The sequence below is a fragment of the Kribbella sp. VKM Ac-2571 genome (assembly GCF_004362255.1).
GTDB lineage: Bacteria > Actinomycetota > Actinomycetes > Propionibacteriales > Kribbellaceae > Kribbella > Kribbella pratensis.
The window spans coordinates 283,702-340,175 of the sequence record NZ_SNWS01000005.1 but is presented as its reverse complement, the minus strand read 5'-3'; the positions used below and the strand labels follow the sequence as shown (position 1 = coordinate 340,175).

Below are 56,474 nucleotides of genomic sequence, written 5' to 3'. Positions count from 1 at the left end.
TACCGGCGGCTGATTTCGGCTGTGGATGGTTGGGCGGCGCCCCAGTCGAGGGGGCGGGTGTTGTTGAGGGCTTCGTGGAGGGATTTTGGGGTGGGTGGTAGGGCTGGGGCGCCTGGCATCTGGTCCCCTTGGTCGGTTGGGTTGTTCTTTGACCGTAGGGAGTTGGGCGGGGGTTGTGGGGCGGGATTTGGGATCTGTGGATAACTCGGGTGGGTTACGGAATGGGTGGGGGTGGTGACCTTGGGGTGGTGGGGTCGTTGAAATGCGGGTAGGACCCAACCGGGTGGGCTGATCGGGGGTAGAGAAGGTATGCCGACGATGACGGGTGAGCCGGTGGTGGGGGTGCAGGGGCCGCCGGGGGACGGGCCTGGGTTCGTCGCGTGGGTGCGACCGCATCTGGTGGCGATGGCGCGGTTGGCGGGGCGGCTCGCGGTGGGGGCGGATCGGGACGACATCGTGCAGGAGGCGCTCGCGCGGGCGTGGGCCAAGCGGTCGCAGTACGATGCCAGCCGCGGTACGCCGTCTGCCTGGCTGCTCGCGATCACGGCGGATCAGGCCCGGAAGGCGGTACGCCGGATGCGCCCGGGTGGCACGTCCTTGTCGCTGATCGACGAGGTCACCGGCGCGCCGGTGTCGCGACCGGATCTCGACGCCCGGATGGACGTCGACCACGCGATCATGTCGCTGTCGGCACGGCAGCGGCTCGCGGTCGACTGCTACTACTTCGCCGACCTGTCGATCGCCGACACCGCCGCTGTCATGGGCTGCTCCGAAGGCACCGTGAAATCCACCCTCTCCGACGCGCGTAACCGACTCCGCACCCTCCTGGAGGTGACCGAATGAAGCAGACCGATGAAGTCGACGACCTGTTGACCCGCGCCGGGGCTCGCTGGCGGGCTGATCAGGAGGCGCCGCCGGAGCCTGATCTCGAGTACATGCTGAGCGGCGGCCGCAAGCACCGTCGCTGGGTGCCCGCGCTCGCCGCGGCCAGTGTGGCGGTGGTCGCGGCCGGCGTCATCGCCGTACTCCCGAACCCGAAGACCCCGACGGCAGAAGCCCCGGCCAGTCCGGTCGCCAGTGCCCCTGCCGGCGCCGGGACCCCGGAGTCGTTTGCTCAAGGCAACGATGATCTCCTGGTGAAGCCGGGCGACAAGGTGCGGGTGAGCGGCAGGATCATCGCTGCCCCGGGCAAGACTCCGGTCTTCTGTGCACCGCTGGCGGAGACGGCGATCGGTTATCCGCCCGGCAAGGAGCCGGCGCCGAAGTGCCCCGGCGACTTCGCGGTGCAGCTCAACGGCCTGAGCATGGACCAGGTCGTCGGTGCCAGAACGATCAAGGGCGTCCGCACCGGCTATGCGGCGGTCACCGGCATCTGGCGCGACCGCGCGATCGACGTACAGCAAGTGTCGGAGCCGATCAAGGAGACCCCGACCGGTCTGCCGAAGCTCCCGTGCGCGGCTCCGGCCGGCGGCTGGCCGTCGAAGCCGAGCAACATCGCCTCCGCTGCGGTGCAGGCGTTCCTCGCCGCACACGCCGATCAGGTGTACGGCCCGATCACCTTCTACCCGAACGGCACCTCTCGTGGTGCGCCCGTGGTGATGATGGCCGGCGTGGCGCACGGTGATCTCGCTGCGTTCCGCGAGGCGTTCGAGAAGGTGTACAGCGGCAACCTCTGTGTGGCGCCGGTCCTGATGAGCAACGCCGACAGCGAACGCGTCGGGAAGGCCATCGATCAGATCGTGGCCAAGCGAGACTTCGGTGTATTCGCGTACGGAGGCGCTGGAACGTCGGGAACCGCGGCACCGATCCAGGTGCTGGTCTACACCGAGCAGGTGAAGACGGCCCTCGCTCCGGCCGGGTTGGAGTTGCTCGACATCCGGCCGCAGGTCCGACCGGTCAAGTAGTCGTCAGGCTCGGGTAGTTGTGGAAGAAGTCCACGAGGAGGCGGGCGGTTGCTGCGGGCTGGTCGATGGCTGGTGAGTGGCCCGCGTCGGGAATGACCTCCGCCTCCACCCCAAGCGCTGCCGCCATCGCCTGCTGTACCGGGATCGGCCAGCCGTCGTCGCTCTCGCCGTACAGCACCTGTGCGCGTACGCCGGACTTCGCGAGCTGATCGGTCTTGTCCTCCGCGTCCGTCAGCCGGCGAGTGATCTCGGCCAGGCTGGTCGGCACGTTGCCGGTGAACCGCTTCCGCAGGAACGCTGCGACGTCCTCAGGCGGAGCGACGTACGCACGGCCCTTGCTGTCGTGGTCGAGCTTCATGTCGTACACCTGCTCGATGGGCAGGTTCTCCAGCCCGAACGCGAGCATCTGCAGGCTCTGCAGCGTCGCCTCGTCGGTGAACGCGGCAGGTCCCGAGCAGAGCAGGCTGATCGTGGAGAACACCGAAGGGTCGGTCAGCACTGCCTCACGCGCTACGAGCCCGCCGAACGAGTGCCCGACCAGCTGGCTGTACCCGCCCAGCGCCTTGCTCATCGCCACCACGTCCGCGCCCAGCTCCGCCAGCGAGTACGCCGACTTGTCGGACGGACCTGTGGTCTCGTACTGACCACGTTGGTCGACAGCCACCGCGCGCCACCCGTACCGGCACAGGTGGTCGACCAGGGGAGTGAAGTCCTCCTTGCTCCCCGTCCACCCCGGCACGAGCAGGACCGTGCCGAGCGGTGTACCGAGCTCCGGTACGGCGGTCAGTGTGGCGAACGCACCACGGTCGGTCTCGAGGGTCTCGGGGCGCACCCCGTCGGGCAGCGTCAACGTACGCGGCGTACTCACAAGTAGAGCGTACCGACGAACGGGTAGTGGTCGCCCGCGGGCAGGTGCCGGCGGAGTGTGTCAGGCGAGTACGGAGTCGGCGAGGCGTACCTCTACCCGTCGTTCGGTACGCGGTGTGGTCGGTGTTCCGCGGTACGGCACAATGGCCGGGTGCCTCGCACTCTCGCGGTCGCGAATCAGAAGGGCGGCGTCGCCAAGACGACCACCGTCGCCACCCTCGGCGCAGCCCTGGTCGAGCTCGGTCAACGGGTGCTGCTGGTCGACCTCGATCCACAGGCCTGTCTGACGTTCTCGGTCGGCATCGACCCCGAGGACCTGGACAAGTCGATCCACCACGTCTTGCTCGGCGGTGTGCGCGCCCACGACGTGCTGATCGAGCTGGACGACGCCCCGGACCTGCTGCCCGCGACGATCGCGTTGGCGACCGCCGACGTACAGCTGGCCCGGGAGAGCAGTCCAGAGCAGGTACTGCGGACCGCACTGCGCCCGCTGCGAACGTCGTACGACTGGATCATCGTGGACTGCCCACCCACGCTCGGCCTGCTCACCGTGAACGCGCTGTCGGCGGCGTCAGACGTGCTGATTCCCTTGCAGTGCGAGACGTTGGCACATCGTGGCGTAGGGCAACTACTCGACACGGTGCACGACGTACAACGGCTGACCAACCCCAGCCTGCGGGTGCTCGGTGTGCTCCCGACCCTGTACGACGGACGCACGACGCACGCCCGCACCGTCCTGGAGACGATCGCGGACACGTACTCGTTGGACGTGCTGCAGCCGGCGATCCCGAAGTCGATCCGGTTCGCGGAGGCGCCCGCGATCGGAGAGACCGTACTCAGCACGGCGCCGGCCTCGCCCGGTGCGAAGGCCTACCGGGCGTTGGCCGGCGCACTGCTCCACTGACCCCTGCTTCACTGACCGCTGTTGGCGGCCGGTGGCGGCAGAGTGGCCGGCTGGCGACGTAGCTTGCTCCGGAAGCGCCACAGCGGTACGAGGATGATCGCCAGTAGCACCAGGAACGGCAGCAGCGCGCCGACCGCGGTCGCGATCGAGGTGAACGCGGCGGTGAACGCATTCCAGCCGCTCTTCAGGCCGGCCACGAAGCCCTTGTCTTCCTTCGGCTCGGTGATCGCCGGCGGCTTGCCCTTCTCGGTCAGCGTCAGTGTGAGCGTCGCGAGATCGGTCTGCAGGGCCAGGTTCTTCTGCTTGGCCAGCAGCGATTCCAGATCGGCCTCACGACGGGTCAGCTCGCTCTCGACCGAGACGATCTCGCCGATAGTGTTCGCCTTCGCCATCAGCGCGCGCATCCGGTCCAGGCTGGCGCGTTGCGACTCGATCCGGCTGGCCACGTCGACCACCTGCTCGGTGACGTCGGTCGACTCCTGGTGGATCTGCGTGCGTTTGCCGAGATCGGAGAGCCGCTGGATGGCGGTCTCGAACGACTTGGTCGGGACCTTGAGGACAAGGTTCGACCGCGTGATCTTGCCGTCGGAGTCGCTGCCGGTGTCCTCGGAGGCCACCTGACCTTCCAGGCTGCCGATCGCGGCGACCGCCTTCTGCCGCATGCCGGAGACGTCGTCGCCCTCGACGGCCAGCGAGCCGCTCTTGATGATCGCCCGCGTGACCGTCGGCTGTTCGTTGCCGCCGCCCCCGGCCGCCTCCGACTTGCCTTCGGTCGGCGCCAGCGGTTTCGCGTTGTTCGCCGACTCACCGGAGCCGGAGCCCTGCTTCGCGGCCGGCGCCGGCGCGGCGTCGCCACTCGTGCTGTCGTTGCCGCTGGCACCACAACCGGCCAGTACCACGACCCCCACGACAGCCACCACGGCTGTTGCCGCTCTGATTCGCCTCATCACCCAGCCCCTCTCTCGTGGTTACCGCCCTAGGACGGCCCACGTGGGGCTGGCTGTTGCAGCTTCAGATCACCATTCGGAAACGGTCACTCCGGCGCACTGAATATCGGCGTCGTCGGCGCGGTGCGCGGCGCGGCCGCTTTCCGCGTCCGCTTCGCCGGCTTCTCGTCCGCCGCAGCTGACTGAGCTTCTTCGGCCGGTGCGTTCGCTTCGGCGGTCTCCCGCGTCCGCGTCCGCTTGACCGGCTTCTTCTCCGCAGCCTCGGCCGGAACCTCGACGGGTGCCGCGGCGGACTCGGTCGCGGCCGGCTCGGCGGTCTTGCGGGTCCGGGTGCGCTTGACCGGCTTCTTCTCCTCCGGGGCCTCGACAGCTGCCTCGACGGGTGCTTCGGCCGGAGCCTCGACAGCCGCAGTCTCCACAGCCGCAGACTCCGCGGCCGCGGTTTCCACGGTCTCCGCGGTCTTCCGGGTGCGGGTGCGCTTGCGGGCCTTCGGCGCCGGCGCCTCCTGCGGAGCCTCGGTCGCTACCGGTACTTCGGTCTTCGTGGTGACGTCGGCGAGCTCCTCGACCGGCTGACCGGCCCGCGTACGCTTCCGGGTCCGGTTGCGCTTCTTGGCAGCCGACCGCTCGCCCTCGGACCGTCCGTCATCGCGACGGCCTCGCGAGTCCTTCGAGCCGCGCGACTCCCGCGACTCACGGGGCTCCCGCGACTCCCGCGGCTCGTGGCCTTCCTTCGACTCGCGCGCCGGACGGATCCGGCCCTTCGCGTCCGACGGGATGCCGAGGTCGTGGAACAGCTCGGGCGAGGTGGAGTAGATCTCCTGCGGCTCGTCGTACGGCAGGTCGAGCGCCTTGTTGATGGTCTTCCACCGGGTGACGTCCGCCCAGTCGACGAAGGTGACCGCGATCCCGCTCGCTCCCGCGCGCCCGGTCCGCCCGATCCGGTGGATGTAGGCCTTCTCGTCCTCGGGGCAGGTGTTGTTGATGACGTGGGTGACGCCCTCGACGTCGATGCCCCGGGCCGCCACGTCGGTGCAGATCAGTACGTCGATCTTGTCGCCGCGGAACCGGGTCAGCGCGCGCTCGCGGGCCTGCTGGTTCAGGTCGCCGTGGATCGCTGCCGCCTTGAATCCACGGTCCTGCAGGTCGTCGGTCAGGCGGGACGCCTCGCGCTTGGTCTTGCAGAAGATCATCACCCGGCCGCGGTCCTCGGCCTGCAGGATCCGCGCCACCACCTCGGGCTTGTCCAGATCGTGCGCCCGGTAGACGAACTGTGCCGTGGTCGGCACCATCTGGGTGTCCTCGTGCGACTCCGCCCGGATGTTCAGCGGGTGCCGCATGTGGGTGCGGGCGAGCCCGATCACCGCCGACGGCATGGTTGCCGAGAACAACATGGTCTGGCGCAGCTCCGGCGTCTTGCGCAGGATCCGCTCGACGTCGGGCAGGAATCCGAGGTCGAGCATCTCGTCGGCCTCGTCCAGGACCAGGACCTTGATGTGGCCGAGGTCGAGAACGCCGCGGTTCGCCAGGTCCAGCAGGCGTCCCGGCGTACCGACGACGACGTCGACGCCGCTCTTCAGCGCGTCCAGCTGCGGTTCGTACGCGACACCGCCGTAGATGGTCAGCACGCGGACGGTGCGGACGGTGGAGGCGGTCTGCAGGTCCTTGGCGACCTGGATGGTCAGCTCGCGGGTCGGGGTGACGACCAGCGCCTGCGGCTTGCCGGGTGCGGCGAGCTCCTCGTAGTCGGCCTCGCCGGGGGAGATCGTGCGCTGAAGCAGCGGGATGCCGAAACCGAGTGTCTTGCCGGTGCCGGTACGGGCCTGCCCGATCAGGTCGGTGCCCATCAGGGCCACCGGGAGAGTCATCTCCTGGATCGGGAAGGGTTCGGTGATGTTGACGCGGTCGAGCGCGTCACAGATCTCGGGGAGCACCCCGAGCTCTCGGAAGGTGGTCAGGCTGATCGCCTCTCACATGCTTGTGCGGACAGATGCTCAGTGGCCGGGCGCCTGGGGCATGAAAGCCCCGATCGTGAGGCGCGGGGACACTGTGCAAGCACCTCGCACCAGCTTGCCCATCTGGGCGCGTCACCGGCGAATCACTCACCAGTGTAACCGCAGCAGCTGTCAACGCCGCTTCGTGTGGCATGCGCCACTGTCCGGCGCGGCCCGACAGAGTGCCGGGCAGCCCGTTTCCACCGTTCTTCTCTTTGATGCATTTCCACTCACTGTCCCGCGCGGCCCGATAGGGTGCCGGGCATGGAGCAGACGGCCTTTGATGATCCCGCCTACCGGGCCGCGGCGGTGGATCTGCTGGGAGTGCTCGCGTACGGCGAGCTGACCGCGTTCGAACGAATGGCGGAGGACGCCAAACTGGCGCCGACCCTGGACGACAAGGCGGAGTTGGCGGCGCTGGCGACCACCGAGTTCGGCCACTTCCAGCGACTCCGGGACCGGCTCGTGCAGCTGGGCGTGGACCCGATGGAAGCAATGCGGCCGTTCGTCACGCCGCTGGACGCGTTCCACGACCACACCGCGCCGTCCGACTGGCTCGAGGGCCTGGTCAAGGCGTACGTCGGGGACGGGCTGGCCAACGACTTCTACCGGGAGATCGCGTCGTTCGTGGACGCGGAGACGCGGGGCCTGGTGCTGGAGGTGTTCGCCGACTCCGGTCAGGCCGAGTTCGTGGTGGACCGCGTCCGGTCGGCGATCGAGGAGGACCCGAAGCTCGGTGGCCGGCTGGCGCTGTGGGGCCGCCGGCTGGTGGGCGAGGCCCTCAGCCAGGCCCAGCGGATCGCCGCGGACCGCGACTCGCTGGCCGCTCTGCTGGCCGGCAGCGTCGACCGGCCCGGCCTGGACCTGGCGGCCATCGGCCGCATGCTCACCCGCCTGACCGAGGCCCACACCGCCCGCATGACCGCCCTCGGCCTCCAGGCCTGATCCCGGACAGGGCAACGGCCGCCTGCCCCGGGTGGGGTGGCGGCCGTTTGGTGCTGCCTGGATCAGGCGGCTCTCGGCTTGCTGTTGCGCGCGGAGATGATCGCGATGACGATCGCGGCGCAGATGATCTGGATCAGGTACTGGATCCAGTCCGGGCCGGAGGTGTCCTTGACGCCGAGGAAGTAGGCAATCAGACCGCCGAGGAAGGCGCCGATGCCGCCGCCCAGGATTGTCCAGCCGAGGCTGATGTTCTGCTTGCCGGGGAGCACCAGGCGGGCCAGCGGCCCGAAGATGATGCCCGCGATGAGGCTGACGATGATCATCCAGACCCAGAACACGGTGTCCTCCTTATGAGGGATGGTGAACCTGCGCCGATCCGGTGCCCCGTGACAAACCGGACCACTACGGACGCAGGTCTCACCGCCATCGTGCCCCCTCGGTGGCACTCCGCAACCCGGACACGCGCGACTGTGTCCGGAACGCGATCAGATCGCGCCGAATCCGACCTTACGGGTGGACACCTCGCCGATCTCGACGTACGCCAGCCGGTCGGCCGGGATCAGCACCCGGCGGCCCTTCTCGTCGGCCAGTTCGAGCAGACCGGACTTGCCGGTGAGCGCCGCCGCCACCAGTTCCTGGACCTCATCCGGAGTCTGCTCGCTCTCCAGAACCAATTCACGATTGGCGTGTTGCACGCCGATCTTGACCTCCACGAAACCCTCCGGGCACGCTCCGACCGGCGACTCTCGCCGGTGACGCTTCGAGCCTATCCGCTGGCGAACCCCACCTCTCACCCGTCCGCCCAAAGCAGAACCCAGGTGCCAGGGGCAGACCTCAGTTGTCGGTGCGCGGGAAGCCGCGGATGCCGCGCCAGGCCAGCGAGGCGACCAGGTCGGCGGCCTGCTGCTGCGGGAACGAGGGGTCGCCGGCGCCGAGCCAGTAACGGGCGCTGACCTGGGCCATGCCGACCAGGCTGACGGCCAGCACCATCGACTGCTCGCGGCTGAGGCCGGCATCGGCGCTGATCACCTCGGAGACGGCCTCGGCGCAGGCGTGGGTGACGCGGTCGACGCGCTCCCGGACGGCCGGCTCGTTCGTCAGGTCCGACTCGAACACCAGGCGGAAAGCGCCTTGAGCGTTCGCGACGTAGTCGTAGAACGCGTGCATCGTCGCCGCGACCCGGAGCTTGTTGTCCTCGGTCGACTTCAGCGCGTCCTGCACGGAGGCGACGATCGCGTCGCAGGAGGTGTCCAGCAGCGCCAGGTACAACTCCAGCTTCCCGGGGAAGTGCTGGTACAGGACCGGCTTGGACACGCCGGCCCGGTCTGCGATGTCGTCCATCGCGGCGGCGTGGTACCCGTTCGCGACGAAAACTTCCTGGGCAGCCTCGAGCAGTTGCGCGCGACGGGCCAGCCGGGGCAGGCGGCTGCCACGCTTGGGTGCGGTCTCCGGTGTCGTCGACACGGTCGGCTCCTTCGAGGGTGCGCTCCGGCTGCCGTCTGCGTCGGCCGCCGGGTCGTTCCCCGAATCCTACCCAGCGGTCCTCCTCGCCAGTAGCTTCCCCGCCGAACCGTGTTCCATCGTGGTAGCTGTCAGCGGTAGTCGTCCTCGTCGGATTCGCCCACCTCGCGGCGCTGCTCCTCCACGTCCGCCGGGTCCGCCTCGACGGGTACGTCCGGCTCCGACTCCTCCTGGTCGGTGTCGTCGGCCGTGTCGTGCTCGGCGTCGAAGGCCGGGTCGTAGTCCGGGCCTTCGAAGTCGGTCTCAGTCATGTCGCCTCCTTGGTAGGTAGCGGCTGCGGGTCGTCGTACAGCCCTTCCAGTACGTCGCCGTACTCCTCGATCCGGGCGAGGACGTCGTGCGGCAGGAACCTGAGGTCCTCCGGTGAGGTGGCGGACGCCACCTCGTCCCAGTCGATCGGTGTGGACACCCGGGGCTCGTCGGAGCCGCGGAGCGAGTACGGCGCCAGCGTGGTCTTCGCGCTGGCGTTCTGGCTCCAGTCGATGAACACCTTGCCCGGCCGCAGTGCCTTGGTCATGTTGGCGGTCACGCTCTCCGGCAACGCCTCCGCCAGTTGCTCGGCCAACTGCTTCGCGAACGCGCTGGTCTGCCTGGACGATGCAGGCTCGATCGGCACGTACAGGTGCATTCCCTTGTTCCCGGACGTCTTGGGCCAGCCTTCCATGCCGTAGTGACCCAGTAGCTGCCGCAGTGCGAGTGCAACGTCGCAGCACTCGACGATGCTCGCTCCCGGGCCCGGGTCCAGGTCGAACACGATCAGGTCCGCCTGCGGGTCCCGGCCCTGGTCGGAGAGCCCGATCCGCCACTGCGGGACGTGCAGCTCGAGCGCAGCCAGGTTAGCCAGCCACACCACGGTCTGTACGTCGTCACAGACCACGAAACTCATTTCGTCGCGGCCCGTCGAGCTACCGGGCGTAGGCAGCGTCTCGGTCCGTACCCAGTCCGGCGTACCGCGTGGAGCGTTCTTCTCGAAGAAGAACGCCGCTGCGGTGCCGTCCGGCCACCGTTTGCGGGTGAGGGGCCGGTCGGACAGGTGTGGCAGCAGCAACGCGGCCACCTGGTGGTAATAGTCGATGACCTCGGCCTTGGTGAACCCGGTCTGTGGATACAGGACCTTGCTGAGGTTGGTGAGCTTCATCGTCTGCCCATCCACCTCGGTCGTCAGCTGCTGCTGCGCTCCTGCCATGCGTCCCAGTCTCCACCTCGACAGCGTCTTAAGCGGGGTCTGGCGACTCTGCGCCTACTGCGCGGCGCTCGGCGGGCACATCGCCGCGTTGGAGGACGAGGCACGGAGAACCCCACTCCGAGCCTCGCCCTCCGCCTTGCGCTGCACTCCGCCGAGCACCTGCTCGCTACGGCGCAGAGTCCCCAGACCCCGCTTAACATGGGTGCGTGGATAGTTACGGGCCAGTAACCGGGGACGCCGTACCCGTGGAACTGCGGAAGTGGCCGGAGCGGCGGGTGCCGGTCGCAGGGGTGGACCTGCTGGTCAGAGACGTGCCGGATGCGGCACCGGACCTGCCGCCCGCCCTGTTCGTCCACGGCATGGGCGGGTCGTCGCTGAACTGGACCGCGCTCGGCCTGTTGCTCAACGACACGATCCGGGGCATTGCTCCTGACCTGCCGGGTTTCGGTCGTACGCCGCTTTCCGGTGTGACCGGGATCTCGGAGCAGGCCGACGTACTGATCCAGCTGCTGGAACGCGAGTACGACGAGCCTGTGCACGTGTTCGGGAACTCGATGGGTGGCGCCTCGTCTGTGGCGCTCGCAGCGCAGCGTCCCGACCTGGTGGCGTCACTGACGCTCGTGTCGCCCGCACTGCCGCATCCACGGGTGTCGGCGAGTGCGCTGTGGTTCACCGCGCTGGCGACGCCCCGGATCGGTCCCGCCGTACTGGAGCGGACGCAGCGGTTGCCGTTCGACCAGCGGTTCCAGGCGTCGTTGGCGATGGTGTTCGGGGACCCGCGGTCGCTGCCGCCCGAGGTGCGCGCGGCGTACGAGGAGGAGTTGCATCGGCGCGACACCGATCCGTGGGGCCGGCAGGCCACTGTGGAGGCGGCGCGGAGCATCCTGCGCTCGTCACTGGCCAGACCGCGCAGATCACTCTGGGCGGACGCCGCAAGAGTCGGGTGCCCGGTGCTGCTGATCTACGGCGGCAAGGACCGACTGGTCGACGCACGGATCCGCACCAAGGCCCAGCGCACCTTCCCGAACGCCCACCTCCTCTACCTGCCGCAGTCAGGACATGTCGCGCAGATGGAGCACCCGGATCAGGTGGCTCGGGCGTTCCGTCACCTGATCGCCTGATCGAGTCGAATCCGAGGCCCGGCTGAGACACGACTGAGCGGAGCGTCAGGTCAACTTGGGCGCGTGATTGGCAGAACCGCCCGAAATCTGTCGTTGGGAATCGCCGTACTCCTTGGTGTGGGGCCCCTGACCGCGACCGCCGCACCGCCGGTTGTTGCTCAGAGCAACCAATGGGACGTCCGGCCTGTTGCCGGCGGATATCAACTGACCCTGCACCTCGACGCACCCGCACCGATGCGCGCATCGCTGCCGCTGCTGGAGGTCGACGGTACGCCGCTCGGTGTTGCGAAGCAGTCGCCGGACCGGAAGACGCTGACGCTCGTCAGCACCGATCCGGCCGTGTTGAAAGCGCGCGACGTCCGCCTGGTGTGGTCCGGAGACCTCGGCAAGGAGGCCGGCAAGAGCCGGAGCATCGGCTCCGCGGGACCGACCGATGCCGACTGGCTGAAGGCTCGGCGTGGACCGCTGCTGCCGTCGGATCCCGGTGCGCTGGGCAAGTACAAGGTCGACACCGCGGAGTACAACCTGGGTGACGAGGCCGTGTACCTACCAGGTCTCGTGCACCGCTCCGAGCTCCGCGGGAAGGTGTACTCCCCACGTGGTGCGGTGGGCCCGCGCCCGCTGGTGGTCTTCCTGCACGGTCGCCACGAGGTCTGCTACGGCGAGCCCACTCACCCGTCCGACAACGAGAAGCCGTGGCCGTGTCCGCCGGGCATGAAGCCCATCCCCAGCTACCGCGGGTACGACGGTCCGGCGACCGCACTGGCCAGCAACGGGTACCAAGTGGTCTCGATCAGCGCGAACGCGATCAACGGCTGGGACAGCGACGCGTACGACGCCGGCGCACAGGCGCGGGCCGAGCTGATCCTGGACCACCTCGCACTGTGGAGGAAGTGGTCGACGACCGGCGGGGCACCGTTCGGTGTGAGGTTCGTCGGCAAGATCAACCTGCAGAACGTGGGGCTGATGGGGCACTCACGTGGCGGCGAGGGCGTTGCGAGGGCCGCTGTGCTCAACGCTGACCGCGGCGGCCAGTACGGGATCCGAGCAGTGCTCCCGCTGGCCCCCACCGACTTTGCGCGAGCCACGGTGCCCGGTGTGGCGATGAGCGTCGTACTGCCGTACTGCGACGGTGACGTGTCCGATCTGCAGGGCCAGAAGTTCTACGACGACACCAGGTACTCCGTTGGCGGTGACACCGCGCCGCGCTCCACGGTCACGGTGCTCGGCGCCAACCACAACTTCTTCAACACCGAGTGGACCCCTGGTCAGTCGGTGGCTCCGTCGAACGACGACTGGTTCGGTGACGAGAAGGCGTCGCCGTGCGGAGCGAAGTACGCGGGCCGGCTGACGGCGAAGCAGCAGCAGGCAGTAGGTACGGCGTACGTGGCTGGGTTCTTCCGGCTGCAGTTGGGTCACGAGAAGCAGTTCCTGGCGCAGTTCGACGGGTCGGACTCACGGGCGGCGTCCGCCGGAAAGGCCGTCGTACGAGTGGTGTCACAGGCACCGCTGGGGTCGCGGCGGGACCTGAACCACTTCGACAAGGCGCTGCCGAAGGGCGCCGTCAGCGGCAAGGTGTCTGCGACTGTGTGCGCGGGTGTGAGCGGTCCGGCCAGGCGGGCTGGTGTGCCGACGTGCATGGAGACCGAGGACTGGGGCAACGCGCCGCACTGGGATACGGCGTGGTTCGCCGCAAAGACACCGACCACAGCGGTCACGAAGCTCAAGTGGACAGGTGCGAACGGGATCGTGCGCGTCGACGTACCTGCTGGGCAGCGCGACGTACGCCGGTTTGCGGCGCTGACGTTCCGTGCCGCACCGGACCCGGCCGGAGCGCCCAAGACCGACCTGAGCGTCCAGGTCGTCGACGGGCATGGCCGGGCAGCAGTAGTACCGGTGTCTGCGGTCAGCGATGCTCTGGTGCGGATGCCGGGCAGCAACGAGGTCGGGCTGCCGAAGAACCTGCTGCGGACCGTCCGCATCCCGGTGGCGTCGCTGAAGGGCGTGAACCTGCGCGACGTGCGTGCTGTGGAGCTGCGGACGGACAGGGTTGCCAGTGGGTCGGCGTACGTGAGTGATCTGGGCTTCGCGTCGCCCGGGCTCGGGCTCTCGGGACCTGCGGTCTTGCTGCCGAAGCTGTCCGCGTCCAGCGTCACCGTGAAGGAGGGGGACACCGGCGCGCACACAGTGGACTTCTGGGTGCGCATGTCCCGGCCGAGCATTCGCCCGGTCAGCGTGTACGTCGAGACGAACGGGGACCTCGGCGAGTCCGTGGGGGACGTTGCGCGCCAGCTCGTGTTCAAACCGGGTCAGGTACGGCAGAAGGTGACTGTGCCGATCAAGGCGAACACTCGGGACAGCTACGACCTGCCGTTCAGCCTGGTGCTCTCAGCACCGCATGACGCGCTGCTGGACGAGTCGTTCGGCCACGGCCTCGTCGTCGACGACGACCCGACTCCGATGCTGACGCTCGGCAACCTGAAGGCGACCGAGAAGGCCGGCGTGGTGAGCTTCCCGGTCAAGCTGTCCGCGCCGAGCGACAAGTACGTCAGCTTCTCCGGCGTCCTGAAGGACGGTACGGCGGTGATCCGCAGGGACTACCGCAGCGTCAACGACGACGGCACCGGCGCGGCCGACCGGACCATCGACGGGTACGTCGAACCCGGTAAGACCACCGGTGACCTCCAGGTCAAGATCCTCGACGACAGACTCAAGGAACCGTCCGAGACCTTCACAGCGGTGATCAACCAGATCGACAGCGCCGTACTGAAGCTCCCCACCACCCTGACCGCCTCCATCACCGACAACGACTGATCCCCTCTTGGAGCACCCACCAACCAAAATCGCCCGTCGAAAACGGTTGACGGGTGCTCAACGTGAGACGCGGGGACCGCGATGTGGACTGCGGCAGGGGCGATTGGGATAGTGCGGGAACATGGAGGAGGGACAGATGGTTGAAAACCGGAGATCCCGTCCGACGTCTTCCTGAGGAGCCGACACGTGTCACTGCCACCGCTGGTCGAACCGGCCGACGAGCTGACTATTGACGAGGTGCGGCGGTATTCGCGGCACCTGATCATCCCCGAGGTCGGGATGGCCGGGCAGAAGCGGCTGAAGAACGCCAAGGTGCTGGTGATCGGCGCAGGCGGTCTCGGCAGCCCCGCGCTGCTCTACCTGGCCGCCGCCGGGGTCGGCACGCTCGGCATCGTCGAGTTCGACACCGTCGACGAGTCCAACCTGCAGCGCCAGATCATCCACGGCCAGTCCGACGTGGGGAAGTCCAAGGCCCAGTCGGCCAAGGACTCCATCCTCGAGACCAACCCGAACACCAACGTGGTCCTGCACGAGGTGCGCCTCGACAACGACAACGTGTTCGAGATCTTCGAGCAGTACGACCTGATCGTCGACGGCACCGACAACTTCGCCACCCGCTACCTGGTGAACGACGCCGCGGTGCTGCTCGGCAAGCCGTACGTCTGGGGCTCGATCTTCCGCTTCGACGGCCAGGTCAGCGTGTTCTGGGCCGAGCACGGGCCGTGCTACCGCTGCCTGTACCCGGAGCCCCCGCCGCCCGGCATGGTTCCGTCCTGCGCCGAGGGCGGTGTCCTCGGCGTGCTCTGCGCGTCGGTCGGCGCCGCGCAGGTCACCGAGGCGATCAAGCTGCTCACCGGCATCGGCGACCCGTCGCTCGGCCGGCTGAACATCTACGAGGCGCTCGACCTGAACTGGCGTGCGCTGAAGGTCCGCAAGGACCCGAACTGCGCGATCTGCGGCGAGAACCCGACCGTCACCGAGCTGATCGACTACGAGAGCTTCTGCGGCGCCCTGACCGAGGAGGCGGCCGACGCGGCCGTCGGCTCGACCATCTCGGTGAAGCAGCTCAGCGAGTGGATCAAGCTGAAGGACAACGGCGAGAAGGACTTCATGCTGATCGACGTCCGGGAGCCGAACGAGTACGAGATCAACAAGATCCCGGGCTCGGTGCTGATCCCGAAGGCGGACTTCCAGACCGGTGTCGCACTGGAGAAGCTGCCGCAGGACAAGCAGCTGGTCTTCCACTGCAAGTCCGGCGTCCGCTCCGCCGAGGTGCTCGCGATCGCCAAGGGCGCGGGCTTCTCCGACGCGGTGCACGTCGGCGGAGGCGTGGTCGCCTGGGTCGACCAGATCGACCCGAGTCAGCCCTCGTACTGAACCGCCGTACTGTCAGAAGTCCATCCGGCAGGACGCGATCGCCTCAGTGGCTACGTGATCACCTGTAACCACTGGGGCGTCGTCGCGTCCGGACAGCGTTCGCATGTAAGCGACCGCGTCCACCGCGGCGTGACCGACCGGCTCACCCCTCCCCAGCAGATAGGTCCCACCTCCGGGCCCGGTGAGTTCGAGCACGACGGCCGGCCGGTCACCCCAGAACGGTCCGGACGCTTCCAGGTCGTAGACGACCTGGGCGATCAGCTCTTCGGCGTACGGCCCCGGGTCGAACGGCCGGCCGAGCGCCTGGCACACGTCGTCGCGGTGCATCCACAGGTCCCGCGCCAGCAGGATGTCCTGTACATAGCCGAACGACATCCGGGGCGCCGGGTCCACCTGCATCGATACCCGCCGGAACAACTCCGGAGCGCGCGAGATCTTCCGGGTCGCCTTCGTCCACACCTGGTCGAACAGCTCCCGGAGCTCGGCCGGCGGCGTACCGCGGTGTTCGTCGGCCTGCAGCATCATGTGCGCGTCGAACCGGGGCACGCCCGGGTACGCCCGCTTGTTCTTGAGCCATCGCCGCGGGAACGAGGTCAGCTTGATCACGTCCTCCGCCTGTCCGATCAGGTGGCCGGCGATGTCCGCGACGTCCCAGGCGTCGCAGACGGTCCGTCGCTGCCACTCGTCGCCCTCGATCGACGCGAGCAATGCGTGCCACGCCTGGAGCTCTGAGTCCCGGTGGATCCGGCACCGCGCCCGGTCGGCCCGCCCGATCTGCTCCGCGAGTACTGCGGTCATCTCTACCCCCTGGTTGGTGCGTAGTACTGGTAGAACATCTCGAGTACGACGGGCAGCAGCCGGCTGAACCGTCCTTCTTCGAACGACGCGTCCGGCTCGTTCGCCATCTGCTGCGACAGCACGCCGGCGGTCACCGACGTGAACACCGCGATCCCCTCCTCGGTGGCCGCGTCCGGACGCAACCGGCCCGCGTCCACGCCCGCCTGCAAGTGCCGGCGGATCTCGGCGAGCGCCTCCTGAGCCGGCGCGAACGCCTCCACGCTGGGCTCGAACCCGGGGATCGTCCGCCAGAACAACAGCTGCGAGTAGACGGGGTTCTGCATCGCCCACCGGCCGAACGCCGTGACGCCGATCAGGTGCAGTTCGACCACGTCGTCCGTCGTTGCGGCCGCGACCGCGTCCCGCTGCGCGGCCAGGAACAGTTCGGCGCCCCGCTGGAACAACGCGTCGTAGATCGCCATCTTCGACGGGAAGTACTGGTACAGCGACGGCGGCTGCATGCCGAGCCGCCGGGCCACCGCGGACAGGCTCAAGGCCGCAACCCCCTCGGCCTCCATCAGCTCGATGGCGACGTCGAGGATCTCCCCGATCGTCTGCTGACGACGGCGGGTACGGCGGTCCGACACTGTAGTGCTCATGTCATGAGGAAAACCTAACGGCATTAGGGATGTCAATACCTCGTAGGTTGTCCCCGGTCCCGCGTACTGTTTTGTGGCATGTGCAGAAACATCACAGTGCTCCGGGGACTCGAGCCGTCCGCGACCTCCGAGGAGATCTACGCGGCCGCGTTGCAGTACGTCCGCAAGGTGACGGGAGTCGGCTCGCTGAGCGCGACCACCCGCGCCCCGATCGAGCGCGCGGCCACCGAGGTCGCCCGCATCACCGAGCAACTCCTCGAGGAGATGCCGGCCCGCCGCAACCCACCCCAGACGGTGCCACCGCTGCGCCGCCCCGAGGTCCGCGCCCGCCTCGGCCTCGACTGACAATTTGCGCGGAGTAATGTCTCCCATTGGGAAGCGGTTGCCCTAGTTCGGTTGCGCTAGTTGTCTTGCCTTGAGGGAGGCGCGGATGCGGTTCGCGATCAAGACCAGGCCGGAACACACCACCTGGCAGCAGATGCGGGACGTGTGGGTCGCGGCGGACCAGTTCGAGATCTTCGAGTCCGCGTGGCACTGGGATCACTTCTACCCGCTCACCGGTGACATGCAGGGCCCGAACCTGGAGGCCTGGACGACGCTGGCCGCGCTCGCGCAGGCGACGTCGCGGATCCGGCTCGGCTGCCAGGTGACCGGGATGATCTACCGGCATCCCGCCGTGCTCGCGAACATGGCGGCGACCACGGACATCATCAGCAACGGCCGCCTCGAGCTCGGCATCGGCGCCGGCTGGAACGAGATGGAGACCGCGGCGTACGGCATCGAGCTGTACGGGCTGAAGGAGCGCTTCGACCGGTTCGACGAGGGCACGCAGGCGATGATCGCGCTGCTCACCGAGAAGGTCGCGAACTTCGACGGCAAGTACATCAAGCTCACCGAGGCGTACTGCAACCCGAAGCCGGTGCAGACGCCGCACCCGCCGATCACCATCGGCGGCAAGGGGCCGAAGCGGACGCTCCGCGCGGTCGCCAAGTGGGCGCAGCAGTGGAACGTCATCGTCCCGGACCCGCAGGAGTGGAAGGCGCTCAAGGACGTCCTCGTCCAGCGCTGCGAAGAGGTCGGCCGCGACGTCGGCGAGATCACCTGCTCGGTGAACGTCCGCATCGATCCCGACAGCCCGCTCGACAAGGCGGTCGCCGAGGCCGCGGCGTACGGCGAAGCAGGCGTCGACCTGGTGATCATGAACCTCCCGCTCGACGCGCCGCCGTCCGTCCTGGAGCCGCTCGCGAAGGCGCTAGCTCCGCTCGCTTAGATTGCTCCTGTGGACAGGGAGGAGTACGTCGAGGCCGTGCTGCAGGCCGTGGAGTCGATCCCGGAGGGCAGCGTCGCGACGTACGGCGACATCGCGGAGTACGTCGGTCAGGGCGGACCGCGGCAGGTCGGGGCGATCATGCGCGAGTACGGCGCGAGTGTGCCGTGGTGGCGGGTGATCCGCGCGTCCGGCGTACCGGCCGACGAGGTCGGCGACGAGCAACTGCACCTGCTGCGCTCGGACGGCGTCCGGGTCAGCAACGGCCGCGTCAAGCTGCGCGAGGTCCGCTGGGCCCCGCACAACTGACACCGCCGACGCGGCGTGTTCCTGTCCGGTTTTCGACGATCTGTGGGCAGTGCAGGGTGCCCGTCAGGATTTGTCGGTGCGGTCTGTTGAGATAGGGCGGTGGTCAACAGACAGAGGTCCCGGTACCGGTTGGTCCGGGAGGAGCGCCGGAGCGCGGCGGCCCCTGTCCTCGATCCCGACCAGCAAGCCGTGGTGGATCATCCGGGCGGACCGCTGCTGGTGCTCGCGGGGCCCGGCACCGGGAAGACGACGACGTTGGTCGAGGCCGTCGTCGACCGGGTTCGCAATCGCGGGTTGAGCCCGGACGAAGTACTGGTGCTGACGTTCGGCCGGAAGGCCGCGACCGAGCTGCGGGACCGCATCACCGGTCGCCTCGGGCGGACGACGCGGGTGATGCCGTCGATGACGTTCCATTCCTTCTGTTACGCGTTGCTGCGCCGGTTCACTCCGGCCGACGCGTTCGACGTACCACTGCGACTTCCGTCCGGTCCGGAGCAGTCGCTGCGATTGAGCGAGGCGTTGTCAGGAAGTCGTGAGGTCGGTGCGGTGCACTGGCCCGGCAGTCTGCATCCGGCGTTGAAGACGCGCGGGTTCACCGACGAGGTGCAGGCGGTGATCGGTAAGGCGCGGCAGCTGGGTCTCGACCCGGAGGACCTGTCCGCGATCGGGCGGTCGGCGGAGCGGGCCGAGTGGGTCGCGGTCGGCGACTTCTTCGAGGAGTACCTGCGAGTGCTCGACGCGGAGCAGGTGCTGGACTACTCCGAGCTGATTCATCGCGCGGTCATCCTGGCGCAGCAGCCGCAGGTGCGGGCCAAGCTGCGGACCGAGTTCAAAGCGGTGTTCGTGGACGAGTACCAGGACACCGATCCCGGCCAGACGAAGCTGCTGCAGGCGATCGCGGGCGACGGCCGCGACCTCGTCGTGGTCGGCGACCCGGACCAGTCGATCTACACGTTCCGCGGGGCGGACGTGCGCGGACTGCTCCGGTTCACCGACGAGTTCCGGACCCGCGACGGCGCGGAAGCAGCTCAGATCGCGTTGGGTACGACGCGACGTTTCGGGACCACGCTGCAACGCGTGTCGCGCAACGTCGTCAACCGCCTCGGCGTACCGGGATCGCTGGATCGGGACACGTTCGAGCGGTTCCGGAACCCGGATGCCTCGTCATGTGTGTTCGGTCCGGGAAAGGTCGAGACGAACCTGTACTCGACGAGCGGTGCGGAGCTCGAGCACATCGCGGACCTGCTGCGGCGCGCGCACGTTCAGGACGGCATCGGGTGGAGCGAGATGGCGGTGCTCGTTCGGTCCGGCAGTCGTTCGATCCCACCGTTGCGACGGGCGTTGGCGGCGGCCGGCATCCCGGTGGACGTCGCGGGCGACGAGCTGCCGTTGTCGCGTGAGCCCGCCGTACGGCCGATGTTGCTGGCATTGCGCGCGGTGGCCGACCCGGAGACGTTGACCGTCGACGTCGTACGGGCGTTGGCGCTGTCGCCGCTGGGCGCTATGGACGCGGGCCAACTGCGGCGGTTGGCGCGGGTGCTGCGGCGACGCGATCGGGACGCGGCGAACGGGCAGCGGTTGCCGCGGTCGTCGGACGAGCTGTTGCGGGAAGCGATGCTGAACCCGTTGCTGCTCGACGAGGAGGCGTCACCGGCCGAGGCGCGGTTCGCGGCGCTCGGCGAGCGGTTGCTCAAGGCAAGAAATATCGTGACCGCGGGCGCGGCGCCGGACGAGGTGATGTGGTCGCTGTGGTCGGAGTCGCCGTGGTTGCGCCGGCTGCGCGGGCAGGCCACGTCGGGCGGCGAGACCGCGCGGGCGGCGAACCGGGATCTGGATTCGTTGTGCGCGCTGTTCGATGCGGCCGGCCGGGCGGAGGAGCAGGTCGGGTTCAAGGGGGTTTCGGCGTTCCTGTCGGAGCTGGAGTCGCTGGACATCGCGGGGGACAACCGGTTCGACGGGACGTACCGCGAGGCCGGCGTACAGCTGATGACGGCGCACCGGTCGAAGGGCCTGCAGTGGCGGCTGGTTGTCGTCGCTTCGGTGCAGGAGGGGCAGTGGCCGGACCTGCGGCGGCGCGGGTCGTTGCTGGAGCCGGACCGGTTGGGACCGGACGGGTTGATCGATCCGTTGTCGGCGGGTGCGTTGCTGGCCGAGGAGAGACGGTTGTTCTACGTCGCGATCACGCGTGCGCGGGAGCGGCTGATCGTGACCGCCGTACAGGCGCCCGAGGCCGACGGTGATCAGCCGTCCCGATTCCTTGCCGAGCTGGACATTCCTTTGAAACTGGTCGCCGGGCGACCGCGGCGGCCGTTGTCACTGCCGGGTCTGGTCGCCGATCTGCGCTGCGTGCTGGCGGATCCGGCGTCGTCGCCGGCGTTGAAGCGTGTGGCGGCGGACCGGTTGGCTTTGCTGGCTTCGGCTGTCGACGACCGGGAGCAGCCCTTGGTGCCGACGGCTGATCCGTCGCGGTGGTGGGGTGTGCGGGAGCGTACGGAGTCGGTCCGGCCGATCGCGGATCCCGAGCTGCCGGTGCCGTTGTCGGGCAGTGCGCTGACGACGATCGTGGACTGTCCGTTGCGGTGGTTCCTGACCAGACGGGCCGGCGGGGAGACGCCGAGTACGTCGGCGATCGGGTTCGGGATGGTGCTGCACACGCTGGCCGATGCGGTCGCGACGGGGACGCTGCCGCCGTCGGTCGACGAGCTGAACGGGTGGCTGGACAAGGTGTGGACGCAGCTCGAGTTCGAGTCCGCGTGGATCTCGGACCGGGAGCGGGTCGAGGCGGAGCAGGCGTTGCGGCGATTCGTCGCGTGGCACCAGGGTCGGCCGGACCGGACACTGGTGGGGACGGAGGTGGACTTCGACGTACTGCTGCCGGACGAGGAGCACCCGGCGGTTCGGGTGAAGGGCCGGATGGACCGCGTCGAAAAGGATTCTGAAGGTACGGTCCGGGTGGTCGACCTGAAGACCGGGCGGAACATTCCGACCAAGCCCGCGCTGGAGCGGCACGTGCAGCTGGCGATCTACCAGCGTGCGATCACTTCACGGCAGATGAAGAAGCTCGGCGAGGACGCGGTCGCCGGCGGTGCTGAGCTCGTCCAGCTCCGCCACGACGACAACGGCGGCTTCCCGAAGGTGCAGCCGCAAGGGCCTTTGGAAACCGATGAGGACGGTCGCACCTGGCTCGACGACGCGGTCGACGACGCAGAGTCCATGATCCGCTCGGAGGAGTTCACCGCCCGACGCAACGACGGCTGCAACCGCTGCGAGGCGCGCGCGCTCTGCCCTATCCAGCCCGAGGGGCGGGAGATCGTGTGATGGGAGCGGACGGGGCCTTCGACGTCCGGACGTCGGGGGTGGAGTCACCGTGCGGTGGCAGCGGACAGGAAATAGCCTGTCCCACCACCCCAGTTCCTGTGCAGCGGCTGGTTGAGGGGGTGTGATGGTTCAGCTTCGGTCTACGGCTGAGTTGTGTGAGTTGTTGGAGATTCCGTTTTCGGATCAGCAGTTGGCGGCTATTACCGCTCCGCTGGCGCCGGGGGTGATTGTGGCGGGGGCCGGGTCGGGGAAGACGACGGCGATGGCGGCCCGGGTGGTGTGGTTGATCTGCACGGGTCAGGTGAAGCCGGAGGAAGTGCTCGGGCTGACGTTCACCAAGAAGGCCGCGAACGAGCTCGACGTCCGGATCCGCGAGGACCTGACGAAGGCCGGCGTCCTCGGATCGACCTTGCCGAAGGACCAGCACCCGATTCTGGCCGCGCACCTGCGCAGCAACATCCCCAACTGGGAGCCCGAGGAGCCGGGCGAGCCCGTCGTGTCGACGTACCACGCCTTCGCCGGCACGTTGATCGCGGAGCACGGCCTCCGTATCGGCCTCGAGCCGGACTCCCGCGTGCTCGCCGACGCGACCCGATTCCAGTTGGCGGGTCGCGTCGTACGCCGGTCCGCCGGGCCGATCCGCTTCGCCTCGCACCACGTGCCGACCCTCGTCAACAGCCTGCTCGCTTTGGACGGCGAGCTCGCGGATCACCTGCTTCGTCCCGATGACATCCGCGAGCACGACGACGCCGTACGGCAGGAGGTCGCGGCGGCGCGTAAGCAGACGGTGGAGGTCCGCAAGCTTGCCGAGACCGCGTTGAAGCGGGGCGAGATCCTGCAGCTCGTCGAGGAGTACCAGGCGTACAAGGTGGAGCGTGGCGTCGTCGACTTCGCCGACCAGATGGCGCTCGGCGCGCGGCTCGCCGAGGAGTGTCCGGAGGTCGCCGCCATCGAGCGGTCGCGGTACAAGGTCGTGCTGCTCGACGAGTACCAGGACACGTCCGTTTCGCAGCGCCGGATGCTCACCGCGCTGTTCGCCGGGCCGGATCGCGAGCACGGGCGCGGCCATCCGGTCACCGCGGTCGGCGACCCGTGCCAGGCGATCTACGGCTGGCGCGGTGCCTCGGTCGCGAACCTGGACGAGTTCCCCACACACTTCCCGCAGGCGGACGGGTCGCCGGCCCAGCGGTACGTGCTGAGCGTCAACCGCCGCTGCGGCAGTCGCATTCTCGCGGCGGCGAACCAGCACGCGGCCGAGCTCTATGAACAGCACCCCGGCGTCATCCCGCTCGAGGCCCCGGAGAACGCTCCGGAGGGCGCGATCACGGTCGGGTTGTTCGAGACCCGCTCGCAGGAGATCGAGTGGGTCGCCGACGCGATCGTCGCCGCGCACCGCACGCGGAACCGCCGCTGGAAGGACATCGGCATCCTGATGCGGACGAACGTCGACCTCAGCGCGGTGCACGAAGCGCTGATCGCGCGCAAGGTCCCGGTCGAGGTCGTCGGCCTCGGCGGTCTGCTCGCGCTCCCCGAGGTCGTGGACGTGGTCGCGACCCTGCAGGCCGTCAACGACCTGACCGCGAACGCGGCGATGCTCCGGATCCTCACCGGCCCGCGCTACCGGATCGGTCACCGCGACCTCGCCCTGCTCGCCAACCGCGCCCGCGCGCTCGCCGACGCGGGGGAGCGGCCGGCCGCCGACGACCTGGTGGCCGCGCTCGACGCGGCCGTCGCCGGGATGGATTCGACCGAGGTCATCTCGCTCGCGGAGGCGGTCGACGATCCGGGGCCGGCGGCGTACGCGCCGGAGGCCCTGACCCGCTTCAAGGAGCTGTCGATCGAGCTTCGTGAGCTGCGCGCGCATGCGGGCGAGCCGCTGCTCGACCTGGTCCGCCGGGTGATCAGCACGATCGGCCTGGACGTCGAGCTGACCGCGACCCCCGATCACGTCGACGCCGGGCGACGCGATCACCTCGCCGCGTTCCTGGATGCCGTGGGCAACTTCGTGTCGACCGAGTCGGACGGATCACTGGACGGTCTGCTCGCGTACCTCGCGGCCGAGGAGGAGTACGCCGCCGGCCTCGACCTCGCCGTACCGAGTGAAGCCGACTCCGTGAAGCTGCTCACCACGCACCGGTCGAAGGGCCTGGAGTGGCCGGTCGTGTTCGTGCCGACGCTGGTGTCGAAGGTCTTCCCGTCCGACCGCGGGCGGGACAAGTGGACGACGAACGCGAAGGTGCTTCCGTGGCCGCTGCGCGGTGACGCCGACACGCTGCCGGACATCCACGACCTGTCGAACGCCGGGCTGAAGGCGTTCGCGGACGAGTGCAAGGAAGTGAACGCGCTGGAGGAGCGGCGGCTCGGGTACGTCGCGTTCACGCGTGCGAAGGAACTGCTGGTGGCGACCGGGCATTGGTGGGGTCCGACGCAGAAGCGGCCGCGCGGTCCTTCGTCGTACCTCTCGGTGCTGAAGAAGCACGCTGGGGAACGGGTCATCGCCTGGGCAGAGCAGCCGGAGTTGACGGCGGAGAACCCGGAGCTGGCCGAGCAGACACAGGCGCCGTGGCCGACGCCGTACGACGTGGACTCGTTCCAGCGACGACTGGAGTCGGCTGCGCTGGTGCAGCTGTCGCGCGCGGAAGGTCCGTCGATCGAGGCCGAGGAGTCGCTGCTGCTCGACGAGCAGGCGACGGTCGCGCGCTGGGACTCGGAGCTCGAGCGATTGTTGTCCGAGGCAAGGGAAAGCCGGAGTCGGAAGGCGTACGACGTGGCGTTGCCGGCCGCGCTGTCCGCGACGCAGCTGATGCGGCTGGCGAAGGATCCCGACGGCCTGGCCGCCGAGCTGGCCCGCCCGATGCCGCGCAAACCCAACCGGGCCGCGCGTTTCGGGACCCGGTTCCACGCGTGGGTGGAGAGCTACTTCGGCCAGCAACTGCTGATCGACCCCGACGATCTCCCCGGCGCCGCGGACGAGGACATCGTCGACGACACCGACCTCACCGACCTGATGGACGCGTTCCGCGACGGCCCGTTCGGCGACACCACGCCGTACGAGATCGAGGCCCCGTTCGCCCTCGCCCTGGACGGCCGGGTCGTCCGCGGCCGCATCGACGCCGTCTACCAGGTCGTCCGCCCGGACGGCTCCCGGGGGTACGACGTCATCGACTGGAAAACCACCCGAGGCGAAACCGCCGACCCCCTCCAGCTGGCCATCTACCGAGTCGCCTGGTCCGAACTCATGAACATCCCCCTCGACCAGGTAACCGCAGCCTTCTACTACGTCCGCACCGCCGACATCATCCGTCCCGAAAACCTCCCCGACAAACAACAACTCATCGAACTACTGAACGGTTGACCTCAACCCGCACCGGAAACGGAACCTCCGCCTCGAACACCTTGCCTTCGGTGACGACAGCCCGCTCGACATACCGATCGCCGTCCAACTCGAACACCGTCAACGTCGCCTCCTCCGCATCGAGCATCCAGTAGGCGGGGACACCGGCCCGCTCGTAAAGCACCGGCTTGAGCACCCGATCAACCGTCCGCGTCGTCGACATGACAACCTCAACCGCGAGCATGGTCGGGACATGCGGCGGCCATCCCAAGCATCAGCTCTCCGAGAGCCAACTGATGGATCCGCGACGACATGTACGTCACCAGCAGAACCCCGTCGACAAGCTCGTACCGCGCTCCCTCGTCCGGAGCCGCGTCAAGGTCAGCAGTAGTAAATCCACCCGGTTCGACAGGCCACATGCTCCGACCCTCCACCGAGCAGGCCCAAGCAGAGGAGGGCCGATGAGGATCTGCCCCAGGTTGCCCGCAGTTGCTGCTAGACGACGATGTCGGCGGGGACGATGCGCACCGGGAACGGCAGGTCGGCCTCGAATGCTTCCTTGCCTACGACAACTGCCCGCTCGACGTACGTCTCGCCTTCGAGCTCGAGAACGGTGAGCTCTTCCTCGGCTGGGTCGAAGATCCAGTACGACGTGACGCCGGCCTGCTCGTACAAGCGCCGCTTGAGGACCCGGTCCGCCAGGCTCGTCGACTGCGACAGCACCTCGACCGCCAGCAGTAATGGCTTCACAATCGTCTGGCGCCCGACGTCCTCCCGCCGGCAGACGAGCACGTCGGGCTGCACCGACCGTGTCGGCGTCGGCCGGAAGTCCACCGGCGCGACGAACACTTTCAGGTCCTCCGGGCAGCGTTCTCGGAGGGCCACCGCCAGTTCGAGCACTGCGGTCTGATGTATCGGCAACGGAGCGGGTGTCACGAGCAGCATCCCGTCGACCACCTCGTAGCGCTTCCCGTCGTCGGGAAGCGTTTCGAGATCGGCCAGCGTGAAGTGACCCGGCTCAAGTGTTTCCACGTACCCCATGGTGGTGCCTCCTTCTTGATCACACAACCAGCATGGCGGCGGGTGGAGAGGGTTCGGTGCCGTTTTGGTGATCTGCCCCGGGTTGCCCCGTGATCTGCCCCACGGTGCCCTTGGATGCCCTGGGATGCCCCGGTTGTCAGCATTAGTTGGTGAGGGTTGCGGGGGTGAGGGTGAGGGGGAACGGCTGGGTGACGTCGACGGTTTCCTCGGATTGGACTACGGCCTGGCACTCGTAGCCGGTGGGGGTTAGTTCGAGGATGGTCAGTTCTTGGTTGGTGGGGTCGAGGAGCCAGTACGACGGGACGCCGTGCTGCTCGTACAGGGATCGTTTGAGGACTACGTCGGTGGTGCGTGTGGCTGGGGAGAGGACCTCGACTGCCAGTAGGGGCGGCTGGATGACGGGCGCGTCGCGGTGGCAGACGAGGACGTCAGGGCGGAGCGTTGTGTGGGTTGTGGGACGGAAGGCGACTGAGCCGACTGCGACGAGTAGGTCGGGTGGGCAGGCGTTCTTCAGCAGCACCATCAAGGCGAGCACGGCCGCGTGGTGGGCGGGTGGTTGCGGGCCGGTGATGAGCAGGCGGCCGTCGACGATCTCGTAGCGCCGGCTGTCCCGGGTGGCTTCTGCTGTACGCACCACACCAGCCTGACAAATCCCGCCGTACCCCCGCCGAAGTTATCCACAGCCTTCAATCCGCACGGCTCCGCCCGGCGCCAGTCGCCACTCGCGCGGCTGCCCGCGTGAACTGTCGTAGCAGGGAAAGAAGTCGTCGCTATCTGCAACTTTGTTTCCCCGCTCTTTGGGTCTTGCCCAGATCGGGAGGAATCCTCTCCGTTGAACGCGAACGGCCGCCCCGCCAGTCGGCCGACGGTCTGCAAGCTCGACAGGTAGAGCACCAGCGAGACACCGTACACACGACCACAATCACGCTCAGGTGCACTACCAGCCCCCCGACACGTCCTGTCCAAAATGCACACGCCGCCCTTCGCCGCACCACCTCAACCACCCACACCTGCATCGCAAGAGCCGGATGACCCGTCCATGCGGTTGGTGACGGGCGCAGGGCGTTCGTTAGCCGGCGTGGCTGGTCAGTGGGTTTTGCAGGGTGCCGGCGAACTGCAGGGAGCCCGCTACGTCTGTGAGGTCGACCATTTGCTGGTTGTTCTTCAGTTGGAGGCGGTTCAGGCAGGAGAGGGCGAACTCCGGGGCGAAGATGTCGTACTTCGCGAACGCTTCCGCCAGTTCCGGTGTCGCCGCCTGGTAGTCGCGGATGGACGACGCCACCACGGACCAGAACTCGGACGGCGTCAGCAGACCCTCCCGATCCAGCAGCGGGGACAGGAACCGGAAGATGCAGTCGAAGACGTCGGTGAAGATCGACAGCAGCTTCTCGTCGTCCGGTACGTCGGTCCGCACCCGCTCTGCCTCGGCCGGTACGGGCGTCGAAGAACGAAGTACGGCGATCTCCTCGGCGAGGTCCTTCATGATCACCCGGATCGGGATCGCGTCCCGCAGTACCAAGATCAGGTTCTCGCCGTGCGGCATGAACACCAGCTCGTACGCGTAGAAGCTGTGCAGCAACGGGATCAGATAAGCGTCGACGTACGCGCGCAGCCAGTCCGCCGGCGCCAGGCCGGACGCCCGTACCAGCGCCGCGGCCATCGACGCGCCGCGCCGGTCGACGTGCAGCAGCGACGCCATTGTGGCCAGCCGCTCGCCGGGCTCCAACGACGGCACCGGGCTCTCGCGCCAGAGCGCCGACAACATCTTCCGGTACGGCGAGGTCTTGTCGGTCGCGTTCTCGTAGTACCGGTTGTGGTACCCGACCGCCGCGATCTCGCGCAACACCGTGAAGCCGTACCGCTTCAGGACGACGTCGTTCGAGACGACCGAGTGCACCCAGTCGTTGATCGCCGGCGTCGCGGCCATGTACGACGGGGACAGCCCGCGCATGAACCCCATGTTCAGCACCGACAACGCCGTCTTCACGTAGCACCGACCAGGCGACGACCGGTTGAAGAACGTCCGGATCGACTGCTGCGGCTGGTACACGTCGTCCGTCGACCCGAGGTGAACGATGTGTCCCTGGGCGATGTCGGCGGCGAACGTGATCGACGTCTTGTTGTCCCACTGCCAGGGATGCACCGGCAGGTACACGTACTCCGCCGGATCGGCGACCGCCGCGAACCGCGCCAGCGTCTCCTCACCCAACTCCGACTGCATGATCGAGTCGAAAGCCAGCGAGGAACTGCAAGAAACCGTCGTCCGGTCCCGCCGGGTCGCGATCCAGGTCAGCTGGACGCCCGCGCCGGTCTCCGGCGCATAGGCGAGATAGTCGGTGAGGCCGAACCCGAGCCGCCCGTTGTTCGCGACGAAGCACGGATGTCCTTCGGTCATCGCGGCCTCGATGGTCTGGAAGTCCGCGGTGACCAGGTCCGCCGCCGTCAGGTCCGGCTTCGACAGCTTGTACGCCGCCGACGCCAGCGTGCTGCTGATCTCCTCCAGGTACACCGGCAGCATCTCGCGCCCGATCCCGAGCTGCTCATGGAACTCGGTGATGAACTCCAAAGCGTCGATCGCCGAGCCGTCGTCGCGGACAACTGAAGAGATATCCCAATGATTCAAAGGATAATGTCGCGCGGTGAATCGGTACCGGCCAACGGTATATTCATTGCCGACAGCAACAGGTTCGAGAATGCGCTCGTGGATGAACTCGGACAAGGCCTTCCGGATCAATGCCTCGTTGACGACCGCCCAGTGATCCATCAGCCCGCCTCGTTCATTCGATGCGCCTCGGCGTACTGGTCACGGGTGCAGAAGCTCAACCACGACTGCTTGTCGGGAAGCCGTACGACGCTGTGCTTGCGGAACCCCATCCGCGCGTTCAGCGCCTGGATCTTCACGTTCCGTACGTCGGGTTCGACCACGACCCGATCGACGAGCGGATCGCTGAACAGGCTGTCCATGATCGTCTCGAACACGGCCCCGGTGAACCTGGGGATCGGCGTGGTCGGCGGCCCCACCAGAACGTGCATGCCGATGTCGCCCGGTGCCACGTCGTACGTCAGGCCGACCGCGTCGTACGCCGGCTCATAGTGCTCCATCAGGAACGCCGGCCGTCCGTCGTGCTCGCCGAGGAACGCCTGGTGGTGCGCGCTCTCCGCGATCCGGAGGTACTCCGCGTGCACGTCGGCGATTGACGCGGTCAGCAGGCCCCAGTACCGCGCGTACGGCTGGGTGACCCAGCTGTGCAGCGTGGTCACGTCCGTCGCGAGGTCGAACGGCCGGAGGCTGAAGGTGCCGAGGCCGGCGACGAACCGCCGGTACGTCGGCTCGGGCAGTGCTCTGGTCATGGCGGCTCTGCTTTCGAGGTGGGCGAACCTGCTTAGCTAAGGCTTACCTTACTTGATAGCTGATGAGGCATCGAAACCGGGTCGTATCGTGGCGGGAGCCGCAGTCGTCCACACTGGTAGGACGACCTCGGACGGGGGAGCAGATGGCAGCTCGAAGACGGTTCGCAGCCGGTTCGCTCGGCGGGACGCTGTTTCTGCTGGCGGCCTGTGGCGGTGCGGGGACGCCGGATCCTTCCCCGAGCGCTCCACAGACGAGTGCTCAACAGACGAGTGATCAACCGACGAGCGTCCAACCGACGAGCGCCCAGCCGAGCAGTACGGCGCCTGCCCCGACCTCGACTGCTCCAGCGGCAGGGGTGGTGCCGAATGTGGTCGGCCTGAACCACCAGTTGGCTCAGGACACCATGCAGGCGGCGGGTTTCTACTATCTGACCGAGGAGGACGCTACCGGGCAGGGCCGGCTGCTGATCAACGACCGCAACTGGGTGGTCGTCAGCCAGGAGCCCAAGGGTGGCACCCGTGCCGCGGCCGACACCAAGATCATCTTGCGCTCCAAGAAGATCGGCGAGTAGGTGGATGCGGCAAGTACGCCGCGCGGCGGATGTGCCGCAACCGCGGGGCAGGCCTACGTTGGAAGCATGTTGATCGCCGAAGACCTCTTGTTGCTGCTGTACGACGACGAGACCGGAAAGCCGATCACTGGGTCGCCGGGTCTCGACTACGCGCTTGCGGGTGCGGTGCTGATCGAGCTGACGCTGAGCCGGAAGCTCGACATCACCATGGACGGCAAGGCGGGCCGTCTGCAGGTGCTGGACGGCGCACCGACAGGTGACGCGATCCTGGACGAGCGCCTCGCCTACGTGGTCAACAAGCCTGGGAAGAAGCCGAAGGACCAGATCGGTGCGCTCTCGAAGCGGCTGCGCAACCAGCTGCTGGCGCGACTCGCGGAGCGAGGTGTGCTGGAGGAGGACGAGGGCAGGGTGCTCGGTCTGTTCCCGGTGACTCGCTGGCCGGCCAAGGATGCGCGGCACGAAGCCGAGGTGCGCTCCAAGCTCGAGAGCGCGCTGAAGGTGGGTACGACGCCGGACGAGCGCACCGCTGCGTTGATCGCCCTCCTCAGCGCGCTGAACGTCGTACCGAAGGTCGTCACGGACGCGGTCGACAAGAAGGCGCTGAAGCAGCGGGCGAAGGAGATCGCCGATTCGGACTGGGCCGCCGCCGCGGTGAAGAAGGCGGTCGCCGAGATGCAGGCCGCCGTCACAGCAGCCATCGTGGTCGCCTCCTCCGCAGGAGCGTCAGGTAGCAGCTAATCGAGCCTTGATGTCCGGCTTGACCACCTTGCCGACCTTGGAGCGTGGCAGGTCGGGCCAGACGAGCACCTCCTTCGGCGCCTTCACGCTGCCGATGCGTGCCTTCGCGAACGCGATCAGCTCGTCCGCCTCGACCACGCTGCCCGGCTGGAGCTGTACGACGGCCACGACCCGCTCGCCCCACTTCTCGTCCGGCAGGCCGATCACTGCGCAGTCCTGTACGTCGGCGTGCGCCATCAGCGCCTGCTCGACCTCGGTGGAGTAGACGTTGAAGCCGCCGGTGATGATCATGTCCTTCGCCCGGTCGACGATGTAGAGGTAGTTGTCGGCGTCCAAGTAGCCAATGTCGCCGGTGTGGTGCCAGCTGTACGCCGAAGCCGCTGCGGTAGCCTCGGCGTTCCGGTAGTACCCCTGCATCACCAGCGACCCACGCACGACGATCTCACCGCGCTCACCGTGCGGGAGCAGCGTGCCGTCCGCTCCCATGATCGCCACCGTGACCAGCGGGGACGGCCGTCCCGCGGATGACAGCCGTCCCCGCGCAATATGGCCCTCGGTGTCGAAATGTTCAGCGGGCGGCAGCATCGAGATCATCATCGGGGCCTCGGTCTGCCCGAACAACTGGGCCATCACCGGACCGATCCGCTGCAGTGCCTCCTCGAGCCGGGCGACCGACATCGGTGCAGCGCCGTACCAGAAGCACCGCAGCGACGACAGGTCCGTGGAGTCGAGCTCCGGCGCCGCCAGCACCATGTAGATCAGCGTCGGTGGCAAGAACGTGTGGGTCACCCCGTGGCGCGGTATCAGCTCCAGGAACGCATGTACGTCGGGAGCTCGCATGATCACGATCTCGCCGCCGGAGGCGAGCACCGGGAAGCACAGCACACCTGCCGCATGTGTCAGCGGCGCCAGCGCAAGATAGACCGGTCGCTCGCCGAACGGGTACCCGATCAGCGTCAGCGCGGTCATCGTCTCCAGGTTGCCGTTGCCGAGCATGACCCCCTTCGGGCGCCCGGTCGTACCGCCGGTCCCGACGATCATCGCCAGATCGTCGGGGTCGGTCAGATCGGGTGCCGGCTGGGACGCGCCCCCGCAGAACGCGTCCCAGCCGACGGACCTCCGGCCAGCAGGGTGGGGGGTGAGGCCGGAGCTTGGGGCATCCGTGGGCTCCCCGTCGAGACACACAAAGGTGTGGATCTTCGGCAGTGAGTCCCGAATGCGGTCCACCAGTGGCGCGAACGCCGCCTGGTAGATCAGTACTTCGCAGTCGAACTGGTCGAGCAGTTCCCGGTTCTCGGCGGCCTCGTTGCGCGGGTTGATCGGGCACCAGACCGCACCGGCCCGGCTGATCCCGAACACGCAACTGAACGCCACCGGGTCGTTCGCGGACAGGATCGCCACCTTGCCACCCGGCCGTACGCCGGTTGCCGCCAGCGCGCTCGCGATCCGGTACGAGAGCTGCTGTACGTCGGCGTACGTCAGCGTCTCGCCGTCCGTGGTCAGGCAGGCCGCGTCCGGGCCGAGCGAGGCACCCTTGTCCAGGTAGTCGACCAGTCGCACAGCTTCTCCTCCTAAGACACGGTGAGCTGCGGCTCGGACACCAGCCCGAAGCTCCGCAGTACGCCGAGCAGCTCGCGGTGACCGAACGCCTGGCAGCCGCTCGCGAAACCGACCCGCTTCGGCGGCGTCTGCAGCAGTGAGTACGCCGCGTACGCCTGAAGCAGACCGGTCTGCTGGTAGTTGCTGTTGCCGTGGATGACGCAGTGCGCCCGTCCGAGCGGTCCGGAGGCGTGCACCGAGTCCAGCGTCTTGTTGACGCGTGGGTTCTCCCGGGGCGGCATCTCGTTCATCACCTGGCGAGCTGTCTCGGTCAGTGCGGTGTTGCGGTCCTCGGGCGACATGTCCTTTGTGGCTTCCAGTGCGGCGGCAACGATCTGCGGGACCCCGTTCATCAGCGCGGCGTTGAACACGCCGCCCTGTGCTTTGCAGTTCGCGACCCGCGGATCGCGCTTGAACCACACCGGGTGCGACATGCCACCCCAGGGCAACGACAGCGCGAGCTCGTGCTGTCCGGGAACCACCAACGGCACCAGGCCCTGCTCGGGGAACTCGGCGTACTGGTTGTTCTCCAGGTAGTGCGCCTTCGACGTCGCAGCGTTCACCAGAATCGTGCGGGTCGAGGCGATGGTCGGACTGCCGCCCCAGAACACGGCGACGTCCAACGTGTCCAGACCTGGCTGCTCGAGGCACAGCTGCGCAGCGATCTCGCTGGTGGTGTACATCTGGGCAATACCGGGGGCCAGCACCAGGTTGGCCTCAGCGAACTGCGGACCGTACTTCTCGTCGCAGGTCATCAGCCAGTCCTGCTCGCCGGTCGTGTCGGTGTAGTGCGCACCTGCTGCGAGTGCTGCTTCCACAGCCGCCGGACCGAGCTCACTGAACGGTCCGACCGTGTTCAGTACGACGGATGCACCCGAGAACAGCTCGGTGAGCGCAGCGACGTCATGGTCGACCGCAGCGATCTCGTAGTCGGCGGTCTCGATGCCAGGAACATGCGCGTCCATAGAGGCCTTGAGCTTCGCCTCGTCTCGCCCAGCCGCTACAAACGGCACGTGGTACTGCCGCAGGTACTCACACACCAGCCGGCCGGTGTAGCCAGAGGCGCCGTAGACAACAACAGGCTTCCCCATCACATCCCCATTCCGCCGTCGACCGGTAGGCCGATGCCGGTGATGAACCGGGACTCGTCGGACGCGAGGAAGACGACCGCGTCGGCCATGTCCGCGACCTCGCCGAGCCGGCCGGCCGGGGTCAGTCCGATCACCGCGGCGACCGCGGCGTCGGGCGACTCGAACAGTCCGAGTTGGGCCACGTCGTTCGCCAGGCCGGCGCCCATCGCGGTCGGGACCAGGCCCGGGTAGATGCAGTTGACGCGGACGCCGTACCCGAGCTTGCCGGACTCCATCGCGGCGACCCGGGTCAGCCGGTCGACGGCGGACTTGGTCGCGGAGTACACGGCGATGCCGGGGAAGGCGATGGTGGCGGCGACCGACGCGACGTTGATGATCGCGCCGCCCTGGCCGGCCAGCCCTTCGGGACGCATGGTCCGCAGGCCCCACTTGATGCCGAGCGTGGTGCCGAGGACGTTCACCTCGAGCATCTTGCGGATCTCGTCGGCGGTGACCTCGGTGAGCAGGCTGGTGATCTCCACGCCCGCGTTGTTCACCAGGATGTCGAGGCCGCCGAGGATGTCGTTGGCGGCGACCACCGCGTTCTCCCAGTCGCCGTCGTCGGTGATGTCGTGGGCGACGAAGCCGTTGCCCGCGCCGTACTCCTGGTCGAGTGCGTCGGCGACCGCTTCGCCCAGGTCCTTCTGGATATCGCTGATCACGACTTTGGCGCCGGCGGCCGCGAGGGCCTTCGCCATCCCCTCGCCGAGTCCCTGCGCGCCGCCGGTGACGAGGGCCTTGCGGCCGGAGAGATCGAGTGAACCCATCTGAAGCTCCTTCTGCTTGCCGGGGTGTTTCACACTCTGGCCAGGGTTTTGACAGTCGTCAAGACTTTGTTTGACACTTGTCAAGAAATCTCCCCGCACCGGGACGCGCCTGGCCCGGGGCGGGGTACCCTGACGCATCGACCATGTCCGTGCTGATCTGAGCCGGCCCGAGCTGGGGAGTGGGTGATTGCCGTGGCGTCCGCTGCTGAGGAGCGGCCTGCCCGTGTCTCCGGGATCGACAAGATCGAACGCCGCCGCGTCGCGCTGGCGGAGTCGGCGTTGAAGACGCTCGGCGAGTTGGGGTACGCGCGCACCAGCCTGCGCGAGATCGCGAACAACTCCGAGTTCACGCACGGCGTCGTGCACTACTACTTCCGCGACAAGATCGACCTGATCAGCTACTGCGTGCGCTACTACAAGACCAAGTGCGCCCGGCGGTACGACGAGGTGGTCGAGACCGCGACGTCCGCCGACGAGCTCGCGACCGGCTTCCTGGGCAAGATGACCCAGACGCTGGTCGAGGAGACTCCGATGCACAAGCTCTGGTACGACCTGCGGGCCCAGAGCATGTTCGAGGAGCAGCTCCGCCCGGACGTCGAGGCGATCGACCAGCTGCTCCAAGAGATGATCTGGCGGATCCTGTCCCGGTACGCCGATCTCACCGGCACCACACCGACCGTGGACGCGCCGACGGCGTACGCACTGATCGACGGCCTGTTCGAGCAGGCCGTGGTCGGCTACGCCGCGAACCCGGAGAAGGTCCCGGACCTGCTGACCGGTCGGCTACTGCAGGTCCTGCCCAAGCTGGTCGCGGCGTAACCAGACCTACTCCGCGCCGGTACTACTCGGCCCCGCAGTTCACCTTGCACAGCTTGTCGGTGAGCGTGAGGATCGCGCCCGGCGCTTCGGAATCGGACTCGGTCGAGAACTCGACGTTCCAGTCGCCGAACGTCGTCTGCGCGGACGTCTTGCCGGACTGCTGCTTCAGCCAGTCGACGATCTGACCCCGTGGGTTCACGTGCGCCAGCTCGAGTGCCTCCGGCGCGAACTCGGTCAGCTTGGTCGTTGCCTCAGCTGCGACCCCGGACGCCTGCAGCGACAGCACCGGCGGACGCGGGTGGTCACCGATGAGCACCTGGATCGACGTGGTGCCCTGACTGCAGGTGTCGTACGCCTCGTCGGTGCTGCACTTGTACTGCTTACCGGTGAGCGCAGCCACGACCTGTGCGGCCGTGAGATCCGGCAGCGTCTCCTCAGGTCCTGCCGAGCTGTTGCTCGCGGCGGGCGTACCAGGCGCACTAGAGGTGCTCGTAGTCGTGCTGGGGCTCCCGTCTGACTCCGGCTTGTCACCGGAGCAGGACGTGGCACCTGCAACGAGGGCGGCGCAGGCCAGGATGGCTGCGCCGTACCGGCGGTTCAGACCGGCACCTCGATCGCCGCGTCGAGGGCGATCGTGATCATCTCGGAGAACGTCGTCTGGCGCTCCTCCGCGGACGTCACCTCGTGCGTGATCAGGTGGTCCGACACGGTCATGATTCCGAGCGCGCGGCGGCCGAACTTCGCTGCCAGCGTGTAGAGCGCGGCGGCTTCCATCTCGATGCCGAGTACGCCGTACTCCGCGGTGCGCGAGACCAGGTCCGGGCGGTCGTTGTAGAACAGGTCGCCGGAGAACACCTGGCCGACGTGCACGTTCAGCCCGGCGGTCTCGGCGGCGTCCACGGCCGCGCGGAGCAGCTGGTAGTCGGCGGTCGGCGCGTAGTCGATGCCGTGGAAGCGCAGCCGGTTCATCTGCGAGTCGGTGCTCGCGGACATCGCCACGATCACGTCGCGGACCCGGACCGCCTCGGTCAGCGCGCCACAGGTGCCGACCCGGATCAGGGTCTGTACGTCGTACTCGTCGAACAGCTCGTTCGCATAGATGGAGGCGGACGCCTGGCCCATGCCGGAGCCCTGCACGGAGATGCGCTCACCCTTGTAGGTGCCGGTGAACCCGAACATGTTGCGGATCTCGGTGTAGCAGATCACGTCCGACAGGTAGGTCTCCGCGATCCACTTGGCCCGCAGCGGGTCGCCCGGAAACAGCACCCGCGGTGCGATCTGCCCCTTCTCGGCGGCGATGTGAATACTCATGCGGGGATGCTCTCACGGGCGCGGGATATGTTGAGGCACGTGGCCTACTCCATCGCACCTGGTTCGCTAGCCCTGTCCCGGTCCGTACTGGACCGCGCAGCCGACCGCCGCCGTGACGACGACTGGCTCGAGAAGGCCTGGGCCGCGCCGGACACGCAGGTGGTGACCGTGGCCGGCGACCAGATCCAGGTGGTCGAGGACCGCTCCGCACTGCGGTTCGTGGCACCGTCCGAGGCGCCGGAGGGCCTCCGCGTCTTCCTCGGCATCGACCGCGAGTCCGGGGCCGGGATGACCGCGGAGGGGCGCGCGGTGTTCGGCGTACTGGTCGACGGTGCGGGCGACGAGTCTTACGGCGGGCTCCGCGAGCTCGGTGCGGTGCTGAACGACCGCGAGGCCGGCCTTGCCGTGCACGTGATCGGGCTGTCCAACTGGCACGGCGTCCACACGCACTGCGCGAACTGCGGCGAGCACACCGAGGTGGTGGATGCCGGACACGTACGGCGCTGCCCGGCGTGCGGGCTGTCCCACTTCCCGCGCAGCGACCCGGCGATCATCGTGCTGGTCACCGACGACCAGGACCGGGCACTGCTCGGCCGCAACGAGGCCTGGCCCGTCGGCCGCTACTCGACGCTGGCCGGGTTCGTGGAGCCAGGTGAGTCGCTGGAGGCCGCCGTACGGCGTGAGGTCCTCGAGGAGACCGGTGTGATCGTCGGGCCGGACATCGAGTACGCGGGCAGCCAGCCGTGGCCGCTGCCCGCGAGCCTGATGCTGGGGTTCTACGCGAAGGCGACGAACTTCGACATCGACGTGGACCAGGACGAGATCGCCGAGGCGAAGTGGTTCACCCGGGAGGACCTCCGCGCGCTGGTCGAAGCCGGCACGATGGCCCTCCCGGGGGCGATCTCGATCTCCCGCCGCCTGATCGAAGGCTGGTACGGCGAGAGCCTCAGCGGGAGTTGGTGATCACCGGCCCACGTCGGACCGGGCCGCTGCGATCCTGATCAGGACGCCCTCCCAGCGCTCGACCGAGCCGTCCGCCTCGAGCTGCCTGAGCTTGCGGTTGACCGCTTCGACGTACGCGCTGTGGCTCGGCCAGTCGGCCTTGGCGTCCGGTAGTACGTCGGTCAGCGTGCAGCCGTACGTCAAGAAGCGGTTCTGGACGTGGCTGTCGATGTTCCCGGTCCAGACCGTCGGCCGGACGTCGGACTGCGGACACGGGTCGACCGGTGGCGTGTACGAGGCCAGGTTGGTCGGGTTGATGTAGCCGTCCGGCCGCAGCAGCGTGTAGTAGGTGCCGTCCGGCGTCTGGGTGAGCCGGTTGAGGCCGTGGTCGCGCAGTACGGTCGTGTGGCCGCTCAGGATGTCCAGGACGAACAGCCGGCCACCGGTCACGCCGTACAGGTAGCCGTCGCGCCAGGACAGTGCGCCGTCCTGTGAGCCAGTGGCTCCGCTGAACACGGGCAGCATGCGCTGCACCTCACCGGTGGACGGGTTGACGGCGAACACGATGCCGTCCGCGAGACCCCAGATGTTGCCGTCCGGTCCCGTGATCAGCTCATTGATGCTGGCCGCACCGGATACCGGAACGACGTCGGTGAGCACCTCTCCTGTCGCCGGGTTCACCTTGACCAGGTGCGCCTCGCTGGCAATCGGGTCGGTGCCCTGACCGCCCTCGATGCTGGAGCCCACCCAGACGTCAGCGCCGGAGGGAACGATGGAGGAGATCGTCTGGTCGGTCACCAGGTTGCGGTAGACCGTGTGGCCGCCAGTTGGTACGTCGTACACGGTCAGCGCGCCGCCGTACTCGCCGTACGCCGGTGTGGTCCCGACGTACACGTGGTTGCCGGCAGGGACCACTGCGACGGGCCTGTTCTGGTGGTCGCTGTCGACGAGGCTGAACAGCTCCTTCGGGTTGGTCGGGCTGTCAGGTTGCCGCGGATCCCAGAGCGAGAGCCGGCCGTACGGGTAGATGCCGACGTACATCTTGCCGGTGCCGTCCCAGGCCCAGCCCTCTACCTGTCCCTGCCGGGTGGTGACAGTGGACTTGCCGGTCGCCGGGTCGTAGATGGAGGTGGCGCCGTTCAGGTAGACGTTGACGAACACCTTGCCCGTGCTGGGGTCGGCGAGGGTGTGCATGAGCGGCGACGGCACGTACTGGAACGGTGAGCTCCACTGCGCGAGCGTCCCGTCCGCCGGGTTGTAGCGGAACGTCCCACCGGAGTAGTTGCCGGCCAGGCCGTACAGCACCGGTACGCCGTTCTCAGTGACCCAGCCGTAGCCGATGGACGCGCCACGGGTCAGTGTTCGCGGCGGAGAGACGGGACCGACTGTGTTGGTGTCCAGGTCGTAGTGCGTGAGGGACAGGGTGTTGTTGGTGAAGTAGACGCCACCTGGCCCGGCTGCGGAGACACCGCGCGCAGCGATCGGGTAGTCCATCACCTGCTGGCCCGTGGTGCTGTCGGTGTACTTGACCTGCTCGCCGGTCACCGCGTCGACCACTACCAGGCGGCTGCTCGCGTTCGCGAAGACCTTGCCGCCGGCGTAGTCCAGGTCGATGAAGTCCTTCGCCGTCGTACCCGGGGGAGTGATGTCCTCGACCGCCTTGGTGTCCACGTCGATGCGGAGCAGCCTGGCGTTCGGAGTGGAGACGCCGACGAACAGCTTGTTGTGGTCGGGGTCGTAGACCGTGGACCGCGCGTACTGCTGCACCGGGTCGAGTGAGCCGTAGTCGGTGACCTGTCCGGTCGTCGCGTCGTACTTGAAGGCGTGGGCGGTCGGGTACGTCCCGGCGTACACGTTGCCGGCCTGGTCGGAGGTGAGGCCGTAGATCTGGGACTCGCCGGGAATGGGCTGCCCCAGGTCGGTCACCTCGCCCGTGGCCGGGCTGTAGCGGTACAGGTGCGCGTTGGCGTAGGTGCCGAGGTAGACGTCCCCGTTCGGCGTCACGACGATCGCCCAGCCGCCGGCGGCGCCGGGCAGCGGTACGGTCCTGATCAGCTGGCGGCTGTGCAGGTCGACGACGTTCAAACGTGCGTTTTCACCGGCGGGTACGGCGTACACGACGTCGCGGCCGTCCGGCGTGTGGCCGATCGCGCCTTCCATGATCGTGAGCGAGCTGACCGGTGAGCCGAGGTCCTTGATGACCTCGGCCGACGGTGCGAGCGGTCGCGTCGGGGTGCCGAGCGGCCAGTTCTCAGACGGGAAGGGGTCAGGCAGATCCCCGGGCGGGGCCGCGGTGGCGTGCAGACCACCCGCTGCCAGCAGACCGAGCGCGGCCGCGAACGTGACTAGGGCATGGCGGAATTGACGGCGCGAGAACATGGGCGGACTCCCTGCGGCGTAGTTCACCGCAAGGTATAACGGTCATGACCGTAAAGTCCATAACTCAGGCGCTATGACCTGAGTCGGGTTCGTCAGGCGACGAGCTTCTCCGCGACCTGGGCGAGCGACGGGTTCGTCATCGCGGTGCCGTCGGGGAAGACCACGGTCGGTACCGTCTGGTTGCCGTTGTTGACCTTCTCGACGATCTTCGCGGCCTCCGGGACCTGCTCGATGTCGATCTCGGTGAACTCGATACCGGCCCGCTTGAGCTGGCCCTTGAGGCGGTGGCAGTAGCCGCACCACGGGGTCGAGTACATCGTGAAGTTGGACATCGGCAGACTCCTGAGGGAGTGGGAGGGGTTTCTGTCGGGCCGCCCGTCTAGGGTTGCCTTCGACGTATCCGAACCATGATGCAGGTGGTGCTGTTCCCGCATGTCCCAGCCCGTGAGCGACTTCACACGATCTGCATCCGCCGATGAGCTTCTCGAGGCTCTCGACCCGGAGCAGCGGGCGGTCGCGACCACGTTGCACGGCGCCGTCGCGGTGCTGGCCGGCGCCGGGACAGGGAAGACACGGGCGATCACTCACCGGATCGCGTACGGCGTGCGCACCGGGACGTTCGACCCGGTCCGCGTGCTCGCGGTGACGTTCACCCAGCGGGCCGCGGGGGAGATGCGCGGCCGGCTCGCGCAGCTCGGCGTCCAGGGCGTGCAGGCCCGCACGTTCCACTCCGCCGCGCTCCGGCAGGCCCGGTTCTTCTGGCCCAAGGTGTACGGCGGGGAGCTGCCGCCCATCGTGGACCGCAAGTTCCCGCTGCTGACCGAGGCCGCGTCCCGCTGCCGCGTCCGGGTGGACACGCCCGCGCTGCGCGACCTGGCCGGTGAGGTCGAGTGGGCCAAGGTGAGCAACGTCCGGCCGGACGACTACGCGCGGCTGGCGCCCAAGTCGGCGCGGGCGCTGGCGGCCTTCGACCCGGCGACGATCGCCCGGATCTTCGCGGCGTACGAGGATGTGAAGCTGGAGCGCGGGCGGATCGACCTGGAGGACGTGCTGCTCTGCACGGTCGCGCTGCTCGCGGAGGACGAGCGGGTGGCGGCGGAGATCCGACGGCAGTACCGCACGTTCGTCGTGGACGAGTACCAGGACGTCTCGCCGCTGCAGCAGAGCCTGCTCGACCTGTGGCTCGGCGGCCGCGAGGACGTCTGCGTGGTCGGCGACCCGGCGCAGACGATCTACTCGTGGGCAGGCGCCGACCCGGAGAACCTGGTGCGGTTCGCGTCCCGGCATCCGTCGGCGACCGTGATCAAGCTGGTCCGCGACTACCGGTCGACGCCGCAGATCGTCGACGTGGCCAACAAGATCCTCGACGCGGCCGGTCCGACCGGGCTGCCGGGGCGGGTCACGCTGCGGTCGCAGAAGGAGCCCGGTCCGGTTCCGGTGTACCGCGAGTACTCCGACGAGGTCGCGGAGGCGGATGCGGTGGCGCGGGCCGTCGTACGGCTCAAGGACGAGGGCGTCGCGCTGCGGGACATCGCCGTACTGTTCCGGACCAACGCGCAGTCGGAGAACTTCGAGCAAGCGCTGGCCGAGCGGAAGATCCCGACCGTGCTGAAGGGCGCCGAGCGGTTCTTCGAGCGCGCGGAGATCCGGCAGGCCGCCGTACTGCTGCGCGGGCAGGCCAAGGCCGGTCAAGCCGGGGACGACCTGGTGACGACGGTGACCAGCGTGCTGGGCGGTGCTGGTTGGACGCAGGAGCCGCCGACCGGGACCGGTGCGGTGCGGGACCGCTGGGAGTCGCTGAGCGCGCTGGTGACGATGACCTCCGACTTCGCCGCCGAGCATCCGGAGGCACGGCTGCCGGAGCTCATGGCGGAGCTGGACCGGCGAGCGACGATCCAGCACGCACCGCTGGCCGAAGGCGTCACGCTGGCGACGCTGCACGCGGCCAAGGGCCTGGAGTGGGAGTCCGTCTTCATCGTCGGGGCACACGAGGGGACGCTGCCGATCAGCTACGCCCAGACGCCGGCACAGGTGGAGGAGGAGCGGCGGCTGTTCTATGTCGGCGTGACGCGGGCCAAGCAGCAGTTGTTCATCAGCTGGTCCACCTCCCGCTCACCGGGCGGCCGGGGTACGCGGGGGCCGACCCGCTTCCTGGACCCGATCGGCGTCCGTACGGCGCGTTCCGAGTGGACCCCGTCGTCGTCCGTCGGCTGGGAGCGCCCCTCCCGCTCCGAACGCTCCGAGAAGTCCGGCCGGCCGATCCCCAAGTGCCGGGTCTGCGGCCGCAGCCTGACCGACCCGGGCGCCCGCAAGCTCGGCCGCTGCGAGGACTGCCCGTCCTCGATCGACCAGAAGCTGTACGACGCGTTGATCGAGTGGCGTGCCGAGCAGGCGGAGTCCGAGAAGATGCCGGCGTTCGTGATCCTCACCGACGCGACCCTGACCGCGATCGCCGAGACCAAGCCCAGCGACGCCCAGGCACTCCGGCAGATCCCCGGCATCGGTCACACCAAGCTGACCAAGTACGGCGAGCACATCCTCAACCTCTGCACACGCTGACCGCTGCCCTTTCAGGCAAACCTGTTGCCAGGCACGAGATCCGCGGCGCATCCTGGAGGACGTGCCGCGTTCTGCTCCCGGCAGACGTGGCAGTTAGGTGACAGAGGCAACGATCCCGGAGCGTGCGGATGGCGTGCCGGAGCGTGCCGACGGTATCTGTTTTTGGCTTCGCCAGGCTGCGTGACAACCGCGTCGGCCATGAGATCTTGCCGCCGGAGCGGCAACTTCCGGCCAACTTCGCGAACTGGCAATAAATAGTTTGCGGGCTCCGGCGCGGACGGCGTACTGTTCTTTCTGCGGTCGAAGCCTGGCCGAAAACTTCAAACCACCATAGCGATCGAGCTAACCGCCCGCTTCGCCACAACGAGAGGAGGTGCCCTGGAATGATCACCAACACGGTCAAGAAGCCGTTCAGCGACGCTGCCGCGCTGCCGTGCGCCCCGATTCAGGGTGCCTCGCCGCGCCTGCACGTCGCGACCGTTGTGCTCATGGCCTCCGGCGCTGCCCAGTTCAAGGGCGGAGCTGTCGGCGATGTGAAGTACGGCGGTTCGGGTTCTCGAGCATGGAGTCCACCGGTCTGACAGACGTCAGAGCCGGCACCTCCAGGCCGCGGAACCCACCAAGGGTCCCGCGGCCCTTTTGTTTGTCCCCAAGATTTGGCGGCCGTCACCAGGCAGCCGTCACCGACGACAAGAGATCAGCAACCAAAAGTCACTGGGAGGTGACCGGAATGAGCGTGAGCTTCCTCGATGTCTTCACCGAGGTCGCAACGTCGCAGGACCTGCCCTGTCGGTCCTACGCGCCAGAACTCTTCTTCGCCGAATCGCCGGCGGATGTCGAGTACGCGAAGTCTCTCTGCACGACCTGCCCGCTGAAGGCCGAGTGCCTGGCCGGAGCGCTCGAGCGTTCCGAGCCGTGGGGAGTGTGGGGTGGCGAGCTGTTCGTCCAAGGTGTGGTGGTTCCGCGCAAGCGGCCCCGTGGGCGTCCCCGCAAGAGTGACACCGTAACCGCCGCCTGAACGACTACAACCCATCCGAATCGAGTCAACGTGACCACTCAGACTTTCACCAGGAGCACCGAAATGCATTTACTTCATGAAGATCTCGCCCGCGCGCACTGTCGTAGCTTGCTGAAGGACGCAGAGCAGAACCGGCGCTTCCACCTCGCTCACCAGATCGAGAAGGCACAGAAGCAGGCCGAGCGGGCAGGCCGGCGAGCTGAGAGGGCCAGCGCACGCGCGCGCCTCGCACTCGCCCGCCTCGTCTGATCCACCAGAACCACAGCCTGACCAGCTGAACAACTGAGGGGCGGCACCCAAAAGGGGCGCCGCCCCTCAGCCACGTTCGGAGAGCAGTAACTGCTGCAGACCGAGCAGCGTGATGCCGCTGACGATCTCGTGGCGGGCGATCATTCCGGGGATGTCGGCGAGCGGGATCCACTCGATCCGGTCCGACTCGTTCAGCTCGGTCGGCGGTCCGGCGTACTGCGCACTCGTCGCGCGGTACACGAAATGCAGCGAGTCCATGATCCCGGCGGCCGGCTCCGAGCGGATGAGTTCGGTGAGCCCGTCCGCCCGCCACCCGGTTTCTTCCTCGAGCTCCCGCGCCGCGGCAACCTCTGGACTCTCGTCGGCCTCGATGATCCCCATCGGGATTTCCCACGCCCAGGTGTCGGTCAGGAACCGATGCCGCCACATCAGCAGCACGCACTCGTCCCGGGTGACGACTGCGGCGGCGATGTGCTTCAGGCGCACCGCGTGGTAGTCGTACCGCTCCCCGTCAGGCTGCTCGACGTCCAACCGCCGTACGCTCAGCCACTGGTTCCCCCAGACCTCACCCTCACCATGAATCACCCATCGCACCCGGTGCACACTAGCCCTATGGCAAGAGCTACCTGTGCGTTGTGTGGTCAGCAGGCGCCGTCTGAGGACGTGCCGCTGACCTGGATGACCTCGATCGAGGACGGCCGCAAGCTGCTGTACTGCGACCGGTGTGCCCGGGAGAACGTCCGCAGCATCGAGGGAAAGCTCGACTCGGTCTACTGGTGAGTCATACGTCGTACCGGTCCGGCACGCGCATCGAGGGTCCGCCGACGTGCAGACCGAGCGGCTCGGCGCGCCCCTTCGGCTCCTCCCAGGCCTCCTGCCGGCCGAGGACGGTCAGGTCGAGGTACCGGTAGCAGTTGTGGAAGTCCTCGATGCCCCGGCCGAACGTCGAGTACGTGTGGAACACTTCGTCGCCGACCCGGACGAACGTGCTGATGCCCGGCAGCTCCTCGCCGTTCATCTCAGCGGTCCAGGGGCCGTTCGACCACGGCGTCCCCTTCTCGTTCGCCAGCTGCTCCTGCGTGCGGAAATGCAGCAGCACCGGCGCGACCCGGTCGTCGAGCGTGGCGTGGAAGTCGTAGTTGAAGTCGCTCCCGTACGACGAGTACCAGGGAAACGTCCAGCCCAGCCGCTCCTTGAACGCCGCGATCTTCGGGTACGGCGCGCGTGACACGGCGACCAATGACGTGTTGCGCACGTACAACTGGCGGAGGTTGCCGATCTCGTCGGCGGCGGACGAACAACTCGGACAACCCTCGTCCCAGTCCGGGCCGAACATGAAGTGGTGCATCACCAGCTGATCCCGCCCATCGAACAGATCCAACAGCCCGACCTCACCGTCCGGGCCTTCGAACACGTAGGGCTTGTCCATCCGGACCATCGGCAGCCGCCGGCGCTCGGCGTTGAGTCGGTCGCGCGCTCGCGTCACCTCCTTCTCCAGCCTCAGCAGCTCCAATCGGGCCGTGAGCCATTCTTCCGGCGACACGACCTCAGGCGGGTTGTCCATCGTTGTCATCCTGATCTCCCGGAAAGTTCGGTACCCCGCTGTCGATCTCGCAATATGCCGTCCGACGCAGTGAGTGACAACACTCCTGTGAAAGGACCCGCATCATGACCCTCAGCCTCGTGGCGGACCCCGTGTCTACCGACAAGCGGCAGTGGATCGCGCTTGGCGTGCTGTGCCTGGCGTCGCTGCTCGTGTCCCTGGACCTGTTCGTGATGCTGCTGGCCGTGCCGGCGGTCACCGAGGCGCTCGGCGCCACCAGTAGCCAGCAGCTGTGGATCCTGGACGTTTACGGGTTCATGGTGGCCGGCCTGATGATCACGATGGGCAGCCTGGGTGACCGCCTCGGTCGCCGTCGGCTGCTCCTGATCGCCGCTGCGGTGTTCGGGGTCGCCTCGATCGTGCCGGCGTACTCGGTCAACCCCGGCATGCTCATCGGCGCCCGCGCGGTGCTGGGCATCGCCGGAGCAGCGATCGCGCCGTGCACGTTGTCGCTGATCTCCACGCTGTTTCCGGACGAGCGGCAGCGGGCCACCGCGCTCGGCGTCTGGGGTGGCTGCTTCACCGTCGGTGCAATCGTCGGGCCGATCGTCGGCGGAGTGCTGCTCAACCACTTCTGGTGGGGCTCCGCCTTCCTGATCGGCGTTCCGGCGATGGTGGTTCTGCTCGCGGTCGGGCCGTTCATTCTCCCGGAGTACCGCAACGAGAAGGCCGGGCGGATCGACGTACCGAGTGTCGTGCTGTCGCTGGCCGCGATCCTGCCGGCGATCCACGGCCTGAAGCACCTCGCGTCGCACGGCGTCGGCGCCCAGTCCATCGGAGCCCTGCTGATCGGCGGCACGTTCGGCTGGCTCTTCGTACGGCGTCAGCGGCGGCTGGACGACCCGCTGGTCGACGTGCGGCTGTTCGCGCGGCGGACGTTCAGCGTGACGCTCGGCAGCATGACGGCGTACTCGATGTTGTCCGGCGGTGTGATGGTCTTCGTCGCGCAGTACTTCCAGCTGGTCAAGGGGATGAGCCCGCTCGACGCCGGCCTGGCGCTGGTCCCGGGCATGATCACGTCGACGATCGGCTTCCAGCTCGCGCCGCGGCTGGCGCAGCGGATCCGCCCGGGCATCCTGATCCCGGCCGGTGTCGCGTTCACGGTGGCCGGTATGGCGGTGGTCAGCCTGACGACCTCGACGACGGTGCTCGTGGTCGCCTTCGCGGTGCAGTGCCTCGGGCCGGGCGCGCTGGTCATCCTGGGGACGAACCTGGTCATCGGCTCGGTCCCGCCGGAGAAGGCCGGCTCGGCCGGTGCGCTGACCCAGACCGGCAACGAGTTCGGGTACTCCCTCGGCATCGCCGTCCTCGGCAGCGTGGTCACCGCGGTCTACCGCAGCCGTACCGACGGTCGTAGCGGCAACTCGCTGGGGGAGGCGGTCAGCCAGGGCGCGTCAGCCGACGTACTCGATCAGGCCCGGGACGCCTTCACCTCCGGACTCCACGTGGCTGCCGGCATCACCGCCGTCGCCCTGGCCGCGATGGCGATCCTGCTGGCGGTCACCCTCCGCGCGCTGCCCGCGCTCAGTCGTCGTTGAAGCCGGGCAGGAGCTCCTCCAGCACCGAGCGGAACGGAGCCTCGGCCTCGAGCTGGGACAGGACGGCCATGCCGCCGATCCAGACGCGGTGGATCAGCAGGTACGACGGCGGCATGTTGAGGCGGAGGGCGAGGGACGCGTTGGGGGACCGGAAGTCGCTGGTCCGGTTCGCCTGCGCGCGCATCCAGTCCCGGCTGAACTGGAAGCTGTCCTCGCGGGCCGGCTCCGCGAACGGCGCGAGGTAGTCCATCAGCTGATCCGGGTCGATCTCCATCCGCGGCTTGATGAAGCCCTCGGCCTTGAGCCCGTCCCGCACCGCCACACCGTCGCCCTTCAGCGAGATCCGCAGCAGCCGCCCGATCGCCGGCGGCAGGCCGTCCGGGAGCCGCGCGCAGAGACCGAAGTCGACCACGCCGAGCCGCCCGTCCGGCATCACCCGGAAGTTGCCCGGGTGCGGGTCGGAGTGCAGCAGACCGGCGTACTTCGGCCCGCTGAACATGAACCGGACGTACTTCAGCCCGATCGCGTCCCGCTCCTGTTTGGTGCCGTCGGTGATGTACGACGACAGCGGCCGGCCCTCGATCCACTCGGACACGATCACCGAGGGGGAGTGCTTGATCACCCGCGGGACCACGAACTCCGGGTGGTCCTTGAACGCGTCGGCGTACTGCTGCTGGGCCTGCGCCTCGCGGTCGTAGTCGAGCTCCTCGCCGATCCGCTCCTGGAGCTCGGCGATCAGCGGCTTCACCTCCAGGCCGGGGACCAACGAGCCGATGGTCCGCGCGACCCGGCCGAGCTGACGCAGGTCCGAGCGGAGTGCTTCGGCGGCGCCCGGGTACTGCAGCTTGACCGCGACCTCACGGCCGTCCTTCAGCCGTCCGCGGTGCACCTGGCCGATCGACGCCGCGGCCGCGGGCACGTCGCCGAACTCCTCGAACCGGTCCCGCCAGCGCTTGCCGAGCTCACGGCTGAGGATCGTGTCCACCGTCGAGGCCGGCATCGGCGGGGCCGAGTCCTGCAACTTGGTCAGGGTCGCTCGGTACGGCGCCGCGAGCTCCTCCGGCATCGCGGACTCCATCAGGCTGAGCATCTGCCCGAACTTCATCGCGCCGCCCTTGAGCTCACCCAGGACGGCGAACAACTGGTCCGCCGTACGGCGCTGGAACTCGGCGTACACGGCCTCCGCGGGCGCACCGCCGATGCGCTTGCCCAGGCCGACCGTCGCCCGCCCGGCGGCACCGAGCGGCAGGCTGGCAAGTTTCGCGGTCCGGCTCAGCGCCTTACGAGGAAGGTCCGACACTCGTCCATTCTGTCCGGTCGCCCAAGCCCCGGGTGCGGTGGGGGCCAGTGTGTCGCTGTGTGTCGCTGTGTGTCGTTGTGTGCCGCTGGCCCGGGTACTGCTCCGGGTACGACGAGAGGCGGTGCCCGGCACGCGCAACGTGCCGGACACCGCCTCTACGACTTGGTGCTGGTGCGTCAGGCCTTGCCGAGGATCCGGTTCAGGTTCGTACCGCACTCGGGGCACTTGGCCTTGGCCATGCGCGTGCCCTTGTCGTTGACCTTGACCTCGCCGTCGGCGGTGCGCTTGGCCTTGCACTTGACGCAGTAAAACTCGCCGCTCCAGGTCTCTGCCATGAGGGCCCTCTCCTTGCTCTGAATTCCAGCCCGGGGTCTCGCCCCGGGCAGTCGTTGGATGCTAACGGCAGACCGTCCTGCCGTAGGCCGTTCGGCCCAGTCGGGATTCACCCTACGGCCTCCTGGCGCAGGCTCAAGCGCACCTACCGGTCCGCGTGCCGCGTGATTCCCCCGAGGAAAGCCCTTACCGAAACTTTCGCCGGCGCGGAACAGGCTCCCGGTGATCCGCCTCCGCGACCACTCGGCTTCCCCTCCGAGCGGCCCCGGTAGCGGTCCGGGAGCCTGTTGCCGATGACGCTAGGAGGTCCCGGCGGCGGTGGCAAGCCCGGGTTGTCCACCCCTGTGGATAACTCTGTGAGCAACCTGTGGGACGCGCCGCCGGACGCTGTGGACGGGCGGGGGAACAGGATGTGAACAACCAGCGTCCGCAGATTCAAGATCTGGCGTCTGACCTGCGGAAACGTCGATGCACAGGATGTGGACCGAAGAAAGTTGTCGGATTGGGGGGGTACATTTTTGAGCCATGGCCGACTCTCCACTGCGCCCGATCCCGCCTCACGTGGACATCCGTCGCAGCAAGCGCCGCAAGCGCACGGTCAGCGCGTACCGCGACGGCGACCGGGTGGTCGTGCTGATGCCCGACCGGCTGTCCGCCGCCGAGGAGGCGCGCTGGGTCGAGACCATGCTGGCGCGACTCGAGAAGCAGCGCAGCCGATCGCGCGTGTCGGACGAAAAATTGTTGGCCAGAGCACACGAACTCGCGTGTCGCCACCTCCCAGAAGTGCCCGAACCTGCGTCGGTGAGGTGGGTTTCGAACCAAAACAGACGGTGGGGATCGTGCACTCCGGCGGACCGGTCGATCCGGCTGTCGACCCGTTTGCAGTCGATGCCGGCCTGGGTCGTCGACTACGTCCTGGTCCACGAGCTCGCCCACCTGATCGAACCGACCCACAACGCCGCCTTCTGGGCCCTCGTCCACCGCTACCCCAAAGCCGAACGCGCCGAGGGCTACCTCGAGGGCGTCTCCGCAGCCTCGTCCCTCGACCTCGAGGACTTCTGACCCCGCCCCGCGCCGAGCCCAGCTGACTTCTGTCGAGCGGGTGGCGAGGCGGGTGAGGTCCGATCACCCGGGGTGCGTACGGCGTACGGGAAAGGGTGGGGTGGGGTTTGCCTCAGGGTGACCTGGGGGGCTTCCTGCATGGTCGCGACCGGGTCGCGGCAGCCAGGCTTCTTCCCGTAGCCAGCGCCACGCCAGGGAGCGCTGGGTGGGGCGCCGGTGGGTGCGCAGAGGGGCAGGGAACGTATGGCCAGGGGACAGATCACGGTCCGGGCAGCGCGCTGGAGCGCGACCCATCCGTGGCGCGCGATCGCGATGTGGGTTGTCGTCGTGATCGCCTGCTTCGCGCTCGGGCAGGTGACCGGGACGAAGGAGTCGAAGAACGAGGGTGACATCGGTGAGGTGACCCGGGCGGACAACATCGTCAAGTCCGGCAACTTCGACGACCCGGACGTGGAGAGCGTGCTGATCACGGCTCCGTCCGGACAGCTCGACCACACAGCGGCGAACAAGGCCGCGGCAGTGGTGATCCAGCAGATGCGCGCCCTCGGTGGGGTCGCGGAGGTCGGTCAGCCGATGCCGTCGCCGAAGAACGACGCGGTCATCGTCCGGGTGACGATGAAGGACGTGCCGGACGGCTCGGACGACGACGCCAGGGTCCAGCCGTTGCTCGACACGACCGCGAAGGTCCAGCAGCAGTACCCGGACCTGCGGATCGAAGAGGTCGGTGGACTGTCGATCGGCAAGGCGCTCAACGAGACGCTGGGCAAGGACTTCAAGCGGGCGGAGATGTTCAGCCTGCCGGTGACGCTCGCGATTCTCTTGATCGCCTTCGGTGCACTGATCGCCGCGTCCGTCCCGCTGGTGCTCGCGCTGTCCGCGGTAGCTGCCGCCATCGGCCTGTCGGCTGCGGCTTCGCAGCTGGTGCCGGCTGTGGACGCGGTCAACAGCGTGATCCTGCTGATCGGTATGGCGGTCGGCGTCGACTACTCGCTCTTCTACCTACGTCGCGAACGTGAGGAACGCGCCAAGGGCCGCGGTCACGTCGACGCGGTCGAGATCGCCGCGGCGACCTCGGGCCACGCGGTCGTCGTGTCCGGCACGGCGGTCATCATCTCGATGGCGGGACTGTTCCTCGCTCGCGATGCGGTCTTCTCGTCCTTCGCGGTCGGTTCGATCCTCGTGGTCGCAGTTGCCGTCGTCGGTTCGCTCACCGTGCTGCCCGCCGTACTGGCGAAGCTCGGGCGCTGGGTGGACAAGCCGCGGATCCCGCTCGTCTGGCGGCTGACGTCCGGTAACAAGGAGCCGCGGTTCTGGCCGACGGTCCTCAAGCCGGCCCTGAAGCACCCGGTCGCCACTCTGCTGGTGGCCGTCACCGCGCTGCTCGCGGTCGCGTCGCCGGCGCTGGGGATGACGCTGAAGTTCCCGGGCACGGAGGATCTGCCGCGGACGACGTCGGTGATGAAGGCGTACGACCGGCTGACCGCGGCCTTCCCGAGTACGGGTACCAGCCACGAGGTCGCCGTACGGGCGCCTGCGAACCAGCAGCCCGCGGTGAAGGCCGCGCTGGCTGAGCTGGTGCAGAAGACCAAGGGCGACAGCCTGTTCGCGTCGGACGGTCTCGAGGAGCCGCGGTACTCCAAGGACGGCACGGTCGCCACGCTCGAGGTCGCCACGCCGTACGAAGGTGGTAGCGACCAGGCGCGGGACTCGCTGACCAAGCTGCGCAAGGAACTGATGCCGGAGACGGTCGGCAAGGTGCCCGGAGTCGAGTATGCGGTCGGTGGGTTCGTGGCCGCGGACGTGGACTACGCGGCGCACACACGGGACAAGCTGCCGCTGGTGATCGGGTTCGTGCTGCTGCTGACGATGATCGTGATGATGGTGACCTTCCGGTCGGTGGTCGTCGCGATCACGGCGATCGGGCTCAACCTGCTGAGCGCCGGCGCGGCGTACGGCGTCGTCACCGCGGTCTTCCAGAACACGTGGGCCGAAGGACTGTTGGACTTCCGGTCGAACGGCGCAGTGGTCAGTTGGCTGCCGCTGTTCCTCTTCGTGGTGCTGTTCGGGCTGTCGATGGACTACCACGTGTTCGTGGTCAGCCGGATCCGCGAGGCGGTACTGCGCGGCGTACCGACGAAGCAGGCAGTGGCCGAGGGCATCACCGGCTCGGCCGGCGTGGTGACCAGCGCGGCGGCCGTGATGATCGGCGTGTTCGCGGTCTTCGCCACCCTGAGCACGCTGGACATGAAGCAGCTGGGCGTCGGCCTCGCGGTCGCAATCCTGATCGACGCAACGATCATCCGCGCCGTCGTCCTCCCCAGCATCATGACCCTCCTCGGCGACGCCAACTGGTGGGCCCCCAAGTGGCTCCGCGGCAACACCGCCAAGCACGCCGCCCCAACCCCAGAAGAAGAACGCGAACTAACCCCGGTCGGCTGACGGCCGATCGGACCGCCGCGGCCCACCTGGATTCTGAATCCGGGTGGGCCGCGTCTGTACGTCTAATGTCTCCCCTGAGCGCCGAACGCCGCGGTCAACTGCTCGACGTTCTGGGCGACCTGGCTGGAGAAGGGGTTTGATCGCGATGGCTGTCAGGATCGAGTTGTGGATCGACGGCCGCGGGGTCGATGGGGCTGAGCAGTGGTGGGACGACATCGAGGCCGCCCTCGCAGCTGACGACAGGGAAGCTGAGTTTCCGATGCTCGGCCGGGTGGACGCCTACGGGGACGTGCTGTTCGAGCGCGCGGAGCTAGACGCGCTGGCGGCCGACGTCCGGCGGTTCATGTCCCACGCTCCGGAGAGTGTTCGCCCCTTGCTGGAAAGGCTCACCGAGCTGTGCGAAGAAGGCAGCCGGAGCATGAGGGCGGAGCTGCGCTTCCTCGGCGACTGAAGGTCCGAAAACCGTTCGGCGCGGCGTAGGTCCCCGGTGGGGATCGGCGGTACACGGTCGGCCTACGGGACAGTTCCGCGCGGACGGTGCTCGACTCGCCCGTTCAGACCGCCGCGCCGGACGCGATCCTTGTTGCTGACGGTGCGTTCCTGCAACGACTCGAGCTCGATGCGTTCTGGGATCTGCGCATCTACGTCGACGACAGCTTCGAGACGGTGCTCCGCCGAGGTGCAGCCCGCGACGCGGCCTGGATGGACTCGGCGGCGGCTGCCGAGAAGCGCTACCGCAACAGGTACATCCCAGGAGAGCAGATGTACGTCGACCAGGTCCGTCCCGCTGAACGCGCGCAACTGGTCGTGAACAACGAGGACCCGGCCAACCCGACCCTCACCCGCCGCTGAGTCGCATGGACTCGGGACACCCGCCGGAACTGGGGACACTCGCCGGGGACTGGGGACACGTAATTGCGTGTTCCGGGTAGCCATTTCCTATTCCCAGTTCGGGTTAGGTGGTGGCCTGGCGGGCTCGGTGGGCGGCGGCTTTTACTCGGCTTTGGCATTGGGGGGAGCAGAAGCGGCGTTGGCCGTTCTTCGATACGTCTACGAAGACGCGGTCGCATTGTGGGGCTGCGCAGACGCCTAGGCGGCCGGCCAGGTCGCTGCCGACGGCCAGGGCGAGACCGGCGGCACAGCCGGCTGCCCAGCCGTTGGCCAGTTGTTCGTCGGGGCCGTGGAAGTGGAGGCTCCATGGGCGGTCCTTGCCGCGGTCGAGTTGGGGGCGTGCGTTGGTGTCCACCAGCAGCGCATTGATCTCCTCCGCGGCGGCGTCCAGGTCGCCGGAGTTCGCGGCCTCGAAAACGATCCGCATCCGGCCCGCGAGCAGCTTCAGGCGCCGCGCGTCGTCGACCGGAACGGACTTCGGCGGATGGCCGATCGCAGTCAGCGCCTCGGCGACGGCTGCCGTGATCGCCTCGGGTTCGTCGGGCGGCGCGGCGTAGGCGACGCCGCCGAAGTACCCGGGGGTCAGCCGGTTCACGTACTCGACCGAGGCCGCCAGCACACTTCGCGCGTGACTATCAAAAGACACTTGACCGGTCATGGTCCCTCTCCGTAGGCTCTCGCGTGACCGATCATATCCGTTTAGACAGTCATGGAGTTGTGATGAGTGCTGTTTCCGCCACGACGGCGCGTGGGCTCTCCAGGGCGGTGTGGATTCTGGTCATCGCCCGCGCGGTGAATCGGATCGGCGCGTTCACGCTTCCGTTCCTGGGGGTGGTACTCGCGGTCGAGTTCAAGGCTTCGCTCGGACAGGTCGGCCTGATCCTCGCGGTCTTCGGTGCCGCGACGATCCCGTCCCGGCTGCTCGGCGGTCAGTTGGCCGATCGCCTCGGCCGCCGCCGTACGATCGTTTTCGGGCTGGCAGGTTGTGCGATCGCCCAGTTGTGGATCGCGCTCAGCCACTCGTTGTGGTCCGCCGTACTCGCGACGATCCTGCTCGGCCTCGCGTTCGAGATCTACGAGCCGCCCAGCCAAGCGATGATCGCCGACGTCACCGAGCCGGACGATCGCCCGGCGGCGTACGGCCTTTACAGCGCCGCACTTGCCGCGGCGGGTGTCCTGGCCGGCCTGCTCGCGGCTGCGATCAGCCATCTCGATCTCCGCTGGCTGTTCGTCGCCGACGCGATCACGTGTCTGTCCTGCGCCGCACTGGTCGCGCTTGCGCTTCCGGCCGACGTACGCCGGGAGCGCCCAACGGATCGCCCTGCGGCAGCCTGGAGAGACAGGCGACTACTCCTGCTCCTCGCGGGCGGCACGGTGTTCGCCACGATCTACATGCAGCTCGTCATCGGCGTACCGCTGACGTTGCTCGAGCAAGGACTCCCGAAGTCGGGCACCGGCATCATCCTCGCCGTCTCCGCGATCACCCTGATCGTCGCCCAACGTGTGCTCCGAGTGCAGCACCTCGACGACTTCCGGGCGATCGCGATCGGCTACCTACTCGTCGCTGCCGGTCTAGTGGTCAGCGCGGTCGCCCACAACCTCGGCGTGTTCCTGCTCGCGTCGGTCCTGTGGAGCCTCGGCGAACTGTTCCTGCTGACCCGCTACCTCACCCAGGCCTCCGGCCTTGCGCCCGAGGAGACCCGCGGCCGCTACCTCGCGGTCTTCGGCCTGAGCTGGGGCATCGCCACCACCATCGCCCCGATCACCGTCACCCAACTCCTCGAAACCGCAGGCCCCAAGGGCCTCTGGTTGACAAGCGCCGCGGTGGCCCTCGCACTCGCGATACTTCAACCATGGGTCAGGCGACGGCTCGATCCGGATCGGAGGAATGGTGACCGACGCATCGCAACCGACGGGTGACCTGGACGTGGAGGCCGTCATTCAGGAACTGACGGAGATCGGCAAGGCCGGGAAGTACCTCGACGACGGCCCCGGTGAGGCCCGTGCCCGCGAGCTCGGCGGTCAGCTGGACAGCCACGGCGGGGTCCAGGGGATGCGTGCAGCGCTCGCCCAGGTCGCATCCCGGCTGCCGGATCCTGGCGCCGCCCGTGAACTCGAGTACGCATGGGACGGTGTCGGCTCCTGGTTGGGCTGACGCCCTCAGCTACGCGGCTCGAGTCTGACTGTGAGGCCCTTGGCGACTGGGGTGTTGCTGCCTTTTGCGAGGTCGTCGGCGGACATCAGGACGTTGGTTTCGGGATAGTACGCCGCCACGCAGCCACGGGCTGTCGGGTACGACACCAGCCGGAAGTGCGAGGCCCGTCTTTCGACGCCCTGGAACTCGCTCACGATGTCGACGTACCCACCGTCCTGCAGGCCGAGCTCGGCCAGGTCGTCCGGGTGCACGAAGACGACCTCGCGCGTTCCGTTGATGCCGCGGTACCGGTCCTCGAGGCCGTAGATCGTGGTGTTGAACTGGTCGTGGCTGCGCAACGTCTGCAGCAACAACCGGCCAGGCTCTGTCGGCAACCAGGTCAGGTCGTTCGCGGTGAACTGCGCTCGCGCGTCGGACGTCTTGAACACGCGCTTGTCCCGCGCCGCGTGCGCCAGCAGGAATCTGCCGTCACCCTCCCGCAGCCGCTGCTCGTAGTTCTCGTAGCCGTCCGCGACCCGCCCGATCCGCTGCCGGATCAGGCTGTAGTCATCGGCGAAATCGGCCCACGGAATCTGCCCGACATCCGGTACGACGGCCTGCGCCAGACCGCACACGATCCCGATCTCGGACTTCAACTCCGGCGCCGGCGGGATGAGGTTGCCCTTCGACAGGTGTACGGCGCCCTGCGAGTCCTCGACGGACACCGATTGCGGACCCGCCGCGGTGTGGTCGTGGTCGGTCCGGCCGAGTGTTGGCAGGATCAGCGCCTCGCGGCCTGTGACGGTGTGCGATCGGTTCAGCTTGGTGGAGACGTGCACGGTCAGGTCGCACTGCCGGAGCCCGCGATGCACGACCTCGGTGTCCGGAGTCGCGGACGCGAAGTTGCCACCCATGGCGAAGAACACCCGTACGTCGCCGTCGCGCAGACGCTTCACGGTCGCGGCGGCGTCGATGCCGTGCTCACGCGGGGAGGTGAAGGAGAACTCGTGATCGAGCCGGTCCAGGAAGGCGTCCGGCATCCTCTCCCAGATCCCCATACTGCGGTCGCCCTGGACGTTGGAGTGGCCGCGCACCGGGCACGGGCCCGCGCCCGGCTTGCCGATGTTGCCCTGCAGGAGCAGCACGTTGACGATCTCGGTGATCGTCGCGACCGCCTCGCGGTGCTGTGTCAGCCCCATCGCCCAGCACACCACGGTCGCCTTGGACCGGATGAAGCGCTGCGCCAGCTCCTCGATCTCGGCCTGCCGCAGGCCGGTGGCCTGCTCGACCGCGGGCCAGTCGAGCTCGGCGTTGTGCTTGGCGTACAGCTCGAAGCCACTGGTGTGCGACTCGATGAACGACTTGTCCAGCACGGTGCCCGGCTTCGCCGCCTCGGCCTCGAGCAGAAGGTGGCCGAGGGCAAGGAACAGGGCCTGGTCGCCGCCGATCCGGATC

At 68.1% G+C, this 56,474-nt stretch carries 57 protein-coding genes (1 of these 57 running past the window's edge); 28 read left to right on the top strand and 29 right to left on the bottom strand.

Annotation, left to right across the window (positions count from 1 at the left end; translation table 11 throughout):
* Positions 1-309 precede the first annotated feature (309 nt).
* Both EV651_RS14170 and EV651_RS14165 read left to right on the top strand, forming a co-directional pair.
* A complete protein-coding gene (locus EV651_RS14170) occupies positions 310-843 on the top strand; it encodes an RNA polymerase sigma factor (protein ID WP_133785608.1) in 534 nt (177 codons plus the stop codon).
* Positions 840-1,904, top strand: coding sequence for a hypothetical protein (locus EV651_RS14165; RefSeq protein ID WP_133785607.1), 1,065 nt, complete (start codon positions 840-842; stop codon positions 1,902-1,904). Before EV651_RS14170 ends, EV651_RS14165 begins: the two co-directional genes overlap by 4 nt.
* Here EV651_RS14165 and EV651_RS14160 read toward each other — a convergent pair.
* Entirely contained in the window at positions 1,897-2,772 is an 876-nt protein-coding gene (locus EV651_RS14160) for an alpha/beta fold hydrolase (RefSeq protein WP_133785606.1), read from the bottom strand. The genes EV651_RS14165 and EV651_RS14160 overlap by 8 nt on opposite strands.
* A gap of 150 nt (positions 2,773-2,922) precedes the next feature.
* Between EV651_RS14160 and EV651_RS14155 the strand changes: the two genes are divergently transcribed.
* Positions 2,923-3,675 carry a ParA family protein gene (locus EV651_RS14155; RefSeq protein ID WP_133785605.1) on the top strand — a complete coding sequence of 251 codons (753 nt, stop codon included), beginning with the start codon at positions 2,923-2,925 and terminating at the stop codon, positions 3,673-3,675.
* 8 nt (positions 3,676-3,683) lie between these two features.
* Here the strand turns inward: EV651_RS14155 and EV651_RS14150 are convergent, their stop codons facing one another.
* Together EV651_RS14150 and EV651_RS14145 are read right to left on the bottom strand one after the other, a co-directional pair.
* Complete coding sequence (locus EV651_RS14150) at positions 3,684-4,622, bottom strand: DUF4349 domain-containing protein (RefSeq protein ID WP_133785604.1); 939 nt, start codon at positions 4,620-4,622, stop codon at positions 3,684-3,686.
* Positions 4,623-4,708: 86 nt separating this feature from the next.
* Positions 4,709-6,556, bottom strand: a complete 1,848-nt coding sequence (locus tag EV651_RS14145) for a DEAD/DEAH box helicase (protein ID WP_238156878.1) — start codon at positions 6,554-6,556, stop codon at positions 4,709-4,711.
* A gap of 324 nt (positions 6,557-6,880) precedes the next feature.
* On the opposite strand from EV651_RS14145, the gene EV651_RS14135 reads away from it, so the two are divergent.
* The gene (locus EV651_RS14135) at positions 6,881-7,561 is read left to right on the top strand and encodes a ferritin-like fold-containing protein (protein WP_133785601.1); all 681 of its coding nucleotides are present in this window, start codon (positions 6,881-6,883) and stop codon (positions 7,559-7,561) included.
* 62 nt (positions 7,562-7,623) lie between these two features.
* On the opposite strand, the gene EV651_RS14130 is transcribed toward EV651_RS14135, so the two are convergent.
* The 5 genes from EV651_RS14130 to ligD form a co-directional block, all read right to left on the bottom strand.
* Positions 7,624-7,899, bottom strand: coding sequence for a GlsB/YeaQ/YmgE family stress response membrane protein (locus EV651_RS14130; protein WP_202870327.1), 276 nt, complete (start codon positions 7,897-7,899; stop codon positions 7,624-7,626).
* Between the two features lie 147 nt (positions 7,900-8,046).
* A complete protein-coding gene (locus EV651_RS14125; protein WP_133785600.1) occupies positions 8,047-8,274 on the bottom strand; it encodes a DUF3107 domain-containing protein in 228 nt (75 codons plus the stop codon).
* A gap of 121 nt (positions 8,275-8,395) precedes the next feature.
* Positions 8,396-9,025, bottom strand: coding sequence for a TetR/AcrR family transcriptional regulator (locus EV651_RS14120; RefSeq protein WP_130383969.1), 630 nt, complete (start codon positions 9,023-9,025; stop codon positions 8,396-8,398).
* Positions 9,026-9,153: 128 nt separating this feature from the next.
* Complete coding sequence (locus EV651_RS14115) at positions 9,154-9,333, bottom strand: hypothetical protein (RefSeq protein ID WP_133785599.1); 180 nt, start codon at positions 9,331-9,333, stop codon at positions 9,154-9,156.
* A complete protein-coding gene (gene ligD, locus EV651_RS14110) occupies positions 9,330-10,268 on the bottom strand; it encodes a non-homologous end-joining DNA ligase (RefSeq protein ID WP_133785598.1) in 939 nt (312 codons plus the stop codon). The genes EV651_RS14115 and ligD overlap by 4 nt, the downstream gene beginning before the upstream one ends.
* 206 nt (positions 10,269-10,474) lie before the next feature.
* On the opposite strand from ligD, the gene EV651_RS14105 reads away from it, so the two are divergent.
* From EV651_RS14105 to moeZ, 3 genes are all read left to right on the top strand, one after another.
* The gene (locus EV651_RS14105; RefSeq protein WP_133785597.1) at positions 10,475-11,389 is read left to right on the top strand and encodes an alpha/beta fold hydrolase; all 915 of its coding nucleotides are present in this window, start codon (positions 10,475-10,477) and stop codon (positions 11,387-11,389) included.
* A gap of 63 nt (positions 11,390-11,452) precedes the next feature.
* Positions 11,453-14,203, top strand: a complete 2,751-nt coding sequence (locus EV651_RS14100; RefSeq protein WP_238156877.1) for a Calx-beta domain-containing protein — start codon at positions 11,453-11,455, stop codon at positions 14,201-14,203.
* Between the two features lie 186 nt (positions 14,204-14,389).
* On the top strand, positions 14,390-15,580 hold the full coding sequence (moeZ, locus tag EV651_RS14095; protein ID WP_133785595.1) for an adenylyltransferase/sulfurtransferase MoeZ: 1,191 nt from the start codon (positions 14,390-14,392) through the stop codon (positions 15,578-15,580).
* A 12-nt stretch (positions 15,581-15,592) separates the two neighbouring features.
* On the opposite strand, the gene EV651_RS14090 is transcribed toward moeZ, so the two are convergent.
* Complete coding sequence (locus EV651_RS14090) at positions 15,593-16,378, bottom strand: maleylpyruvate isomerase family mycothiol-dependent enzyme (protein ID WP_133785594.1); 786 nt, start codon at positions 16,376-16,378, stop codon at positions 15,593-15,595.
* A 2-nt stretch (positions 16,379-16,380) separates the two neighbouring features.
* Entirely contained in the window at positions 16,381-17,016 is a 636-nt protein-coding gene (locus tag EV651_RS14085) for a TetR/AcrR family transcriptional regulator (protein ID WP_166658603.1), read from the bottom strand.
* A 78-nt stretch (positions 17,017-17,094) separates the two neighbouring features.
* On the opposite strand from EV651_RS14085, the gene EV651_RS14080 reads away from it, so the two are divergent.
* The 5 genes from EV651_RS14080 to EV651_RS14060 all read left to right on the top strand — a co-directional run bounded on the left by EV651_RS14080 (position 17,095) and on the right by EV651_RS14060 (position 25,265).
* On the top strand, positions 17,095-17,361 hold the full coding sequence (locus EV651_RS14080; RefSeq protein WP_130383962.1) for a DUF2277 domain-containing protein: 267 nt from the start codon (positions 17,095-17,097) through the stop codon (positions 17,359-17,361).
* An 85-nt stretch (positions 17,362-17,446) separates the two neighbouring features.
* Complete coding sequence (locus tag EV651_RS14075; protein ID WP_133785592.1) at positions 17,447-18,286, top strand: TIGR03560 family F420-dependent LLM class oxidoreductase; 840 nt, start codon at positions 17,447-17,449, stop codon at positions 18,284-18,286.
* Positions 18,287-18,295: 9 nt separating this feature from the next.
* Positions 18,296-18,592: an MGMT family protein gene (locus EV651_RS14070; RefSeq protein ID WP_133785591.1), complete on the top strand. Its 297-nt coding sequence runs from the start codon at positions 18,296-18,298 to the stop codon at positions 18,590-18,592.
* Between the two features lie 99 nt (positions 18,593-18,691).
* The gene (locus tag EV651_RS14065; protein ID WP_133785590.1) at positions 18,692-21,910 is read left to right on the top strand and encodes an ATP-dependent DNA helicase; all 3,219 of its coding nucleotides are present in this window, start codon (positions 18,692-18,694) and stop codon (positions 21,908-21,910) included.
* 163 nt (positions 21,911-22,073) lie between these two features.
* The gene (locus EV651_RS14060) at positions 22,074-25,265 is read left to right on the top strand and encodes an ATP-dependent DNA helicase (RefSeq protein ID WP_238156876.1); all 3,192 of its coding nucleotides are present in this window, start codon (positions 22,074-22,076) and stop codon (positions 25,263-25,265) included.
* Here EV651_RS14060 and EV651_RS42365 read toward each other — a convergent pair.
* The 6 genes from EV651_RS42365 to EV651_RS14035 all read right to left on the bottom strand — a co-directional run bounded on the left by EV651_RS42365 (position 25,243) and on the right by EV651_RS14035 (position 29,636).
* Positions 25,243-25,467, bottom strand: coding sequence for a Uma2 family endonuclease (locus tag EV651_RS42365; RefSeq protein ID WP_238156875.1), 225 nt, complete (start codon positions 25,465-25,467; stop codon positions 25,243-25,245). The genes EV651_RS14060 and EV651_RS42365 overlap by 23 nt on opposite strands.
* 7 nt (positions 25,468-25,474) lie before the next feature.
* Positions 25,475-25,663 carry a hypothetical protein gene (locus EV651_RS42360; RefSeq protein WP_238156874.1) on the bottom strand — a complete coding sequence of 63 codons (189 nt, stop codon included), beginning with the start codon at positions 25,661-25,663 and terminating at the stop codon, positions 25,475-25,477.
* Positions 25,664-25,739: 76 nt separating this feature from the next.
* Positions 25,740-26,285 carry a Uma2 family endonuclease gene (locus EV651_RS14050; RefSeq protein ID WP_133785588.1) on the bottom strand — a complete coding sequence of 182 codons (546 nt, stop codon included), beginning with the start codon at positions 26,283-26,285 and terminating at the stop codon, positions 25,740-25,742.
* 142 nt (positions 26,286-26,427) lie between these two features.
* On the bottom strand, positions 26,428-26,919 hold the full coding sequence (locus EV651_RS14045; RefSeq protein ID WP_133785587.1) for a Uma2 family endonuclease: 492 nt from the start codon (positions 26,917-26,919) through the stop codon (positions 26,428-26,430).
* Between the two features lie 435 nt (positions 26,920-27,354).
* Positions 27,355-28,908 carry an IucA/IucC family siderophore biosynthesis protein gene (locus EV651_RS14040; RefSeq protein ID WP_238156873.1) on the bottom strand — a complete coding sequence of 518 codons (1,554 nt, stop codon included), beginning with the start codon at positions 28,906-28,908 and terminating at the stop codon, positions 27,355-27,357.
* Positions 28,909-29,048: 140 nt separating this feature from the next.
* The gene (locus EV651_RS14035) at positions 29,049-29,636 is read right to left on the bottom strand and encodes a GNAT family N-acetyltransferase (protein WP_133785585.1); all 588 of its coding nucleotides are present in this window, start codon (positions 29,634-29,636) and stop codon (positions 29,049-29,051) included.
* Between the two features lie 359 nt (positions 29,637-29,995).
* Here EV651_RS14035 and EV651_RS14030 point away from each other — a divergent pair, with 359 nt between their 5' ends.
* Complete coding sequence (locus EV651_RS14030; RefSeq protein WP_238156872.1) at positions 29,996-30,208, top strand: PASTA domain-containing protein; 213 nt, start codon at positions 29,996-29,998, stop codon at positions 30,206-30,208.
* Between the two features lie 66 nt (positions 30,209-30,274).
* On the top strand, positions 30,275-30,946 hold the full coding sequence (locus EV651_RS14025) for a GPP34 family phosphoprotein (protein ID WP_133785584.1): 672 nt from the start codon (positions 30,275-30,277) through the stop codon (positions 30,944-30,946).
* Here the strand turns inward: EV651_RS14025 and EV651_RS14020 are convergent.
* The 3 genes from EV651_RS14020 to EV651_RS14010 are packed head-to-tail and all read right to left on the bottom strand — an operon-like array spanning position 30,932 to position 34,442.
* Positions 30,932-32,506 carry an AMP-binding protein gene (locus EV651_RS14020; protein WP_133785583.1) on the bottom strand — a complete coding sequence of 525 codons (1,575 nt, stop codon included), beginning with the start codon at positions 32,504-32,506 and terminating at the stop codon, positions 30,932-30,934. The genes EV651_RS14025 and EV651_RS14020 overlap by 15 nt on opposite strands.
* 11 nt (positions 32,507-32,517) lie before the next feature.
* Positions 32,518-33,636, bottom strand: a complete 1,119-nt coding sequence (locus tag EV651_RS14015; RefSeq protein ID WP_133785582.1) for a DUF5938 domain-containing protein — start codon at positions 33,634-33,636, stop codon at positions 32,518-32,520.
* Entirely contained in the window at positions 33,636-34,442 is an 807-nt protein-coding gene (locus tag EV651_RS14010; protein ID WP_133785581.1) for an SDR family NAD(P)-dependent oxidoreductase, read from the bottom strand. The genes EV651_RS14015 and EV651_RS14010 overlap by 1 nt, the downstream gene beginning before the upstream one ends.
* A 192-nt stretch (positions 34,443-34,634) precedes the next feature.
* Here EV651_RS14010 and EV651_RS14005 point away from each other — a divergent pair, with 192 nt between their 5' ends.
* Positions 34,635-35,261, top strand: a complete 627-nt coding sequence (locus tag EV651_RS14005; RefSeq protein WP_202870325.1) for a TetR/AcrR family transcriptional regulator — start codon at positions 34,635-34,637, stop codon at positions 35,259-35,261.
* A 22-nt stretch (positions 35,262-35,283) separates the two neighbouring features.
* On the opposite strand, the gene EV651_RS14000 is transcribed toward EV651_RS14005, so the two are convergent.
* Both EV651_RS14000 and deoD read right to left on the bottom strand, forming a co-directional pair.
* Positions 35,284-35,661 carry a hypothetical protein gene (locus EV651_RS14000; protein ID WP_238156871.1) on the bottom strand — a complete coding sequence of 126 codons (378 nt, stop codon included), beginning with the start codon at positions 35,659-35,661 and terminating at the stop codon, positions 35,284-35,286.
* A gap of 197 nt (positions 35,662-35,858) precedes the next feature.
* The gene (gene deoD / locus EV651_RS13995; protein WP_133785579.1) at positions 35,859-36,572 is read right to left on the bottom strand and encodes a purine-nucleoside phosphorylase; all 714 of its coding nucleotides are present in this window, start codon (positions 36,570-36,572) and stop codon (positions 35,859-35,861) included.
* Positions 36,573-36,611: 39 nt separating this feature from the next.
* On the opposite strand from deoD, the gene nudC reads away from it, so the two are divergent.
* Positions 36,612-37,535, top strand: coding sequence for an NAD(+) diphosphatase (nudC, locus tag EV651_RS13990; protein WP_238156870.1), 924 nt, complete (start codon positions 36,612-36,614; stop codon positions 37,533-37,535).
* Here nudC and EV651_RS13985 read toward each other — a convergent pair whose 3' ends face one another.
* A complete protein-coding gene (locus EV651_RS13985) occupies positions 37,536-39,893 on the bottom strand; it encodes a hypothetical protein (protein WP_238156869.1) in 2,358 nt (785 codons plus the stop codon).
* Between the two features lie 92 nt (positions 39,894-39,985).
* Positions 39,986-40,225 (bottom strand): mycoredoxin, encoded by a 240-nt coding sequence (locus EV651_RS13980; RefSeq protein ID WP_133785577.1) that lies wholly within the window; start codon positions 40,223-40,225, stop codon positions 39,986-39,988.
* A 100-nt stretch (positions 40,226-40,325) separates the two neighbouring features.
* Between EV651_RS13980 and EV651_RS13975 the strand changes: the two genes are divergently transcribed.
* The 4 genes from EV651_RS13975 to EV651_RS13960 all read left to right on the top strand — a co-directional run bounded on the left by EV651_RS13975 (position 40,326) and on the right by EV651_RS13960 (position 43,719).
* Positions 40,326-42,452, top strand: coding sequence for an ATP-dependent DNA helicase UvrD2 (locus EV651_RS13975; protein ID WP_133785576.1), 2,127 nt, complete (start codon positions 40,326-40,328; stop codon positions 42,450-42,452).
* A 383-nt stretch (positions 42,453-42,835) separates the two neighbouring features.
* Positions 42,836-43,033 (top strand): hypothetical protein, encoded by a 198-nt coding sequence (locus EV651_RS13970; RefSeq protein ID WP_131467411.1) that lies wholly within the window; start codon positions 42,836-42,838, stop codon positions 43,031-43,033.
* Positions 43,034-43,182: 149 nt separating this feature from the next.
* A complete protein-coding gene (locus EV651_RS13965; RefSeq protein ID WP_131285495.1) occupies positions 43,183-43,470 on the top strand; it encodes a WhiB family transcriptional regulator in 288 nt (95 codons plus the stop codon).
* A 108-nt stretch (positions 43,471-43,578) separates the two neighbouring features.
* On the top strand, positions 43,579-43,719 hold the full coding sequence (locus tag EV651_RS13960; protein WP_238156868.1) for a hypothetical protein: 141 nt from the start codon (positions 43,579-43,581) through the stop codon (positions 43,717-43,719).
* Positions 43,720-43,785: 66 nt separating this feature from the next.
* Here the strand turns inward: EV651_RS13960 and EV651_RS13955 are convergent, their stop codons facing one another.
* Entirely contained in the window at positions 43,786-44,313 is a 528-nt protein-coding gene (locus EV651_RS13955) for an NUDIX hydrolase (protein ID WP_133785574.1), read from the bottom strand.
* A gap of 18 nt (positions 44,314-44,331) precedes the next feature.
* On the opposite strand from EV651_RS13955, the gene EV651_RS41370 reads away from it, so the two are divergent.
* Positions 44,332-44,499 (top strand): hypothetical protein, encoded by a 168-nt coding sequence (locus EV651_RS41370; protein WP_166658602.1) that lies wholly within the window; start codon positions 44,332-44,334, stop codon positions 44,497-44,499.
* Between the two features lies 1 nt (position 44,500).
* Here EV651_RS41370 and EV651_RS13950 read toward each other — a convergent pair whose 3' ends face one another.
* Complete coding sequence (locus EV651_RS13950) at positions 44,501-45,292, bottom strand: DUF899 domain-containing protein (RefSeq protein WP_133785573.1); 792 nt, start codon at positions 45,290-45,292, stop codon at positions 44,501-44,503.
* 95 nt (positions 45,293-45,387) lie between these two features.
* Here EV651_RS13950 and EV651_RS13945 point away from each other — a divergent pair, with 95 nt between their 5' ends.
* Positions 45,388-46,860 (top strand): MFS transporter, encoded by a 1,473-nt coding sequence (locus EV651_RS13945; RefSeq protein WP_133785572.1) that lies wholly within the window; start codon positions 45,388-45,390, stop codon positions 46,858-46,860.
* On the opposite strand, the gene EV651_RS13940 is transcribed toward EV651_RS13945, so the two are convergent.
* Both EV651_RS13940 and EV651_RS41365 read right to left on the bottom strand, forming a co-directional pair.
* On the bottom strand, positions 46,847-48,160 hold the full coding sequence (locus tag EV651_RS13940) for an AarF/ABC1/UbiB kinase family protein (protein WP_133785571.1): 1,314 nt from the start codon (positions 48,158-48,160) through the stop codon (positions 46,847-46,849). The two genes, EV651_RS13945 and EV651_RS13940, sit on opposite strands and share 14 nt — an antisense overlap.
* A gap of 176 nt (positions 48,161-48,336) precedes the next feature.
* Positions 48,337-48,495: a DUF5679 domain-containing protein gene (locus tag EV651_RS41365; RefSeq protein WP_012922897.1), complete on the bottom strand. Its 159-nt coding sequence runs from the start codon at positions 48,493-48,495 to the stop codon at positions 48,337-48,339.
* Between the two features lie 523 nt (positions 48,496-49,018).
* Here EV651_RS41365 and EV651_RS13935 point away from each other — a divergent pair.
* The 4 genes from EV651_RS13935 to EV651_RS13920 all read left to right on the top strand — a co-directional run bounded on the left by EV651_RS13935 (position 49,019) and on the right by EV651_RS13920 (position 52,846).
* The gene (locus EV651_RS13935; protein WP_133785570.1) at positions 49,019-49,555 is read left to right on the top strand and encodes a M48 family metallopeptidase; all 537 of its coding nucleotides are present in this window, start codon (positions 49,019-49,021) and stop codon (positions 49,553-49,555) included.
* A gap of 243 nt (positions 49,556-49,798) precedes the next feature.
* Complete coding sequence (locus tag EV651_RS13930) at positions 49,799-51,994, top strand: MMPL family transporter (RefSeq protein ID WP_133785569.1); 2,196 nt, start codon at positions 49,799-49,801, stop codon at positions 51,992-51,994.
* Positions 51,995-52,139: 145 nt separating this feature from the next.
* Complete coding sequence (locus tag EV651_RS13925) at positions 52,140-52,445, top strand: hypothetical protein (RefSeq protein WP_133785568.1); 306 nt, start codon at positions 52,140-52,142, stop codon at positions 52,443-52,445.
* An 86-nt stretch (positions 52,446-52,531) separates the two neighbouring features.
* Positions 52,532-52,846, top strand: coding sequence for a hypothetical protein (locus EV651_RS13920; RefSeq protein WP_133785567.1), 315 nt, complete (start codon positions 52,532-52,534; stop codon positions 52,844-52,846).
* Positions 52,847-52,949: 103 nt separating this feature from the next.
* Here EV651_RS13920 and EV651_RS13915 read toward each other — a convergent pair whose 3' ends face one another.
* Positions 52,950-53,543 carry a CGNR zinc finger domain-containing protein gene (locus EV651_RS13915; RefSeq protein WP_133785566.1) on the bottom strand — a complete coding sequence of 198 codons (594 nt, stop codon included), beginning with the start codon at positions 53,541-53,543 and terminating at the stop codon, positions 52,950-52,952.
* A 62-nt stretch (positions 53,544-53,605) separates the two neighbouring features.
* On the opposite strand from EV651_RS13915, the gene EV651_RS13910 reads away from it, so the two are divergent.
* Both EV651_RS13910 and EV651_RS13905 read left to right on the top strand, forming a co-directional pair.
* On the top strand, positions 53,606-54,805 hold the full coding sequence (locus EV651_RS13910; protein WP_133785565.1) for an MFS transporter: 1,200 nt from the start codon (positions 53,606-53,608) through the stop codon (positions 54,803-54,805).
* Positions 54,806-54,812: 7 nt separating this feature from the next.
* Positions 54,813-55,040 carry a hypothetical protein gene (locus tag EV651_RS13905; protein WP_133785564.1) on the top strand — a complete coding sequence of 76 codons (228 nt, stop codon included), beginning with the start codon at positions 54,813-54,815 and terminating at the stop codon, positions 55,038-55,040.
* 5 nt (positions 55,041-55,045) lie between these two features.
* Here the strand turns inward: EV651_RS13905 and EV651_RS13900 are convergent, their stop codons facing one another.
* A protein-coding gene (locus tag EV651_RS13900) for an FdhF/YdeP family oxidoreductase (protein ID WP_133785563.1) crosses the window boundary here: on the bottom strand, positions 55,046-56,474 show its 3' portion. Its footprint extends 824 nt past the window's final position; only the last 1,429 of its 2,253 coding nucleotides appear in the window; its start codon lies off the right edge, out of view — the gene reads right to left on this strand; its stop codon occupies positions 55,046-55,048.

Coding starts and splice junctions, on each gene's coding strand:
- EV651_RS13965 (WP_131285495.1), top strand. CDS start 43,183: ATGAGCGTGAGCTTCCTCGATGTCTTCACCGAGGTCGCAACGTCGCAG.
- EV651_RS14010 (WP_133785581.1), bottom strand. CDS start 34,442: ATGGGTTCACTCGATCTCTCCGGCCGCAAGGCCCTCGTCACCGGCGGC.
- EV651_RS14170 (WP_133785608.1), top strand. CDS start 310: ATGCCGACGATGACGGGTGAGCCGGTGGTGGGGGTGCAGGGGCCGCCG.
- EV651_RS13980 (WP_133785577.1), bottom strand. CDS start 40,225: ATGTCCAACTTCACGATGTACTCGACCCCGTGGTGCGGCTACTGCCAC.
- EV651_RS14080 (WP_130383962.1), top strand. CDS start 17,095: ATGTGCAGAAACATCACAGTGCTCCGGGGACTCGAGCCGTCCGCGACC.
- EV651_RS14085 (WP_166658603.1), bottom strand. CDS start 17,016: ATGAGCACTACAGTGTCGGACCGCCGTACCCGCCGTCGTCAGCAGACG.
- EV651_RS13985 (WP_238156869.1), bottom strand. CDS start 39,893: ATGTTCTCGCGCCGTCAATTCCGCCATGCCCTAGTCACGTTCGCGGCC.
- EV651_RS13970 (WP_131467411.1), top strand. CDS start 42,836: ATGATCACCAACACGGTCAAGAAGCCGTTCAGCGACGCTGCCGCGCTG.
- EV651_RS13975 (WP_133785576.1), top strand. CDS start 40,326: ATGTCCCAGCCCGTGAGCGACTTCACACGATCTGCATCCGCCGATGAG.
- EV651_RS41370 (WP_166658602.1), top strand. CDS start 44,332: ATGGCAAGAGCTACCTGTGCGTTGTGTGGTCAGCAGGCGCCGTCTGAG.
- EV651_RS13935 (WP_133785570.1), top strand. CDS start 49,019: ATGGCCGACTCTCCACTGCGCCCGATCCCGCCTCACGTGGACATCCGT.
- ligD (WP_133785598.1), bottom strand. CDS start 10,268: ATGGCAGGAGCGCAGCAGCAGCTGACGACCGAGGTGGATGGGCAGACG.
- EV651_RS42360 (WP_238156874.1), bottom strand. CDS start 25,663: ATGTGGCCTGTCGAACCGGGTGGATTTACTACTGCTGACCTTGACGCG.
- EV651_RS42365 (WP_238156875.1), bottom strand. CDS start 25,467: ATGTCGACGACGCGGACGGTTGATCGGGTGCTCAAGCCGGTGCTTTAC.
- EV651_RS13930 (WP_133785569.1), top strand. CDS start 49,799: ATGGCCAGGGGACAGATCACGGTCCGGGCAGCGCGCTGGAGCGCGACC.
- EV651_RS14050 (WP_133785588.1), bottom strand. CDS start 26,285: ATGGGGTACGTGGAAACACTTGAGCCGGGTCACTTCACGCTGGCCGAT.
- EV651_RS14165 (WP_133785607.1), top strand. CDS start 840: ATGAAGCAGACCGATGAAGTCGACGACCTGTTGACCCGCGCCGGGGCT.
- EV651_RS14015 (WP_133785582.1), bottom strand. CDS start 33,636: ATGGGGAAGCCTGTTGTTGTCTACGGCGCCTCTGGCTACACCGGCCGG.
- EV651_RS41365 (WP_012922897.1), bottom strand. CDS start 48,495: ATGGCAGAGACCTGGAGCGGCGAGTTTTACTGCGTCAAGTGCAAGGCC.
- EV651_RS14025 (WP_133785584.1), top strand. CDS start 30,275: ATGTTGATCGCCGAAGACCTCTTGTTGCTGCTGTACGACGACGAGACC.
- EV651_RS14135 (WP_133785601.1), top strand. CDS start 6,881: ATGGAGCAGACGGCCTTTGATGATCCCGCCTACCGGGCCGCGGCGGTG.
- EV651_RS14150 (WP_133785604.1), bottom strand. CDS start 4,622: ATGAGGCGAATCAGAGCGGCAACAGCCGTGGTGGCTGTCGTGGGGGTC.
- EV651_RS14090 (WP_133785594.1), bottom strand. CDS start 16,378: ATGACCGCAGTACTCGCGGAGCAGATCGGGCGGGCCGACCGGGCGCGG.
- deoD (WP_133785579.1), bottom strand. CDS start 36,572: ATGAGTATTCACATCGCCGCCGAGAAGGGGCAGATCGCACCGCGGGTG.
- EV651_RS13915 (WP_133785566.1), bottom strand. CDS start 53,543: ATGACCGGTCAAGTGTCTTTTGATAGTCACGCGCGAAGTGTGCTGGCG.
- EV651_RS13945 (WP_133785572.1), top strand. CDS start 45,388: ATGACCCTCAGCCTCGTGGCGGACCCCGTGTCTACCGACAAGCGGCAG.
- EV651_RS14035 (WP_133785585.1), bottom strand. CDS start 29,636: ATGACCAGAGCACTGCCCGAGCCGACGTACCGGCGGTTCGTCGCCGGC.
- EV651_RS13950 (WP_133785573.1), bottom strand. CDS start 45,292: ATGACAACGATGGACAACCCGCCTGAGGTCGTGTCGCCGGAAGAATGG.
- EV651_RS14115 (WP_133785599.1), bottom strand. CDS start 9,333: ATGACTGAGACCGACTTCGAAGGCCCGGACTACGACCCGGCCTTCGAC.
- EV651_RS13925 (WP_133785568.1), top strand. CDS start 52,140: ATGGCTGTCAGGATCGAGTTGTGGATCGACGGCCGCGGGGTCGATGGG.
- EV651_RS13910 (WP_133785565.1), top strand. CDS start 53,606: ATGAGTGCTGTTTCCGCCACGACGGCGCGTGGGCTCTCCAGGGCGGTG.
- EV651_RS14075 (WP_133785592.1), top strand. CDS start 17,447: ATGCGGTTCGCGATCAAGACCAGGCCGGAACACACCACCTGGCAGCAG.